This window comes from Streptomyces sp. NPDC093109 (genome assembly GCF_040701725.1).
Classification (GTDB): domain Bacteria; phylum Actinomycetota; class Actinomycetes; order Streptomycetales; family Streptomycetaceae; genus Streptomyces.
The window spans coordinates 230,687-280,986 of the sequence record NZ_JBFBEZ010000004.1 but is presented as its reverse complement, the minus strand read 5'-3'; the positions used below and the strand labels follow the sequence as shown (position 1 = coordinate 280,986).

Here is a 50,300-nt window from a genome sequence, read left to right as displayed (position 1 = left end):
ACCCGGAAGCTAAGCCTCACAGCGCCGATGGTACTGCAGGGGGGACCCTGTGGGAGAGTAGGACGCCGCCGAACAATTATTGTGGGAATGCCCCGTACCAGGTATCTGGTGCGGGGCATTTCTGCGTTCAGGGCCGATTCACCCGGTATCGTATGGGCCGGATTTGATCGCATCGCCATGGCATCGCGTTGGTTTCGAGCACGCCTGATCATCGGGTATGCTTCTACCAGTTGCTGCGCCCCAATAGCTCAGTCGGTAGAGCGTCTCCATGGTAAGGAGAAGGTCTACGGTTCGATTCCGTATTGGGGCTCAAGTACGAGAAAGGCCCCCGCCGATGGCGGGGGCCTTTCTCGTACCTCCGGCTCGTATCTCCGGAGTCATCCGCGTCAGTGGGGCAGCGGCTCCGGTAGGCGCATGACGAGGATGGCCATGTCGTCGGAGGCGGGTTCCGCCGCGAAGCGTTCCACGGCGCGCAGGACGCGGGAGGCGATCGCGCCGGCCGTCAGGCCCGTACAGGACGCGAGCACGTCGGCCAGGCCGTCGTCGCCCAGCATGCGGGCGCCCTCGCGGCGCTCTGTGACGCCGTCGGTGACGCACAGGAGGACATCGCCGGGGTCCAGGGTGATCGTCTGCTCGTACAGCTCCAGATCCTCCATGACGCCCAGCAGCGGCTGCGGTTCGGCGGCCGGTTCCACGGTGCCGTCCTGGCGCAGGCGCAGGGGGAGCGGATGACCGGCGCAGACCATCTTGAGGATCGCGCTCCCGTCTTCCTGTGGCCACAACTCGCCATAGAGCAGGGTGAGGAAGCGGCTGAGGAAGCGGCTCCGGGAGCCCTCGTCGATGATCGCCGCGTTCAACCGTTCGAGGACGGCGGGGCCGCTGAGGCCCTCGCGGGCCAGCAGGCGCAGCGCGTGGCGGGCCAGGCCCGTGACGGCCGCGGCCTCCGGGCCCGTGCCGCAGACGTCGCCGATGGCGAAGCCGTAGGCGCCGTCCCGGATCGGGAAGAGGTCGTAGAAGTCGCCGCCGACCTCATTGCCCTCGCCGGCCGCGCGGTAGATCACATCGACCTCGACGCCGGGCACCTGAGGGAGCCCCGGGGGCAGCAGGCTGCGCTGGAGGGCCTGGCTGATGGCCGTGCGCTCCGAGTACAGGCGGGCGTTGTCGAGGGCGAGCGCGGCCCGGCGGGAGAGGTCCTCCGCGAGCTCCAGGATCTCCTGGCGGAAGTGGTCGTCGGAGGGTTTGCCGAGGGTGAGCATGCCGATGACGCGGTTGCGCGCCACGAGGGGCAGGACGACCGTCTCGCCGCCGACCGCCGCGGCCGTCGCCAGGGTCGTACCGACGCTCGACGTGCTGTCGAAGGAGTTTCTGCCCAGATCGCGCATGGAGGTCCGCAGCGCGGCCTGGTGGGCGGCGTCCGCCGGGGCGGTCCAGACGCGGGCGCCCGGGGCGGGCACCGGGTCGGGCGGGCTGATCTTGGAGAGAAGGGCCTTGAGGCCGTCGATGCGGTCCTCGTCCTCGTGCAGGACGTAGGAGAGGTACGGGTCCGACGACTGGTCGGCGATCGTGTAGACGGCGCACCAGGTGGCCAGGGTGGGGACGGTCATCTGGGCCATCAGCGCGAGCGTCTGGTCACGGTCCAGGGTGCCGGCGAGCAGATCGGACGCCTCGACGAGGAACGAGAGTGAACCGCGGCGGAGCCGCTCCAGCTCGCCGAGGCGGGCCGATTCGACGGCCAGGGCGATCCGGTCCGCGGCGAACTGGAGGCGGAGCGCCTCCTCGTTCGAGTAGCGGCCGGCGTTCTCGGCGGCCACGCCCAGCGAGCCGGTGAGCCGGCCCTCGACCTTGAGCGGGACGGTGACGACGGAGCGCATGCCGGTGCCGTTGAGCAGCGGGACGGCGCCGGGGACGGCCGAGAGATCCTCGTGGACGGCGGGCATCCGCGCCGAGCCGTAACGTCCCGTGCCGGCCTCCACGGGGACCCGCGCGAAGCGCTGGCGGGCGGAGGGCAGGCCGGTGGAGGCGCGTACCTCCAGCTCCGTCTCGTCGTCCGTGGCGAGCAGCAGGAAGGCCGAGTCGCCGTCGAGCATGTCGCGGGCGCGTTCCACGGTGCGCTGGAGGAGCCCGTCGAGATCGTCGGGGGCGGGGGAGCCGATGAAGACCTCGAAGGGGTCCGCCGTACGGCTTTCGCCGCTCGCCTCCGTGGCGGGGGCGCGCAGCGGGGTCTGGATGACCGCGCGCTCGTAGTCGCGGACGAGCAGGCAGACCGTGGAGGGCTCGCCTTGGGTGTCGCGTACCCGCAGGTGGGTGGCGTACACGGGGATGACCCGGCCGTCGGCGCCGTGGATGCCGTAACTGCCTTCCCAGCGGGAGAGTTGGAGCGCCTCGTCGAAGCCTGTGCCGATGCCGGGGGTGTGCGGCCAGGCGGCGATGTCGGCGAGGGGCTTGCCGACGACGTTCTTCGCGGCGTGACCGAAGACACTCTCCGCGTCCTCGTTCCAGTTGGCGACGGTGCCCTCGCCGTCGATCTGGACGACGGCGACGCGGACGCGTTCGTCGGCGACGGGCAGCAGATCGGTGGGGAGGACAGGGCCCGAGGAGCGGGTGCCCACCTGACGCTGGGGAAGTTCGAGCTGGAACCACACCTGTTTGAACGTCGGTGTGTACTCGACGCCCCAGCGGGACGCGAGGGCCGCGCAGAGCAGCAGCCCCCGGCCGTTCTCCTGGTCCGGAGAGGCGTAGGCGTGGGCCGTCGCCTGGATCGGGACCTCGCGCTCCGGATAGCGGTCCGCGACCTCGATGCGGACGCCGTCCTGCATCCGGAGGCAGAGCACGTCGGCGGAGGTGCCGGCGTGGATCACCGCGTTGGTGACGAGTTCGCTGGTGAGGACGGTGGCGTCATCGACGACATCGGAGTATCCCCACCCCTGGAGCGTGTCACGGACAAAGGCGCGGGCCGTCGCCACGGACCGCCCTACCGGTTCGAACGTGGCGGCCGCACGCGCGGTGATCACAGCACTCCCCATTGGTGTTTCGTCGCTCCCCCGAGTTCTGTGCCCGTTTCTCGCGGCTTCGATTCGCTTGCCAGGCTAGACGGTCGCCCTGGGTCACGTGCTACAGAGTCCCGACTCGGTGCGGTTCGGTACCGTCCGCGGGCGTGTGCGCGGGCTGTGCGGGGTGGGTGAGGATGTGGGCCGTCCCGTCGGCTCGGCGGCCGGACGAGGGGCACGCTGTGCCCTTGTAGGCTTCAACGATTTGACGCTTGCGTGGTCACGCCCCAACTGTTGGTGGTGGCAGTGAGCCGCAGTGAAACACTGGGCAGGCTTGCGGAGAAGGCTCGGGCAGTACGGCAACCCCTGCGGGAGGGACACGGTGGAGTCTGGCACGGCGGCGCGTGGCACGAGTGCGCGCGCGAAAGGCGGACGGTCCCGGAGCAACGGGACCATCGAGGTGGACCCGGCGGAGCTGAACAGACTGCTGACGGCCCTGGTGTCGATGCGGGACGGGAACTTCCGGAAGCGCCTGACCGTCTCCGGCGACGATGTGATGGCGGAGATCGCCGCCGTCTTCAACGAGGTCGCGGACCGCAATCTGCACCTGACCGGAGAGCTGGCCCGCGTACGACGGGTGGTCGGGCGCGAGGGGAAGCTGACCGAGCGGCTGGAGACCGGCACCTGCGAGGGCTCGTGGGCCGCCGCGATCGACGCGTCGAACGCGCTGGTGGACGATCTGGCGCGGCCGGTCTCCGAGGTGGGGCGGGTGCTCGCGGCGGTCGCCGAGGGCGATCTGGAACAGCGTATGGAGCTGCGTTCGCCGTCGTCGGACGGGCCGGAGCGCCCGTTGCGGGGCGAGTTCCTGAAGGTGGCCCGTACGGTCAACAACCTGGTCGACCAGTTGTCGGCGTTCACCGACGAGGTGACCCGGGTGGCGCTGGAGGTCGGTACCGAGGGCAAGCTCGGGGGCCAGGCCAAGGTGCGCGGTATGTCCGGATCGTGGAAGGACCTCACGGACTCGGTCAACACGATGGCGTACCGGCTCACCGCCCAGGTACGTGATATCGCTCTCGTCACGACGGCGGTCGCCAAGGGCGATCTGTCGCGCAAGGTCACGGTCCATGTGGCCGGCGAGATGCTGCAGCTGAAGAACACCGTCAACACCATGGTGGATCAGCTGTCGTCCTTCTCCTCCGAGGTCACGCGCGTGGCCCGGGAAGTGGGCACCGAGGGCGAGCTGGGCGGTCAGGCGACCGTGCCGGGCGTCGCCGGGGTGTGGAAGGACCTCACCGATTCGGTGAACACGATGGCCGGGAACCTGACCAGTCAGGTGCGCGGCATCGCGGAGGTGACGGCGGCGGTCGCCAGTGGTGACCTGTCGCAGAAGGTCACGGTGAGCGCGCGCGGCGAGATGGCGCAGCTCGCCGAGACGATCAACCAGATGACGGAGACGCTCCGTACCTTCGCGGACGAGGTCACCCGCGTCGCCAGCGAGGTGGGCGCGGAGGGGCTGCTCGGTGGCCAGGCACAGGTGCCGGGGGCCGCGGGGACGTGGAAGGACCTGACGGACTCGGTCAATACGGCGTTCCGGAATCTGACCGGTCAGGTGCGGGACATCGCGCAGGTGACGACTGCGGTCGCGAACGGTGATCTGTCGCAGAAGGTCACGGTCGATGTCGCGGGCGAGATGCTGGAGCTGAAGAACACCGTCAACACGATGGTGGACCAGCTTCAGTCGTTCGGGTCCGAGGTCACGCGGGTGGCCAGGGAGGTCGGTGTCGAGGGCCGGCTGGGCGGTCAGGCGGAGGTGCCGGGGGCGGCCGGGACGTGGAAGGACCTGACGGACTCGGTCAATACGGCGTTCCGGAATCTGACCGGTCAGGTGCGGGACATCGCGCAGGTGACGACGGCGGTCGCCAATGGTGATCTGTCGCAGAAGGTCACCGTGGACGTCGCGGGCGAGATGCTGGAGCTGAAGAACACCGTCAACACGATGGTGTCGCAGCTGTCCTCGTTCGCCGACCAGGTGACGGTCATGGCGCGGGACGTGGGTACGGAGGGGCGGCTCGGCGGCCAGGCGCGGGTGGACGGCGTCAGCGGTACGTGGAAGGAGCTGACCGACTCCGTCAACTTCATGGCCGGCAACTTGACCTCGCAGGTCCGCCAGATCGCGCAGGTGACGACGGCGGTGGCGCGGGGTGACCTGTCGCAGAAGATCGACGTGGACGCGCGCGGCGAGATCCTGGAGCTCAAGAACACGATCAACACCATGGTCGACCAGCTCTCGGCCTTCGCCGAGCAGGTGACCAGGGTCGCCCGCGAGGTCGGTACGGACGGGCGGCTGGGCGGTCAGGCGCAGGTGCCCGGGGTGGCCGGCGTCTGGCGTGATCTGACCGACTCGGTGAACGGCATGGCGGGGAACCTCACCGCCCAGGTCCGCAACATCGCGGGGGTCGCCACGGCGGTGGCCCGGGGCGATCTGTCGCAGAAGATCGACGTGGACGCGCGCGGTGAGCTGCTGGAGCTGAAGAGCACCCTCAACACGATGGTGGACCAGCTGTCCGACTTCGCCGAGCAGGTGACGCGGGTGGCCCGCGAGGTGGGCACCGAGGGCATCCTCGGCGGCCAGGCCGAGGTGCAGGGCGTCTCGGGCACCTGGAAGGACCTCACGCAGTCCGTCAACTTCATGGCGAACAACCTCACTTCCCAGGTCCGCAATATCGCCGAGGTGACGACGGCGGTCGCCATGGGGGATCTGTCCAAGAAGATCACAGTCGACGCCCGGGGGGAGTTCCTCGATCTGGTGACGACCGTCAACACGATGGTCGATCAGCTGTCCAACTTCGCCGACGAGGTGACGCGCGTCGCCCGTGAGGTGGGTACGGAGGGCATTCTCGGCGGCCAGGCGAGGGTCCGGGGCGTCACCGGGATCTGGAAGGACCTCAGCGACAACGTCAACACCATGGCCAACAACCTGACGAGCCAGGTGCGCAACATCTCCCGTGTCTCGTCCGCCGTCGCCCACGGTGACCTGACCAAGAAGGTGACGGTGGAGGCGCGCGGCGAGATCGCGGAGCTGGCCGACACCGTCAACACGATGGTGACGACGCTGTCGTCCTTCGCGGACGAGGTCACCCGTGTCGCGCGCGAGGTGGGCACGGAGGGCGAACTGGGCGGCCAGGCCAGGGTGCCCGGCATCTCCGGTACGTGGAAGGACCTCACCGAGTCGGTGAACTCGATGGCGTCGAATCTGACCGGTCAGGTGCGCCAGATCGCCACGGTCACCACGGCCATCGCCAAGGGCGATCTCACCAAGAAGATCGACATCGATGCCCGGGGCGAGATCCTGGAGCTGAAGAACACGATCAACACGATGGTCGACCAGCTCTCCTCCTTCGCCGACCAGGTCACCAGGGTGGCCCGCGAGGTGGGTACGGACGGGCAGCTCGGCGGTCAGGCGCGGGTGCGGGACGTCGACGGCACGTGGCGGGATCTCACCGAGTCGGTGAATGAGATGGCCGGGAACCTGACCCGTCAGGTACGCGCGATCGCGGCCGTTGCCACGGCCGTGACCCGGGGCGATCTGAACCTCAAGATCGATGTCGACGCGGCGGGCGAGATCCAGGTCCTCCAGGACAACATCAATACGATGATCGCCAATCTCCGGGACACCACCCTCGCCAACGAGGAGCAGGACTGGCTGAAGGGCAACCTCGCCCGGATCTCCGGTCTGATGCAGGGCCGGCGCGATCTGGAGGACGTGGCGTCGCTCATCATGAGCGAGCTGACCCCGGTGGTCTCCGCGCAGCACGGCGCGTTCTTCCTGGCGATGCAGACCGGCACGGTGCCCCAGGTCGGCACGGACGTGGGCCGGGACGGTTCGTACGAGCTGTGCATGCGCGGCAGTTACGGCTACTCGGCGGGCTCGATGCCGACGTCCTTCCGGCCCGGTGAGACGCTGATCGGCACGGCGGCCGAGGAGAAGCGCACCATCCAGGTCAATGTGCCGCCGGGGTACCTGAAGATCTCGTCCGGGCTCGGGGAGGCGTCGCCGGCGCATGTGATCGTGCTTCCGGTGCTCTTCGAGGGGAAGGTTCTCGGGGTGATCGAGCTGGCGTCGTTCCAGCCGTTCACGCAGATCCAGCGGGACTTCCTCAACCAGATCGCCGAGATGATCGCGACGAGCGTCAACACCATCAGCGTCAACTCGAAGACCGAGGTGCTGCTGAAGCAGTCGCAGGAGCTGACCGAGCAGCTGCGGGAGCGGTCGGCGGAGCTGGAGAACCGGCAGAAGGCCCTTCAGGAGTCCAACGCGGAGCTGGAGGAGAAGGCCGAGCTGCTGGCCCGGCAGAACCGCGACATCGAGGTGAAGAACACCGAGATCGAGGAGGCCAGGCAGGTGCTGGAGGAGCGGGCCGAACAGCTCGCCGTCTCCATGCGCTACAAGTCCGAGTTCCTGGCGAACATGTCGCACGAGCTGCGCACCCCGCTCAACTCGCTGCTCATCCTGGCGAAGCTGCTCGCGGACAACGCGGAGTCGAACCTCTCCCCGAAGCAGGTCGAGTTCGCCGAGACGATCCACGGCGCCGGGTCCGACCTGCTCCAGCTGATCAACGACATCCTCGATCTGTCGAAGGTCGAGGCGGGCAAGATGGACGTGAGCCCGACCCGTATCGCGCTGGTCCAGCTCGTCGACTACGTGGAGGCCACGTTCCGGCCGCTCACTGCGGAGAAGGGGCTCGACTTCTCCGTACGGGTGTCGCCGGAGCTGCCCGCGACCCTGCACACGGACGAGCAGCGGCTGCTGCAGGTGCTGCGCAATCTGCTGTCCAACGCGGTCAAGTTCACCGACGGCGGCGCGGTGGAGCTGGTGATCAGGCCGGCCGCCGCCGATGTGCCCGACGCCATCAGGGAGCAGTTGCTGGAGGCGGGGTCGCTGCGGGACGCGGACGGCGATCTGATCGCGTTCTCGGTGACGGACACGGGGATCGGGATCGCGGCGAGCAAGATGCGGGTGATCTTCGAGGCGTTCAAGCAGGCGGACGGCACGACCAGCCGCAAGTACGGCGGCACCGGGCTCGGGCTCTCCATCAGCCGGGAGATCGCGCGGCTGCTCGGCGGTGAGATCCACGCGGCGAGCGAGCCGGGACGCGGTTCGACGTTCACGCTGTATCTGCCGCTCCACCCGAGCGAACTGCCGCCGCAGGGCTACCGGCAGCTGACTCCCGCGGGCATGCGGGCCCAGGTGCGGCCGGCGGACGAGACGGCGGCGGAGCCGGCCGGGCAGGTGCGGGGCGAGGTGTCGGCACCCGCGGAGCTGCCGGGGCCCGCGGCGCTGTTCAGGCGCCGCCGCAAGGCGCCGGGAGCAGGGCTGGGGGAGCGGGGCCCGGCAGCGTCAGGCCAGGGCTCCCAGGCGCCGGAGGGGGCTTCGGAGCGTCAGGAGGCTTACGGGGAGCTCCCGCAGGAGGTGTACCGGGAGAGCCGTACGTTCGCCTTCAACGGCGAGAAGGTGCTGATCGTCGACGACGACATCCGTAACGTCTTCGCGCTCACCAGCGTGCTGGAACAGTACGGGCTTTCGGTGCTGTACGCGGAGAACGGCCGTGAGGGCATCGAAGTCCTTGAGCAGAACGACCATGTGACGGTCGTTCTGATGGACATCATGATGCCGGAGATGGATGGATACGCGACGACGACGGCGATCCGCAGGATGCCTCAGTTCGCCGGACTGCCCATCATCGCGCTCACCGCCAAGGCGATGAAGGGCGACCGGGAGAAGGCCCTGGACGCCGGTGCCTCCGACTATGTGACGAAGCCGGTCGACCCTGATCATCTGCTGTCGGTGATGGAGCGGTGGATGCATGGAGAGTGACCGGTCCGTACCCAAGTCCGGTCGGGAATCGGCCCGGGGAGCCGACTGAGGGGTCCGCGGGCGTGTGAGCCGGTGCGATGCGGGGAACCTTCTGGGCTTCCGCTGCGTTTCCGATTCGAGCACAGTGACATCACAGTGACAGGGTGTGGCGACGGGCGGGGTGCGGCTACCATGACCGGCACAAGGACGGACGGCGTAAGGGAGTCGTTCCCTGGGGCGGCGCCCGGCGTATCGCCGGGTCACGTGAGCAGGGGGCGTCCCACGCCGGGGCGAGGAGGGCGGGTGGCCATGGTGCAGAAGGCCAAGATCCTCCTGGTGGATGACCGGCCGGAGAATCTGCTGGCGCTGGAGGCCATTCTCTCCGCGCTCGATCAGACACTGGTGCGGGCATCGTCAGGGGAGGAAGCGCTCAAAGCGCTGCTGACGGACGACTTCGCGGTCATTCTGCTGGATGTCCAGATGCCGGGGATGGACGGGTTCGAGACCGCCGCGCACATCAAGCGGCGGGAGCGCACGCGCGACATCCCGATTATTTTTCTCACGGCCATCAACCATGGCCCGCACCACACGTTCCGGGGGTACGCGGCGGGCGCGGTGGACTACATCTCCAAACCGTTCGATCCCTGGGTGCTGCGCGCCAAGGTGTCGGTCTTCGTCGAGCTGTACATGAAGAACTGCACGCTCAAGGAGCAGGCCGAGCTGCTCAGACTCCAGCTGGCGGGGGCGGGCGAGGCGCGGGAGCCGGCCGGTCTGCTGGCCGAACTGTCCGCGCGGCTGGCGGCGGTTGAGGAGCAGGCGGAAGCGCTCTCCAAGCAGTTGGACGACGACGCGGCGGATGCCTCGGCCGTGGCGACCGCCGCCCATCTGGAGCGCAAACTCACCGGACTGCGCCGGGCACTGGACGCGCTGGAGCCGGGGACGGGTGGCGGCACGCCGCCGCTCCCTTCGTAGTCCGGCTCCGCCGATCGCTCCGGCGTGAAGCCGCGTCAGTTTCCCGCCGAGTTGCGGGCGACACGGACGGGTGAAGCAGTGGGCACACGTGTCCGGGGCCGTTCACACCGGTAACCTCACCACCATGGCCTCACGTACGTCCGGCAATGGTTCCCAGGGCACGGCGGGCACCGCAAAGCCGCGGGCCGGCCGTACGAGCGGCGCCGCGAAGGCGGCGCCCGCCAAGAAGACGGCGGCGAAGAAGACGGCACCCGCGAAGAAGGCCCCGGCCAGGAAGGCACCGGCGAAGAAGGCCGCCGCCCGGCCGGTGCCCAAGCCCGCACCGTCCCCCACAGAGGGTGTGTACCGGGTGGTACGCGCGGTGTGGCTCGGAGCGGCGCACGGCGTGGGGGCGGTGTTCCGCGGCATAGGGCGGGGCGCGAAGGGGCTCGACCCGGCACACCGCAAGGACGGCTTGGCTCTTCTGCTGCTCGGCCTCGCGCTCGTCGTCGCGGCCGGTACCTGGTCGAGCCTGAAGGGCCCGGTCGGCGATCTGGTCGAGATGCTCGTCACCGGCGCCTTCGGCCGGCTCGATCTGCTGGTGCCGATACTGCTGGGCGCCGTCGCCGTGCGGCTGATCCTCTACCCGCAGAGGCCCGACGCCAACGGCCGGATCGTCATCGGTCTCTCCGCGCTGGTCGTCGGAGTGCTGGGGCTGGTCCACATCGCCTGCGGCTCCCCGGGCCGGAGCGAGGGCGCCGAGGCCCTGCAGGACGCGGGCGGTCTGATCGGCTGGGCCGCCGCCACGCCGCTGATTCTCACCACGGGCGAGGTGCTCGCCGTACCGCTACTCCTGCTGCTGACCGTCTTCGGGCTGCTCGTCGTGACTGCGACGCCGGTCAACGCCATCCCGCGGCGGCTGCGGCAGCTCGGAGTCAGGCTGGGCATCGTCGAATCCCCCTACGGGCGGGGACATTTCCACGATGACCGGTACGACGATCAGGCGGACCAGTACGACGATCAGTACGACAAGGGCAACGACGACGAGCGCTACGACCAGCAGTGGCGCGAGGCGCTGCCGGCTGCCGCGCGCCGGCCGTCCGCGCGCCGCGTCGCGCCGCCGGAGGAGTACGACGCCGACCGGGCCGAGGCCGCGGCGCTCGCCAAGCGGCGCAGGCCACGCCGTCCCTCCGTACAGCCGTCGATGGAGCGGTCCATGGACGCCGTGGATGTGGCGGCGGCCGCGGCTGCGGCGCTGGACGGTGCCGTGCTCAACGGGATGCCGCCCTCGCCGATCGTCGCGGACCTCACCCAGGGCCTATCCACGGACCGTACGCGCAAGCCGGGAGAGGGGACGGGGGAGCAGCGGCCGGAACGGTCCCGGGAGGCGAACGAGAGCGCCGTGGAGCACTCCGCGCCCGTACCCACGGCGCGCGAGGCGCCGCCGCGGCCCGCGGGCGTACGCCCCGGGGTGTACGCGCCGGTCGCGGATCTGACGAAGCCCACTCCCACGGTGGACAAGCCGCTGCCGGCGCGGGCCGAACAGCTCCGGCTCAGCGGTGACATCACCTACTCGCTCCCCTCGCTGGACCTGCTGGAGCGCGGCGGTCCCGGCAAGACGCGCAGCGCCGCCAACGACGCCGTGGTCGCCTCGCTCAGCAATGTCTTCCAGGAGTTCAAGGTCGACGCCGCGGTCACGGGCTTCACCCGGGGGCCGACGGTGACGCGGTACGAGGTGGAGCTGGGCCCGGCCGTGAAGGTCGAGCGGATCACCGCGCTCACCAAGAACATCGCGTACGCCGTCGCCAGTCCCGACGTACGGATCATCTCCCCGATCCCCGGCAAGTCCGCGGTCGGGATCGAGATCCCCAACACCGACCGCGAAATGGTCAACCTCGGCGATGTGCTGCGGCTCGCCGCCGCCGCCGAGGACGACCATCCGATGCTCGTCGCGCTCGGCAAGGACGTCGAGGGCGGCTACGAGATGGCCAATCTGGCGAAGATGCCGCACCTGCTGGTCGCGGGGGCGACCGGCTCGGGCAAGTCGTCGTGCATCAACTGCCTGATCACCTCGGTGATGGTCCGGGCGACGCCGGACGACGTCCGGATGGTCCTCGTGGACCCCAAGCGGGTCGAGCTGACCGCGTACGAGGGCATCCCGCACCTGATCACGCCGATCATCACCAATCCCAAGCGGGCCGCCGAGGCGCTCCAGTGGGTCGTCCGCGAGATGGACCTGCGCTACGACGACCTGGCCGCGTACGGCTTCCGGCACATCGACGACTTCAACAAGGCGGTGCGGGCCGGCAAGGTCAAGGTGCCGGAGGGCAGCGAGCGCGAGCTGTCGCCGTATCCGTATCTGCTGGTCATCGTGGACGAGCTGGCGGACCTGATGATGGTCGCGCCGCGCGACGTCGAGGACGCCATCGTCCGTATCACCCAGTTGGCCCGCGCCGCCGGTATCCATCTGGTGCTCGCCACCCAGCGCCCCTCGGTCGATGTCGTCACCGGTCTGATCAAGGCGAACGTGCCCTCGCGGCTGGCGTTCGCCACCTCCTCGCTGGCGGACAGCCGGGTCATCCTCGACCAGCCGGGCGCGGAGAAGCTGATCGGCAAGGGCGACGGTCTCTTCCTGCCGATGGGGGCGAACAAGCCGACCCGTATGCAGGGCGCGTTTGTCACCGAGGACGAGATCGCGGCGGTCGTCCAGCACTGCAAGGATCAGATGGCGCCCGTCTTCCGGGACGACGTCGTGGTCGGCACGGCGAAGAAGAAGGAGATCGACGAGGACATCGGCGACGATCTCGATCTGCTCTGCCAGGCCGTCGAACTGGTGGTGTCGACGCAGTTCGGTTCGACGTCCATGCTCCAGCGGAAGTTGCGGGTCGGGTTCGCGAAGGCCGGCCGGCTGATGGACCTGATGGAGTCGAGGAACATCGTCGGGCCGAGCGAGGGCTCCAAGGCGCGCGACGTCCTGGTGAAGGCGGACGAGCTGGACGGGGTGCTCGCCATCATCCGCGGTGAGTCGCCCGCCTAGGTTTCCGGTCGGCGCGGACGCTCCGGGACGGGGGCGCGACGCGCCGGGGGTGGGCCCCGGAGGGGGGAATCTCCGGGGTATTCGGAGGAACCCGTAGGGCAACCGTTTCCCTTGGCCGGACGTCAAGTTGGGGAAAGAGGGAAGATGGTGTTCCTACCCCGCGCCATTCGGCCATTCCGATGGCGTACAAAGTGCATCCGCCCGGTTGCCCCACCCTTTCGTACCACCCATAGACTGAACGTCCAGCAGGTGGCTACACGCTCGAAAGGCGCCCCCGTGTCCATCGGCAACTCTCCCGACGGCAAGTCCTCAGACGGCCACGCTACCGAAGATCACATTCCCGGCGGTGACTCCGCCGAGGTCACACCCCCCGAAGACGAACGGCTCCCGATCGGCCGGGCGCTTCAGCGCGCGCGTATCGCCGCGCATCTGACCGTCGACGAGATCAGCGGCTCCACCCGGGTGCGCATCCCCATCGTGCACGCGATCGAACAGGACGACTTCTCGCGCTCCGGCGGGGACGTCTACGCCCGCGGGCACATCCGTATGCTCGCCCGCGCGGTCGGGCTCGATCCCGAGCCCCTCATCGAGCAGTTCGACGCCGAGCGCGGGGGGCGTCCCGCGCCGACGCCCGCGGCGCCGATGTTCGAGGCGGAACGGATCCGGCCGGAGCGGCGCCGGCCCAACTGGACCGCCGCCATGGTGGCCGCGATCGTCGCCGTGGTCGGCTTCGTCGGCTTCACCGCGTTCAGCGGCGGGGACGCCGGGTCCAAGAACAAGCAGGTCGCCGAGGGCCCCAAGCCCGACAGGACCCGTACAGAACCGAGCCCCTCCAAGGCGGCAAACCCCAAGCCGGAGCCGTCGGACAGCGCCATCGCCGCGGCCCCGCGCGACAAGGTCACGGTGAAACTGTCGGCCATAGACGACAAGAGCTGGATCTCCGCGAAGGCGCACAACGGCAAACTGCTGTTCGACGGACTTCTCCTCAAGGGCGATTCGAAGACCTTCCAGGACGACGAACAGATCGATCTGATCCTCGGGAACGCCGGTGCGATCGAGCTGTATGTGAACGGCAAGAAGGTCGAGGACGAGTTCCAGTCCGGCCAGGTCGAGCGGCTCTCGTACACGCAGGGCGATCCCGAGGCAGGCTGAGCAACCCTGCACGGTAAGGGCGGGGCCAGGACAAAGTAGTCTTGAGCCCATGCCCGAACGCCGTACCGTCGCCCTTGTCACTCTTGGCTGCGCCCGTAACGAGGTGGACTCGGAGGAGCTTGCAGGCCGCTTGGCAGCGGACGGCTGGGAGCTCGTCCAGGACGCCTCGGGGGCGGATGTCGCCGTCGTCAACACCTGCGGATTCGTCGAAGCCGCGAAGAAGGACTCCGTCGACGCCCTGCTGGAAGCCAACGATCTGAAGGATCAAGGCAGAACGCAGGCCGTCGTCGCCGTCGGCTGCATGGCCGAGCGCTACGGCAAGGAGCTGGCCGAGGCGCTGCCCGAGGCGGACGGGGTGCTCGGCTTCGACGACTACGCCGATATCTCCGACCGGCTCCAGACCATCCTGAACGGCGGCATCCACGCCTCGCACACCCCGCGCGACCGGCGCAAGCTGCTGCCGCTCAGCCCGGTCGAGCGGCAGGGCGCCGATGTGGCGCTGCCCGGTCACGCGCAGACCGCCGACGAGGTGGCCCCCGCCCCCGCGGACCTGCCGGACGGGATCGCACCGGCCTCCGGGCCGCGCGCGCCCCTGCGGCGGCGGCTCGACACCAGCCCCGTCGCCTCCGTGAAGCTGGCCTCCGGCTGCGACCGGCGCTGCTCGTTCTGCGCCATCCCCTCCTTCCGCGGCTCCTTCATCTCCCGGCGCCCCTCCGACGTGCTCGGCGAGACGCGCTGGCTGGCCGAGCAGGGCGTCAAGGAGGTCATGCTCGTCTCCGAGAACAACACGTCGTACGGCAAGGACCTCGGCGACATCCGGCTCCTGGAGACCCTGCTGCCCGAGCTGGCGGCCGTCGACGGGATCGAGCGGATCCGGGTCAGTTACCTCCAGCCCGCCGAGATGCGGCCCGGGCTGATCGACGTGCTGACCTCGACGCCCAAGATCGCGCCGTACTTCGATCTGTCCTTCCAGCACTCGGCCCCCGGTGTCCTGCGCGCGATGCGGCGCTTCGGGGACACCGACCGCTTCCTGGAGCTGCTGGAGACCATCCGGGGCAAGGCCCCGCAGGCCGGGGTGCGCTCCAACTTCATCGTCGGCTTCCCCGGCGAGACCGAGGCGGACTTCGCCGAGCTGGAACGCTTCCTCACCGGCGCGCGGCTCGATGCCATCGGGGTCTTCGGCTACTCGGACGAGGACGGTACGGAGGCCGCGACGTACGACGGCAAGCTGGACGCGGACGTCGTCTCCGAGCGGCTGGCGCATCTGTCGCGGCTGGCCGAGGAGCTGACGGCGCAGCGGGCCGAGGAACGGCTCGGCGAGAGCCTTGAGGTGCTGGTCGAGTCCGTCGAGCCGGAGGGCGCCGACGGCGAGGCGGCGGTGGGCCGGGCCGCGCACCAGGCGCCCGAGACCGACGGCCAGGTGATCTTCACCTCGCGCGAGGGACTGCGTCCCGGACTTATGGTCGGGGCGAAGGTGATCGGCACCGAGGGTGTGGACCTGGTGGCCGAGTGCTACGAGCTTCCGGGGGACGTCTCCCGGACCCCGGGCGAGGAGGCGGCCAGATGACCGGAGTCCCGGCGTCCGCGGCGGGCGGCACCGGTGCGACGCCGGTGACGGGTGGTACCGGAGGTACGTCCGGGCCCGGCGGGAAACCGGGGAGCGGTACCGGCGCCGGCGCTGGTGCCGCCGGCGGTGGTGGTACCGGCAGCGGTGGCAAGCTGGGAGCGGCCGTGGTCAATCAGGCCAGTCTGTGGAACATCGCCAATATCCTCACCATGGTGCGGCTTGTGCTCGTGCCCGGGTTCGTGCTGCTGCTGCTCCAGGACGGCGGTTACGACCCGGTCTGGCGCGCCTGGGCCTGGGCCGCGTTCGCCGTCGCCATGATCACGGACGTCTTCGACGGCCATCTGGCCCGTACGTACAACCTGGTCACCGACTTCGGCAAGATCGCCGACCCGATCGCGGACAAGGCGATCATGGGCGCGGCGCTGATCTGTCTCTCCGCGCTCGGCGATCTGCCGTGGTGGGTGACGGGGGTCATCCTTTTCCGTGAACTCGGCATCACACTGATGCGGTTCTGGGTGATCAGACACGGTGTCATCCCGGCCAGCCGCGGCGGCAAGATGAAGACGCTGGCCCAGGGGGTCGCCGTGGGGATGTATGTCCTCGCGCTGACCGGGCCGCTGGCGACGCTGCGGTTCTGGGTGATGGCGGTGGCCGTGGTGCTGACGGTCGCCACGGGGCTGGACTATGTGCGCCAGGCGGTCGTGCTGCGGCGCCAGGGCCTCGCGGCGGAGCGTGCCGAGGCGGAGTCCGGGCGGTGAGCGGGGCGTCCGCCGCGGCGGTGCTGGAGATCCTGGTGGCGCGGGGCGGGACGCTGGCCGTCGCGGAGTCCCTGACCGGCGGGCTGGTCGCCGCGGAGCTGACGTCCGTACCGGGCGCCTCCCGGGCCTTCCGCGGGTCCGTCACCGCGTACGCGACGGAGCTCAAGCGGGACGTCCTGGGCGTCGACGGGACCCTTCTGGACGAGCGCGGTGCGGTGGATCCCGAGGTCGCGCGGCAGATGGCGGCCGGCGTGCGCCGGACGCTCGGGGCCTCCTGGGGTGCGGCGACCACGGGGGTGGCGGGCCCCGATCCGCAGGACGGGCAGCCGGTCGGCACCGTGTACGTGGCGGTCGTCGGGCCGGAAGGTGCGGGGAAAGTCGCCGCGCTGCGGTTGAACGGCGACCGGGCGGACATCCGTAAAGAGAGTGTACGGAGCGTGCTCGGGCTACTCCTCAGCGAACTGTCCGGGAACGGGCGGTCACAGGATACGGAACAGAACGGGGGGAATTGATGTTTGCAGCCCTGAGTGAACACGACATCGCTCCCCGCACGGCCGCAGCGCAAGGCGGTACGGTGGGGCGTGAAGGATGCGGCTACGCGGTCCGAGGAGGGAGCCACCGATGATTCTGCTCCGTCGCCTGCTGGGTGACGTGCTGCGTCGGCAGCGCCAGCGCCAGGGCCGTACTCTGCGCGAAGTCTCCTCGTCCGCCCGAGTCTCGCTCGGCTATCTCTCCGAGGTGGAGCGGGGGCAGAAGGAGGCTTCCTCCGAGCTGCTCTCCGCGATCTGCGACGCGCTTGACGTACGGATGTCCGAGCTCATGCGTGAAGTGAGCGACGAACTGTCGTTGGCGGAGCTGGCCGCGTCGGCGGCGGCGAACGAGCCGCTGTCTGCGCCAGTACGCCCCATGCTCAACTCTGTCTCTGTGACGTCGGTGGCCGGAGTGCCGACGGAGCGGGTGACCATCAAGGCGCCCGCCGAGGCGGTGGACGTCGTCGCCGCCTGACGGCGACCAGGACGATCAGAGGCCCCGGCCCGGTATTCGTACCGGCCGGGGCTTTGTCGTTCCCGGGGAGACCGTTTTATGCCATTTGTGCCATGGTGGGAGCAGAGGCTGGACGCCAGCACGGAAACGTCATCGGTACGGAAGCGGAGGATCCTGCATGTCTGTCGTGAGGAGTTCCCTGTCCGAGGAGAATCTGAAGCTGGTCGGCGAGGCGCTCCAGGGCGCGCTGGTCGATCTGGTGGATCTCTCACTGGTCGCCAAACAGGTGCACTGGAACATCGTCGGGCCGCGCTTCCGCTCCGTACATCTCCAGTTGGACGAGGTCGTGGCCACGGCGCGACAGCATTCGGACACGGTCGCGGAGCGGGCGTCGGCGATCGGGGTGACGCCGGACGGGCGGGCCGCCACGGTGGCGGGAACGAGCGCCATCGGGGCCGTGCCCAACGGATGGATCAAGGACACGGACGCCGTGCGGCTGCTGGTGGACGCGCTGGGCGCGGTGTCGGTGCGGATGCGGGAGCGCATCGAGGTCACGGACGCACCGGATCCGGTGACGCAGGACGTACTCATCCAGGTGGCCGCCGACCTGGAGAAGCACGCGTGGATGTTCCAGGCGGAGAGCGCGTAGCAGAGTGCCGGGGGCGCGTGGGCGCGCTGGGTGCGATGGCGCGGGCCGGGGCGCCCGGCCGGGGCGCGGGCGGACCGTACGCGGGGTAGCGCGCGTCCGCACACGCCGGAGCGTGCATCCGATGCGCCCTCGCGGCGGGTGATCGAGCGGTACTAGCGTCGGTCGCAGGAGGCAGCCGAGGAGGCAGCCATGGAACGGCGATGGGCGCTTCTGCCGGCGGCCGCACTCGGTGGGGTGTGGTGGTGGGCGGTGCTGCGGCTCGCGCTGGCGCCCGAGCACGCCGGACTGGTGGAGGGCGCGGTGGCGGCGGGTGGCTGGGGGCTGAGCCTGTTGCCCGTCCATGTCGCCGCGTCACGGGGCCGGAATCCGGAGCGGGTTGCGGGACGAGGGTCGGAGCGGGCGCCGGAGCGGGTGCCCGGCCGGGCGGTGGGCCGGGAGGCGCCGCCGACGAGCCGTCAGCAGGTGGGTCCTGACTGGCAGGAGGGACACCAGTAGGTGGGGCGCCCTTCCTGGCCGGCCGTACGGACCAGGGCGCCGCAGCGCGGGCAGGGCCGGCCGGCGCGACCGTACACGGAGAGCCGCCGGGCGGCGCCGGGCCGGTCCCGGTTGGCCTCCAGAAGCCTCTTCGCCGCCGTCACCAGGCGTTCGGGAGACGGGAGCTGACCGATCGGGAGCCACGGGGTCGCCCGGACGGCGAAGCAGCTCTCCGACTTGAAGATGTTGCCGATGCCGGCGAGGTTGCGCTGATCGAGCAGGGCCTGTCCGAGCGGCCGGGCCGGATCGGCCAGCAGGTTGCGCAGGGCGGTGGCCGGGTCCCAGTCGGGGCCCAGCAGATCGGGGCCGAGATGGCCCACCACCCGCTCCTCGTCGCCGGTGCGCAGCAGTTCGAGGACGGGGAGACGGTAGCCGATCGCGGTGCGCTCGGCTGTGGCGAGGAGGGCCCGGATCTGGTGCGCCGGGCCGCCGCGCGGGCGCTCGCCCCGCGCGTACACCTTCCAGGCGCCGTCCATGCGCAGATGTGAGTGGAGGGTGAGACCGCCCTCCAGGCGGGTGAGCAGATGCTTGCCGCGCGGGACGACCTCCAGCACGGTCAGGCCGGTGAGGTCGGCGGTCGCGAACCGGGGCACCCGCAGCTCCGCCCGCGTCAGCGGCTGCCCCGCGAGGGCGGCGTGCAGGCGCTGGGCGGTCTGCCGGACGGTGTCTCCTTCGGGCATGTCTTCCATGATGCGGGACGGAGGGCAATCGGGGCGAAAGGGGCTCAGGGGCGCAGCCGCAGCCCCCTGGGGGTGGCGTGGAAACCGGCCGCTTCCAGCGCGCGTCCCAGCGGGGCGGTCAGCGCGGGCAGGCCATTGGCCCGCTCCACGGTGACCGAGCCGAGGGTGCCCGCGCGCGCCGCTCCGGCCAGGGCCTCTGTCGCGGCGCGCAGCGCGGGGTCCTCCGGGTCCGTGGGCCAGGCGAGCAGCGTCCGGCCGCCGCGCTCCATGTACAGCGTCAGCTCTCCGTCGACCAGGACGACGAGTGACCCCGCCTTGCGGCCCGGTTTGTGCCCGGCGCCCGCCGGGGGCTCCGGCCAGGGGAGCGCCGCGCCGTACGCGTTGGCCGGGTCGGCGGCGGCCATGACCACGGCGTGCGGTGCGGGGCGCGATGCGGCGCGGTCGTGGGCCGTCGCGGCGGCGCGCAGCCGGTCGACCGCGCCGTCCACCGCGAACTGGGCGGCGCCCAGACCCTCGACGACATAGCCGCGACGGGCCTGCCCGCTGTCCTCGAACGCGGACAGCACCCGGTATGTCGCGGAGAAGCCGCCCGCCACGCCTTCGGCCGCGACGGCGCCCCGGGTCACCACACCGTGCCGGTCCAGGAGGGTGCGGGCCAGTGCGTGGGCGCGGTGGGTGGGGTCGGGCTCCGGTGCGGGGAGCAGCGACCAGCGGCCGCTGACGGTGGGCGGCCCCGAACGGGAGGCGGGCCGGGCCGGGGCCGCGGCCGTGCCGTACCGCCCGCGTGGCACCGCGCGCCGGGTGCGGTGGGCCGTCGAGCCCGCCGTGCGGCCGGAGCCGAGGAGGGAGCGCAGCGGGGCCAGGGTGTCGTTGGTGAGCCGGCCGGACCAGGCGAGGTCCCAGAGCGCGTCGGCGAGCTGCGGGTCCGTCGCGTCCGGGTGGGTGGTGGCGCGGATCTGGTCGGCGATCTGCCGGAAGAACAGGCCGTATCCGCCCGAGAGCGCGGTCAGTACGGATTCGTGGAGCGCGGTCGGCTCCAGGGGGCGTGCGGGGGCGAGCAGCAGGGGCGCGGCGTCGGCGAGATAGAGCGACACCCAGCCGTCCTTGCCGGGCAGGGAGCCCGCTCCGGCCCACAGCACCTCGCCCGTGGTGGTCAGCTCGTCGAGCAGGGCCGGGGTGTAGCCGGAGACACGGGACGGCAGGATCAGCTTCTCCAGCGCGGAAGCGGGGACGGGCGCTCCCTGCAACTGCTCGATCGCGCGCGCGAGTCCGTCGATGCCCCGCAGGCTGTCGCCGCTCAGATGCTGCCACTGCGGAAGGAAGGTGGCGAGCGCGGCGGGCGGTACGGGCTCCAGCTCCTGGCGCAGGGCGGCCAGGGAACGGCGGCGCAGTCGGCGCAGCACGGTGGCGTCGCACCACTCCTGGCCGATGCCGGAGGGGTGGAACTCGCCCTGGACGACCCGGCCGCTCGCGGCGAGACGCTGGAGAGCGCCGTCGGTGACCGCGGCGCCGAGGCCGAAGCGCTGGGCGGCGGCGGACGAGGTGAACGGGCCGTGGGTACGGGCATAGCGGGCGAGGAGGTCGCCCAGAGGGTCCTTGAGCGGTTCGGTGAAGGCTTCGGGCACGCCGACCGGCAGCGCTGTGCCGAGCGCGTCCCGCAGCCTGCCCGCGTCCTCGATGGCCGCCCAGTGCCCGGTCCCGCCGATGCGTACCCGGATGGCGCGGCGGGCCGCGGTGAGCTCCTCGGCCCAGGAACCGTCCGCGCCGCGCTCGGCCAGCTCCTCGTCGGTGAGCGGGCCCAGGATCCGGAGCAGATCGGCGACGCCTTCGGGGTCCTTGACGCGCCGGTCCTCGGTGCGCCACTGCAACTCGCGCTCCAGCTCCGCGAGTACCTCCGGGTCGAGCAGCTCCCGCAGCTCGGCCTGGCCCAGCAGCTCGGCCAGCAGCCGCGAGTCCAGCGACAGCGCGGCGGCCCTGCGCTCCGCGAGGGGCGAGTCCCCCTCGTACAGGAACTGGGCGACGTAGCCGAAGAGCAGGGACCGGGCGAAGGGAGAGGGCTCCGCCGTGGTGACCTCGATCAGCCGGACCCGGCGGGACTCGATGTCCCCCATCAGCTCGCTGAGTCCGGGGACGTCGAAGACGTCCTGGAGGCATTCGCGCACCGCCTCCAGCACGATGGGGAACGAGCCGAACTCGCTCGCCACCTGGAGGAGCTGGGCGGCGCGCTGGCGCTGCTGCCAGAGCGGTGTGCGCTTGCCGGGACTGCGGCGCGGCAGCAGCAGGGCCCGCGCGGCGCACTCCCGGAACCGGGAGGCGAACAGCGCGGAGCCGCCGACCTGTTCGGTGACGATGCCGCGGATGTCGCCCGCGTCGAACGCGACATCCGCGGCGCCGAGGGGCGCCTGCTCGCTGTCGAAGGCCGTGCCGGTCCGGTCCGGCTCGTCGCCGAGCAGGTCGAGCCCCATCAGATCGGCGTCCGGGAGGCGCAGCACGATGCCGTCGTCGGCGTGCATGACCTGCGCGTCCATGCCGTACCGCGCGGAGAGCCGGGCGCCGAGGGCCAGTGCCCAGGGCGCGTGGACCTGGGCCCCGAACGGGGAGTGGATCACTACCCGCCAGTCGCCCAGCTCGTCGCGGAACCGCTCGACCAGGATCGTCCTGTCGTCGGGGATGTGTCCGCAGGCCCGGCGCTGTTCGTCGAGGTAGGCGAGCAAATTACTGACGGCCAGCGCGTCCAGGCCGGCGGCCGTCAGACGCAGCCGGGCGTCCTCCTCGGTGAGGGATCCGACCTCGCGCAGGAACGCGCCCACCGCCCGGCCCAGCTCCAGTGGGCGCCCCAGCTGGTCGCCCTTCCAGAAGGGCAGCCGCCCCGGGGTGCCGGGGGCGGGGGAGACCAGGACCCGGTCGCGGGTGATGTCCTCGATCCGCCAGGACGACGTACCGAGGGTGAAGACATCGCCGACCCGGGATTCGTAGACCATCTCCTCGTCCAGCTCACCGACCCGGCCGCCGCCCTTCTTGGGGTCGGCCCCGACGAGAAAGACGCCGAAGAGGCCGCGATCGGGGATGGTGCCGCCCGAGGTGACGGCGAGGCGCTGGGCTCCCGGCCGGCCCGTGACCGTACCGGTGACGCGGTCCCACACCACCCGGGGCCGCAGCTCGGCGAAGGCGTCGGAAGGGTAGCGCCCGGCGAGCATGTCCAGCACGGCGGTGAACGCGGACTCGGGGAGCGCGGCGAACGGGGCGGCGCGGCGGACCAGGGCCAGCAGGTCATCGGCCTGCCGGCTGTCCAGCGCGACCAGTGCGACGAGCTGCTGGGCCAGCACGTCCAGTGGGTTGGCCGGCACGCGCAGCGCCTCGATGGCTCCGGTGCGCATGCGCTCGGTGACCACGGCGGCCTGGACCAGATCGCCGCGATACTTCGGGAAGACGACTCCGGTGGAGACCGCGCCCACCTGGTGGCCCGCGCGGCCGACCCGCTGGAGGCCCGAGGCGACCGAGGGCGGCGACTCGACCTGGACGACGAGATCCACCGCGCCCATGTCGATGCCCAGCTCCAGACTGGAGGTGGCCACGACGGCGGGCAGCCGGCCGGCCTTGAGGTCCTCCTCCACCTGGGCGCGCTGCTCCTTGGAGACCGAGCCGTGGTGCGCGCGGGCGAGCAGTGCGGGCGCGCCCCTGGCCGCGCCCGACTGGGCCATGAGCTGGGCGGGGGAGTGCTCCTCCGGCATCGTCTCGCCCGTCGCCCGTTCGTACGCGATCTCGTTGAGCCGGTTGCACAGACGCTCCGCCAGCCGGCGGGAGTTCGCGAAGACGATCGTGGAGCGGTGCGCCTGGACGAGATCGGCGATCCGCTCCTCCACGTGCGGCCAGATCGACGGCTTCTCCGCGCGGTCCGGGTCCGGCGCCCGGTCGGGTGCCGCCGGGGAGCCGCCCAGCTCTCCCATGTCTTCTACCGGGACGACGACGGAGAGGTCGAACTCCTTGCCGGAGGGGGGCTGGACGATCTCCACCCGGCGCTGCGGCGACAGATAGCGGGCCACCTCCTCCACCGGACGCACCGTCGCCGACAGCCCGATCCGGCGGGCCGGGCGCGGCAGCAGCTCGTCCAGCCGCTCCAGGGACAGCGCGAGATGGGCGCCGCGCTTCGTCCCCGCGACGGCGTGCACCTCGTCCAGGATCACCGTCTCGATCCCCGCGAGCGCGTCCCTGGCGGCGGACGTCAGCATCAGGAACAGCGATTCGGGTGTGGTGATCAGGATGTCGGGCGGCCGGATGGCGAGGGAACGCCGCTCGGCGGCCGGGGTGTCGCCCGAGCGGATACCCACCCGCACCTCCGGCTCGGGCAGCCCGCGCCGCGCGGACTCCTGCCGGATCCCGGTGAGAGGGCTGCGCAGATTGCGTTCCACATCGACGGCGAGTGCCTTGAGCGGCGATACGTAGAGCACCCGGCAGCGCTTCTTCGCCTCGACGGGCGGTGGCGACGAGGCGAGCCGGTCCAGGGCGGCGAGAAAGGCGGCCAGCGTCTTTCCCGATCCGGTCGGGGCGACCACCAGCACGTCGGAGCCCTCCGCGATGGCACGCCAGGCCCCCTCCTGCGCCGCCGTGGGCGCGGAGAAGGCCCCCGTGAACCAGCCTCGGGTCGCGGGGGAGAAGGAGTCGAGCGCGGAGCGTGCCATGTCCCCCATCGTGCACCCGACCACTGACAATCGCCCGGACCTGGGGAAACGGGCCGCCGGCCGTACCGGTACCGTCCGACGGGTGCCAGAACAGAGAACGTCCGCTTCGGCGGGCATGCCGGAAGACAGTCAGGGCGCGAGCGCGCCCGGAACTCCGCCCGCCCCGGGGGCCAAGCCCGACTCCGCCGTCGTACGCGACGCGCTGGGGGTCGGCATCGCCGTCGGGCTCTCCGGCTTCGCCTTCGGGGTCACCTCTGCGGGCGCCGGTCTCTCTGTGGGGCAGACCTGCGCGCTCAGCCTGCTGGTCTTCACCGGAGCCTCGCAGTTCGCGCTCGTCGGCGCGCTCGCCGCGGGCGGCAACCCGCTCACCGCCGCCGCCGGAGCGTTCTTCCTGGGCGTGCGCAACGCGTTCTACGGACTGCGCCTGTCCCAACTGCTGCGGCTGCCGGGGCCCGTGCGCCCGCTGGCCGCCCAGTGGGTGATCGACGAGACCACGGCCGTCGCCCTGGCGCAGCCCTCCCGGCGCGCCGCCCGGATCGGCTTCACGGTCACCGGGCTCACGCTCTACACGCTCTGGAACCTCACCACCCTCGCCGGGGCCCTGGGCGCGGAAGCGCTGGGCGACACCGCCGCGTGGGGCCTCGACGCGGCGGGTCCCGCGGTCTTCCTCGCCCTGCTCGCGCCCATGCTCCGTACGGCCACCGAGCGGACGGTCGCGGGCCTCGCGGTCGTCCTGGGACTCGGGTTCCTGCCGGTGCTGCCCGCCGGGGTACCGGTGCTCGTCGCGGCTCTGGCCGCGCCCGCCGTCCTCTGGTGCGAAGGCCGGCGGCGCGCGACGAGCGGGAAGGGAGTGGACCGTTGACCATCTGGATCGCCATCGGCGCGACCGCGGTCGGCTGCTATCTCGTCAAGCTGCTGGGGCTGCTCGTACCCGCCGCGGCACTGGAGCGCCCGCTCGTCCAGCGGCTGTCGGCGCTGCTGCCCGTCGCGCTGCTCGCCGCGCTGACCGCGCAGCAGACCTTCAGCGACCAGGGCGCGCTGGTGCTGGACGCCCGGGGGGCCGGGCTCGCGGCGGCGGCCCTCGCGCTGGTCCTGCGCGCGCCCTTCCTGGTGGTCGTGGGGGCTGCCGTGGTGGTCACCGCGGGCGTCCGGGCGCTCGGCGGCTGACCCGGGTCAGCCGATGGCGCGGCCGTACGCCCGCAGGGTCCGCAGGGCCTCGATGGTCACGATCGGCCGCGACTCCTGTACGGGACCCGGCGCCCACGCGCGCCAGGTCACCGGCCAGCCGCCGTCCTCCCGCTGCCGGCCGGCGAGGAAGTCGAGCGACCGCGCCATCTCCTCGTCCGTGAACCAGCGGCGGGCCAGGGACCGCGGCACGCGCGCGTAGTCGTGCGGGAAGTGGTGCTCGTCCGGCGCGTACCCCGGGGACACGGGGTACGCCGACCGGCGCTCCGGATCGAGCACGACCAGCCCCCGCTCCCGTACCAGCCGGCCGATCCTGTCCGCCGCCGCCTCGGCCCTGGCACGGTCGGGGACGCCGTCCAGGAAGGCGACCGCGGCTTCCATTTCGTACGGGTGCGAGTCCTCCAGCGCTTCGACGGCGGCCCAGCAGAAGTCGGTGGCGCGGAACAGCCAGGCGTGCCACACATCGTTGCGATGCAGCAGTCCGACCACCGGGCCGGTCGTCAGCAGATCGCCCGGCGGGTCGTCGACGACCGGGAGGAAGGGCGCGTGCGGATAGCCGCGCAGTGAGGGATGGATGGCGGGCAGCGCGCCCTCGGGTGTCGACACCGCGGTGAGATAGCGGCAGATCAGCTCGGTCCGCGGCCCGTAGCAGCGGCCGAGGGAGTCGAGGACGCGCAGCGCGTGGGCCGTGTGGAGCGGCTGGCTGACGGGGCCGCGCAGATCGGGTTCGAGCCCGTGCCCGTACCCGCCGTCCTGCTCGCGGTACGAGGCGAGCGCCGTCTCGACCGCCTCTCTTCCGCGGTCCGGGCCCTCTCCACGGTCGAGGAAGTGGTAGGCGAACCGTCGCTGTTCGAGGACACGCGCCGTCAGCCAGATGAACCGCTCGGCGCGGGCGAGGGGGGACGCGGGGGATCCTGCGGTGCCAGCCATGGTCCGACCGTAGGCCGCGGCGGACGGCGAGCGAGGGGGTACGGGCCGGGCTGCACTCCGGGGCGCGATACTGAGGGCATGCGGTTGACGATTTTCTGGGAGCGGATGGCGGACCACTTCGGCGCCGCCTACGCCGAATCCTTCGCCCGTGACCATGTGATGGCCGAACTGGGCGGCCGTACGGTGCACCAGGCACTCGACTCCGGCTGGGAGGCGAAGGACGTGTGGCGCGCGGTCTGCGCGGCCATGGGGGTTCCGGCCGAGAAACGCTGACATGCCCGCGGCGGGCCGGTCCGTCCGGGGCGGACCGGTGTCACAGCGGTAGGCCAGACTGGATCCGTGGCAGCGACTGACAACACCGCATCGGGCGGGCAACCGCCGATCCCCTCGCCGAGTTCTCCCGCGACCGCGACCGCAGCACAGGCCACGTCTCCCGGGCTGTCGGCGGCGGAGCCGTCCCCACCGGAGCCGTCCCCACCGAGTTCCGGTGCGGCCGGTGGGCACGGCCGGATGCCCGGCTGGCTGCCGCGCGCCATGGTCCTCGCGCTGGCGCTCGTCGGCTGCTTCCAGCTGGGCAGCTGGGCGTTCCACCAGCTTGTCGGGCTGCTGATCAATGTGCTGATCGCCTTCTTCCTGGCGCTGGCGGTCGAGCCCGCCGTCGGCCGGATGGCGGCCCGCGGTATGCGGCGTGGACTCGCCACTTTTCTCGTCTTCTTCGCGGTGCTGATCACGAGCGCCGGGTTTGTCGTGATGCTCGGCTCGATACTGGCCGGTCAGATCATCGACATCGTCGAGTCCTTCCCCCAGTACCTCGACTCGGTGATCAACTGGATCAACCAGACCTTCCATACGGAGCTGTCCAGGGTCGCCGTCCAGGACAGCCTGCTGCACTCCGACTGGCTGCAGAAGTACGTGCAGAACAGCGCGACCGGGGTCCTCGACATCTCCACCACCCTCCTGGGCGGGCTGTTCCGGCTGCTGACGATCTTCCTGTTCTCGTTCTACTTCGCGGCGGACGGCCCCCGGCTGCGGCGCGGGCTCTGCTCCGTGCTCCCGCCGGCCAGGCAGGCCGAGGTGCTGCGCGCCTGGGAGATCGCGGTCGCCAAGACGGGCGGCTATCTCTACTCGCGGGGCCTGATGGCGCTCGTCTCCGGCGTGGCGCACTACATCATGCTGGAGGTCCTGGACGTGCCGTACGCGCCGGCGCTCGCGGTGTGGGTGGGGCTCGTCTCCCAGTTCATCCCGACGATCGGCACCTATCTGGCGGGCGCCCTGCCGATGCTGATCGCCTTCACCGTGGATCCCTGGTACGCGCTGTGGGTACTCGGATTCGTCGTGGTCTACCAGCAGTTCGAGAACTACATGCTCCAGCCGAAGCTCACCGCCAGGACCGTCGACATCCATCCGGCCGTGGCCTTCGGCTCGGTCATCGCGGGGACGGCACTACTGGGCGCGGTCGGCGCGCTGATCGCGATTCCGGCGGTCGCCACCTTGCAGGCATTCCTAGGGGCGTACGTGAAGCGGTACGACGTGCTGGACGAGCCGCGGGTACGGGGCGGGGGCCGCGGGGCCGGCGGGGGCGGCCCGTTCGTGGGGTGGCTGCGACACGCGCTGCGCCGGGAGCGTGCTTGACACTGAAATCGAACATCCATTCTCATGGGGGGCGGGCGGTGTTTCCCCGAGCCGGTCGGTGCGGCGTGTGATGGCGTGTCCGGTGGGATCGGACCGGCCGAGTTTTCCACAGGCCGGGAGGGCGTCGGGGCCCATTGTCAGTGGCAGGGGATAGCGTCGTTGACGTGAAACGATCGACTCAAGCAAATCGGGTGGAACCCATGGCAGGAACCGACCGCGAGAAGGCGCTGGACGCCGCTCTCGCACAGATTGAACGGCAATTCGGGAAGGGCGCGGTGATGCGCCTCGGTGACCGGCCGAACGAGCCCATCGAGGTCATCCCCACCGGGTCTACCGCGCTCGACGTCGCGCTCGGCGTCGGAGGCCTCCCGCGCGGCCGCGTGGTGGAGGTGTACGGACCGGAGTCCTCCGGCAAGACGACCCTGACGCTGCACGCGGTGGCGAACGCGCAGCGGCTCGGTGGTTCGGTGGCCTTCGTGGACGCCGAGCACGCCCTCGACCCCGAGTACGCGAAGAAGCTCGGTGTCGACATCGACAACCTCCTGCTGTCCCAGCCGGACAACGGTGAGCAGGCGCTCGAAATCGTGGACATGCTGGTCCGCTCCGGGGCGCTCGACCTCATCGTCATCGACTCCGTCGCGGCCCTGGTGCCGCGCGCGGAGATCGAGGGCGAGATGGGCGACTCGCACGTCGGTCTCCAGGCGCGGCTGATGAGCCAGGCGCTCCGGAAGATCACCAGCGCGCTCAACCAGTCCAAGACCACCGCGATCTTCATCAACCAGCTCCGCGAGAAGATCGGCGTGATGTTCGGCTCGCCGGAGACCACGACCGGTGGCCGGGCGCTCAAGTTCTACGCCTCGGTGCGCCTCGACATCCGGCGTATCGAGACGCTGAAGGACGGCACCGACGCCGTCGGCAACCGCACCCGCGTGAAGGTCGTCAAGAACAAGGTCGCGCCGCCCTTCAAGCAGGCCGAGTTCGACATCCTCTACGGCCAGGGCATCAGCCGGGAGGGCGGGCTGATCGACATGGGAGTGGAGCACGGCTTCGTCCGCAAGGCGGGCGCCTGGTACACGTACGAGGGCGACCAGCTCGGCCAGGGCAAGGAGAACTCCCGCAACTTCCTCAAGGACAACCCCGATCTCGCCAACGAGATCGAGAAGAAGATCCTGGAGAAGCTGGGCATCGGTGTACGGCCGGACGCGCAGACGGTCGAGGCCGGCGCCGCCGCGGCAGGCGGTCCCGCCCCGGCCGACGACTCGCCGAAGGCGGTGCCCGCTCCCGCCGCCAAGGCCAAGTCGGCGGCCAAGGCGGCGACGGCCAAGAGTTAGTCCGGACCGTGCCTTATGCGAAGAGGCGGCGGACGGAAAGGCCGGACGGCAGCTCCGGCTCGTCGAGGGCCGAGCAGGAGCTGCCGTCCCAGGATCCGGCGGAGCGGGCGCGGGCGATCTGCCTGCGCCTGCTCACCGGTACCCCGCGTACCCGCAGACAACTGGCGGACGCGCTGAAGAAGCGGGAGATCCCCGAGGACATCGCGGAGGAGGTGCTCTCCCGCTTCGAGGACGTGGGGCTGATCAACGACGCGGCGTTCGCGGACGCCTGGGTGGAGTCCCGGCATCACGGCAGGGGCCTCGCCCGGCGCGCCCTCGCCCGGGAACTGCGGACGAAGGGCGTGGACGCCGCCCTGATCGACGACGCGGTCGGACAGCTCGACGCGGACCGGGAGGAGGCGACCGCCCGCGAGCTGATCGCCCGCAAGCTCCGTGCCACCCGCGGTCTGGAGCGTGACAGGCGGCTGCGCCGGCTCGCGGGGATGCTGGCCCGCAAGGGCTACTCCGAGGGCATGGCGCTCCGCGTGGTCAGGCAGGCGCTGGAGGAGGAGGGGGAGGACACCGAAGGGCTGGGCGAGGGCTTCTTCTAGGCCTGTCCCTCGGGGGAGAACAGGACAGAACGGGGCCCTCGTCCGGCCGGGCCGCCATGGGCGTCCGGCCGGCGTCCGGCCGGTGCCCGGCCCGAACCGGCCGCTCGTACCCGCTACCGGGAGACCGGCAGGCCCGCCGCCCGCCAGGCCTGGAAGCCGCCCACCAGGTCGGTCGCGCGCCGGAGACCCAGCCGGCGCAGGGACGCCGCGGCGAGGCTCGACGCGTACCCCTCGTTGCAGACCACGATCACCCGCAGCCCATGGTCCGTGGCCTCGGGGGCGCGGTGACTGCCCTGCGGATCGAGCCGCCACTCCAGCTCGTTGCGCTCGACGACCAGCGCGCCCGGGATGAGCCCGTCGCGGTCCCGCAGCGCGGCGTACCGGATGTCCACCAGCAGCGCGCCGTCGGCGGCGGCCTCGTGGGCCTCGCGCGGGTCCACGCGGTCCAGGTCCGCGCGTACCCGCTCCAGCAGCTCGTCGATGCCCACCGGTTCCGTGCCGTCGCTCACTGCCACTCCTCGGGCCGTTCGACCTGTTCGAGCCTCAGCACCGCGCCCGTACGGCTGTAGCGCCGCATCAGCGGCAGCGGCGGGTAGTACGCGTGGACGGAGACCGCGTGCTCGGACCCGGACTCGTTGCGCACCTCGTGCACATGGTGGCGGCCGAACGCCCGGCCCTCGCCCGCCGCCAGCCGGCGCTCGCGGTCGACGCCCTCGGCCAGCTCCAGCGTCTTCCATCCCTCGGTGGGCAGCCGGGCCGCCAGCGAGTCCTCCTTCAGCGCGCCCGACGCCGTGGCGAAGGCGCCGTGCGAGCCGCCGTGATCGTGCCAGCCGGTGCCCGTGCCGGGCGGCCAGCCGATCAGCCATGCCTCGCTGCCCGCCGGACCGTCGAGCCGGATCCAGGTCCTGCCTTCCGGGTCGAGGGGAAGCGAGGCGATGAGCGCGCCGTCGGTGACCGTCCTGCGGACGAAGTCGAGCAGCTCGGCGGGGGTGGGCCCGAAGACCGCGGGCCCCGGGGCCGCGCCGGACGGCGCGGAAATACGTACGGGAACAGACATCGTGACCGTCCTGAGAAGTTCGCGAGCGTGCGATCGCCGCGGTACGACGCGGCGGGCACAGGGGGAGAAGGGCGAATCAGCAGGACGGGCGACAGACGCAGCCCGCATAGCGGAGCAGGTCCATATGGACCCTCCGCCACAGGCGCACATCGGTGTCGGTCACGTTTTGGAGTACACCACGCGAGCCGACGACGGTCAATTGACGTTCGCGGTGCGGTCCGGCGCGGGCTCCTCCGACTCCTCCGACCCGGCGGACGGAGCGCCTCCGCGCGCCGTGTCGGCCGCCGCGTAGAGGTCCGAGGGGCGCACTCCACCGAAAGCCGCCACCAGATGCCCGTCCGGCCGCACCAGCAGCACACTGTGCGCGGAAGCCCCCGGATACGCCTCCGTGACCAGCAGTTCGGCCCGCACCGGCAGAGACGTCACCGCCGCGGCCAGCCGCGGCATCACCCCCGCGGTCAGCCAGTGCCGCCGGTCCCACACCCCGGTGCCCGGCGCGACCAGAAGCACCAGCAGCCGGCCGCGCCCGAGCCGGTCGCCCAGCCGTACCGTCGTGCCGTCGGGCGCCGTGACCCGTACGTCGACGACCGGCCCGCCGGGGGGCGTACTCACCGCCGTCTGCGCCTCGGCGCGAAGAGGTGTGAGGGGGGAGTGCGGATAGGACGGCGGTGCTCCCAATGGTCCGTGCCCCAGATGCCCGTCCGCGAGCAGGGCGTCGTGCCCGCGCGCGGCTCCCGGCAGATAGGTCCGCAGTCCGCCGCCCCGCAGTATCGGCAGCGACTGGTCCGCCGCCCGCAGCCGCGCGGCGACCGCCGTGCGCCGCTCCGCCTGGTAGCTGTCCAGCAGCGTCTCGGAGGCGCCGTGATGCCAGTCCACGGCCAGTTTCCAGGAGAGGTTGCCGACGTCCCGCAGCCCTTCGTCGAGCCCCTGGGTCCCCACCGCGCCCAGCAGATGGGCCGCGTCCCCGGCCAGGAACGCCCGGCCCGCGCGCCACCGCCTGGCGAGCCGGTGGTGCAGCGTGTAGACGCCCGTGTCGATCAGTTCGTACGGCGGGGTCTCCCCGCACCAGCCGGCCAGCGTGTCCCTTAAGCGCGCCACCAGCGCGTCGGGCGTCACCAACTCGCCACGGGAGGGCAGCAGCCAGTCGAGCCGCCACACTCCGTCCGCGAGCGGCCTGGCGGAGACCTCCTCGCCGCCGCCGCGCCAGGGCGGCTGCCGGTGCACCAGGGCCTCGTCGGGCCAGGGGAGATCGGCGCGGAGCGCGGCCACGGCGTGCCGTTCCACCGCCGTACGCCCCGGGAAGCGGATGCCCAGCAGCTTGCGGACGGTGGATCTCGCGCCGTCGCAGCCCACCAGGTGGCTGCCGCGCCAGCGGCGTGCTCCGGGCCCGCGGGTGTGCGCCGTGATCCCACGGCCGTCCTGCTCCAGCGCGTCGAGCCGGCTGCCGGTGACCAGACGGACCAGGTCCTGCCCGGCGACGGCGTCCCGCAGTCCGCGCGTCAGCGCGTGCTGCGGGATGTGGAGAGGCGCGGGGGTCCCGCCGCCCGGCTCGTCGAGGGCCAGCTCGCGCATCAGTTGCTTGCGCCGCATCAGACGCCAGCCGACCCAGCGGGCCCCCTCGTCACCGAGGGTGGTGCAGCCGAGCCGGGCCACCAGTTCGGCGGTGTCGGAGCGCAGTATGGCCGTACGGGCCGGACGGGGATCGTCCGAACCGTCCCCTTCGTCCAGTACGACGGAGGGGACGTCCTGCGCGGCGAGGGCCAGGGCCAGCGCGAGCCCCACCGGGCCCGCGCCGACAACGATCACCGGGTCCACGGCGCGACCTCCGCGGCCCGTGCGGTCATACGGTCAAGGGCGGTAGGAGCCCGGTGCGTGATCACAGAACGTATGCAACCCACTGGGGGTGCCCGCGTCAAGCGACGGTCCGCGCGGCGCGTACACCCCCAGTCCCACCGGCCTCAGATGCCGCTTTCGTTCGTGGCATGTCCCTGAGCATTGGCCTGATGCGCGTCATTGGCACCGAGCACCGCGCCGGTGCTCTTGGTGGCACGCCGCAGCCGCTTCTCCAGCCAGCCGGCGAAGCTGGTGAGCGCGAAGTTCAGCGCGATGTAGATGAGGCCGATGACAACCAGCGTCGCGATGGTGTTCGCGCCGTAGTTGGCGGGGATCGTCTCCTTCTGCGAGAGCAGATCGGCGAATCCCAGCACCGCGCCGCCCAGCGCGGTGTCCTTGACGATCACGACCAGCTGGCTGACGAGGGCCGGCAGCATCGCCGTGACCGCCTGCGGCAGCAGGACGTACGACATGGTCTGGCCCTTGCGCATACCGATCGCCTTCGCGGCGTCGGTCTGGCCGCGGGGCAGGGTGAGGATCCCGGCGCGGACGACCTCGGCGATGACCGAGGCGTTGTAGAGCACCAGTCCGGTGACCACCGCGTAGAGCGGGCGCACGTCCGACGAGACGTTGGCGAACTCCACGTACAGCCGGTACGAGAAGATCATCAGGAGCAGGACCGGGATCGCCCGGAAGAACTCGACGACCACGCCGACCGGCACCCGTACCCAGGCGTGGTCGGAGAGCCTGCCGATGCCGAGGAGCGCGCCGAGCGGCAGGGCGATCACGATGGACAGGGCCGCCGCCTTGAGCGTCTCGCCGATGCCGGGCAGCAGATAGGTGGTCCATATTCTGGAGTCCTTGACGAAAGGACTCCACTTCTCGGCCGTCAACTGGTCCTTGTCGGCCATTATGGCCAGCGCCCACCAGGCCGCCAGGGCGAAGACGACCAGAGCGACGACCGTGTAGATCACATTGCGTCGCTTGGCGCGTTTCCCGGGGGCGTCGTACAGAACGGACGTCGTACTCATCGCTTCACCGCCACTCGCTTGCTGACCCAGCCCAGAAGCAGACCGGTGGGAAGGGTGAGGAGGATGAATCCGAGGGCGAAGAGCGCGAAGACCGCGAAGAGCGCGCTGGATTCATTCTCGATCATGGTCTTCATCAACGCCGATGCCTCCGCCACGCCGATGGCCGAGGCCACAGTGGTGTTCTTGGTCAGCGCGATCAGTACGTTGGCCAGCGGCGCCACGACGGCGCGGAACGCCTGCGGCAGCACGATCAGCGTCAGGACCTGACGGAAGCTCAGGCCGAGCGCACGGGCGGCCTCGGCCTGACCCACCGGCACGGTGTTGATGCCGGAGCGGAGCGCTTCGCAGATGAACGTGCCGGTGTAGGCGGTCAGTCCCAGGACGGCGAGCCGGAAGCCGATGGACTTGGAGTCCCCGCCGGCGAGCGTGATCCCGAGGGTCTGGTAGAGCCCCAGTGAACAGCCGACCAGAATCAAGGTCAGCGGGGTGTTGCGGACGACGTTGACGTACCCCGTACCGAAGGTACGCAGGAGGGGTACGGGACTGACCCGCATCCCGGCGAGCAGCGTTCCCCATATGAGGGAACCGGCCGCGGAGTAGAGGGTGAGCTGCACCGTCACCCAGAAGGCGCCGAACAGGTCGTACTGCCCGGAATCAAGAAAGTCGAACACGATGCCCCGCGCTCTCCCCTGGTTGGCTGGTCGGTACGCGCCGCCGGACCGGCCGGCGGCGCGTCACTGCGGTCTCAGTCGGCGATCTGCGGGGCGGGCTCGTTCTTGTAGTTCGCCGGGCCGAAGTTGGCCTTCACGGCCTTCTCCCAGGAACCGTCCGAGACCATCTTCTTGAGCGCGTCGTTGATCTTCGTCTTCAGCTCGGTGTCGCCCTTCTTGAGGCCGATGCCGTAGGGCTCGTCGCTGAGCTTGAGACCGACGAGCTTGAACTTGCCCTGGAGCTCCTTCTGCGCGGCGAAGCCGGCGAGGATGGAGTCGTCCGTGGTCAGGGCGTCAACGGCCTTGTTCTCCAGGCCGGTCAGGCACTCGGAGTAGCCGCCGAACTCCTGGAGGTCCGCCTTGGGGGCGAGCTTGTCCTTGACGTTCTGCGCGGACGTCGAGCCGGTGACCGAACAGAGCTTCTTCGAGTTCAGGTCCTCGACCTTGGTGATCGAGGTGTCGTCCGCGCGGACCAGCAGGTCCTGGTGGGCGAGGAGGTACGGGCCCGCGAAGTCGACCTTCTTCTTGCGCTCGTCGTTGATCGTGTAGCTGGCGGCGACGAACTTCACGTCACCGTTGGCGATCAGGTTCTCGCGCTCGGCGCTGGGGGCCTTTTTCCAGACGATGTTCTTCGCGTCGTAGCCGAGTTCCTTGGCGACGTAGGTCGCGACGTCCACGTCGAAGCCCGCGTAGGTGCCGTCCGGCTTCAGCAGGCCGATACCCGGCTGGTCGGTCTTGATGCCGATGGTGATCTTGCCGCCGCCGCTGCCACTGCTGTCGTCATTGCTGTCGCCGCCGCAGGCGGTGGCGGTCAGGGCGAGGACCAGAGCGCCGGCTGCCGCCGCGCTTGCCTTCTGAAGCTTCATGCGTGAACTTCCCTCGGTGAGACGTGAACGAACAGGTTCTGCCGAACTCGGTGGAGCCGTAAGAAGAGCTGCTAAAGACAGCCGTGAGCAGAGCCGTGGACGCTGCCGACGGCTTGAGACCGGCAGCGCGGAACTGAGCTGTACGGGAACTGAGCTGTACGGGAACTGCGTTGTGCGGGATCAGCCGTGCGGGATCAGTGGTGCAGGATCTTCGACAGGAAGTCCTTGGCACGGTCGCTGCGCGGATTGCTGAAGAACTCGTCGGGCGACGCCTCTTCGACGATGCGGCCGTCCGCCATGAAGACGACCCGGTTCGCGGCGGAGCGGGCGAAGCCCATCTCGTGCGTGACGACCACCATCGTCATGCCCTCGCGCGCCAGTTGCTGCATGACTTCCAGCACTTCGTTGATCATCTCGGGGTCGAGCGCGGAGGTCGGCTCGTCGAAGAGCATGACCTTCGGGCCCATCGCCAGCGCCCGCGCGATGGCGACGCGCTGCTGCTGACCACCGGAGAGCTGGGCCGGGTACTTGTCGGCCTGCGAGCCGACGCCCACCCGGTCGAGCAGTGAACGCGCCTTGTCCTCGGCGTCCTTCTTCTCCGTCTTGCGGACCTTGAGCTGGCCCAGCATGACGTTCTCCAGCACCGTCTTGTGTGCGAAGAGGTTGAACGACTGGAAGACCATGCCGACATCGGCGCGCAGCCTGGCCAGTTCCCTGCCCTCGTCGGGCAGCGGCTTCCCGTCGATTGTGATCACGCCCGAATCGATCGTCTCCAGGCGGTTGATGGTGCGGCACAGTGTGGACTTGCCGGACCCGGAGGGCCCGATGACGACCACGACCTCGCCACGGGCGATGGTCAGATCGATGTCCTGGAGCACATGCAGCGCGCCGAAGTGCTTGTTCACGTTGCTCAGTACGACCAGGTCGCCCGTCGCCGGTACGGCGTCCCCGGTGTCCTTGGTCGCTGACACTCCGCTCATCGGCTTTTTGCTCCGTCCTCCTCGGTTGGAGAGGACCATAGTCACGCGCTGCGATCAGCGTCATTACATCTGAGCTGAAATTGAGCATAACGATCCGGTCGCAGCTGGACACTGCGCGTAAGGGAGGCGGTGCGGGGAGTACCGGGTGGGTAACGGAAACCGCGACGTAACGGGGAGACTCTTGACTGGCACCGCGCCATCGGCGTGGATGCCAGGTACGTACTTATTGACCGCGACCTTATTGATCGCGGGCTTATGCCGTTACTGACCGCTAAGGGGGCCCGTGAGACTGCTGCTCGTGGAGGACGACAACCATGTCGCCGCCGCCCTGTCGGCCGTGCTCGCCAAGCATGGATTCAAGGTGGTCCACGCCAGGAACGGGGAGGAGGCGCTCAAGGCGCTGCTGCCGGCCGCCAACGTCGGCAAGCCGCCGTTCGGAGTGGTGCTGCTCGACCTCGGGCTGCCCGACCAGGACGGCTACCAGGTCTGTGGCAAGATCCGGAAGATCACCACGACTCCGGTCATCATGGTGACGGCGCGCGCCGATGTCAGATCCCGGATCCACGGACTCAACCTCGGGGCGGACGACTATGTCGTCAAGCCGTACGACACCGGTGAACTGCTCGCCCGTATCCACGCCGTCAGCCGGCGTACGACAGGCCCGGACGAACCGGGGCCCGGTCCCGAGACGGCCCAGCGGCTGGGACGCCTCACCCTCGAACTGCCCACCAGACGCGTCAGCGTGGACGGTGTGGCCGTCCAGCTCACCCGCAAGGAGTTCGACCTGCTGGCCCTGCTCGCCCAGCGCCCCGGCGTCGTTTTCGGCCGGGAACAGATCATCAGCGAGGTGTGGCGCACCAGCTGGGAGGGCACCGGGCGCACGCTCGAGGTCCATGTCGCGTCCCTGCGCGGCAAGCTGGGCATGCCCGCGCTGATCGAGACCGTCCGGGGAGTCGGCTACCGGCTCGTCGTCCCGGCCGCGCCCCGGGGGCAGTAATCGCCCCGTGAGTAGCCGACTGCTGCCCCTGCTGATCGTCCTCATGGCGGGCGTACTCCTCGCACTGGGGTTTCCGCTCGCCATCAGCCTCGCCGCAGCACAGCAGCAGAAGGTCGTCGTCGACCGGATCGACGACACGGCGCGCATGGCGGCCCTCGCCCAGTTCGTCACGGAGGACCGCACGGGCACGGCCACCGAGGAACGCCGCGATCTGCTGGAGGAGGAACTCAGCCGGTACTACGAGGTGTACGGAATCTACGCCGGCGTCTTCTACCGGGACGGCGAGGCGATGGCCCGCGCCCCGGAGAACTGGGGGGTGCCCAAGGCGGGGCAGGGACTCAAGTCCTTCAGAGAGGCCCTGCTGGGCCGCCGCAGCGGCGATCCGGAGCAGGTCTGGCCCTGGCAGCGGGGCCGGCTCATCGTCGACTCGCCCGTCGTACGGGACGGAGACGTCGTCGCGGTCGTGGTGACCGACTCGCCGACCGGACAGATGCGCTCCCGCATCCTGAAGGGCTGGCTCCTCATCGCCGCGGGAGAGGCGGTGGCCATGCTGGTCGCCGTCGGCGCGGCGGTCCGGCTGACGGGCTGGGTGCTCCGGCCGGTACGGGTGCTGGACGCGGTCACCCACGACATCGCCACGGGCCGGATGAAGTCCCGCGTCGCGGCGGCCGGCGGCCCGCCGGAACTGCGCAGGCTGGCCGGTTCGTTCAACGAGATGGCCGACAACGTCGAGAACGTGCTGGAGCAGCAGCGCGCCTTTGTCGCCGACGCCTCCCACCAACTGCGCAATCCGCTCGCGGCGCTGCTGCTCCGCATCGAGCTGCTCGGCCTGGAACTGCCCGACGGGAACGAGGAGATCGCCGCCGTACGTACCGAGGGGAGACGGCTGGCCCAAGTCCTCGACGACCTGCTCGGGCTGGCGCTGGCCGAGCACACCGCCGCCGACCTGCGGCTCACCGACATCGGCGAGGTGGCGGCGGAGCGGGTCGCGGCCTGGCGGGCCCTCGCCGAGGAGAAGGGCGTCGCACTGACCGAGCGCGGCGCCGCCGTCACGGCCTGGGCTGACCCCATCGCGCTCTCCAGCGCCCTGGACGCGGTGATCGACAACGCCCTGAAGTTCACTCCGGCGGGCGAAGAGGTCACGGTCACGGTCGGCCGCGAGGGCGAGACCGCCACGATCGTCGTCAACGACGGCGGTCCCGGGCTCGCCGACGACGAGATCGACCGTATCGGCGACCGCTTCTGGCGCAGCAACCGTCACCAGAACATCAAGGGCTCCGGACTCGGCCTCTCCATCACCCGGGCGCTCCTCGCCGCCGGCGGCGGTTCGATCGCGTACGCGCACGGCGAACCGCACGGCCTGCGGGTGACTGTCAACGTCCCGCGGTCGTTACCGACGCGGTGACGCGGTGACGCGGTGACGCGGTGACGCGGTGACGCGGTGACGCGGTGACGCGGTGACGCGGTGACGCGGTGACGCGGTGACACGTGATGCGGTGCTGGTGCCTCTCCAGCCCCTCCGTCCGGTCAGGGCTTGACCGACTGGTAGTACCGCTTGGCCCCGTTGTGCAGCGGGAGCGGGTCCGTGTAGATGGCGGTCCGCAGGTCCACCAGCTGCGCGGGGTGCACCTTCTCGCCGATCTTGTCCCGGCTCTTGATCACCGTCCTGGTGAAGCCCTCCACCAGCCGGTCGGGTATGCGGTCCGTGGTGACCAGGAGATTCGCCACCGCGATCGTCGGTACGGCCTTGTTGTCCTGCGCCTTTCCGTAGGCATCGGCGGGCATCTCCGCGGCGCGGTAGTAGCGCGAGGCGGCGCCGCCGGACGCGTGGACCTGGCTGACCAGAGCGGGGGGCAGCGGGACCAGGCTGATGTCGAAGTGTTTCGACAGTGTCTGTACGGCGGCGGTCGGCAGCCCGCCCGACCAGAAGAAGGCGTCCAGTTCTCCCTTTTCGAGCAGGTCGGGCATGGTGTCGATGCCGGCGGGGACCGCGGTGATGTCGGCCCTCGGGTCGAGCGCCGCGGCAGACAGGATCCGGTCGGCCAGCAGCCGGACCCCCGATCCGTCCTGCCCCACCCCGACCTTCAGGCCCTTCAGGGCGGCCACGGAGCGGATGTTCTTGTCCTTGGCGGTGACCAGCTGCACATAGTCGTCGTACAGCCGCGCACAGCCCCTGAGCCGGTCCGCGCCCGGCTTGTTGTCCATCTGGTACTTGGCGACGGCGTCGGCGGTGGCGATGGTGAACTGGGCCTCGCCCGTCGCCACCCGCTTCAGATTCTGCTGCGAGCCCTCGCTGTTCCGAAGACTCACCGACACCAGCGGCAGATCGTGCGCGAGGTAGTCCTTGAGCAGCGTTCCGTACCGCTGATAGACGCCGTTGTTCGCGCCCGTACTGAAGACGACCGCACCGCTCGGGGGCGCCGCCCCGATCGGCAGTAGCCACCACAGCAGCAACCCGACCACCACCAGGAACGCGGCGGCGCCCTGGAGCAGGCGGACTCGGCCGAAACGGGCCGCAAAGGTGAACATGCGGTCGATCCTGTCAGCTCACTCCCCGTGATGACCAGGGCCCGCCCGGAGGCCGCGACGTACTCCCCGGGAATCCCCGGGCGACGGCCCCGGCGGACCCCGTACCCTGGTGGGCGAGATGAGCGCGAAGACTTACGAGGTGCGCACCTACGGGTGCCAGATGAATGTCCACGACTCCGAGCGGCTGTCGGGCCTGCTGGAGGGAGCCGGCTACGTCCGCGCGCCCGAAGGCGCCGACGGGGACGCCGATGTTGTCGTCTTCAACACCTGTGCGGTGCGGGAGAACGCAGACAACAAGCTGTACGGCAACCTCGGCAGGCTGGCGCCGATGAAGACCAAGCGGCCGGGTATGCAGATCGCCGTCGGCGGCTGTCTGGCCCAGAAGGACCGCGACACCATCGTGCGGCGCGCGCCCTGGGTCGATGTCGTCTTCGGCACGCACAACATCGGCAAGCTGCCGGTGCTCCTGGAGCGCGCGCGGGTCCAGGAGGAGGCGCAGATCGAGATCGCGGAGTCGCTGGAGGCGTTCCCCTCCACGCTGCCGACCCGCCGCGAGTCCGCCTACGCCGCCTGGGTCTCCATCTCGGTCGGCTGCAACAACACCTGCACGTTCTGTATCGTCCCCGCGCTGCGCGGCAAGGAGAAGGACCGCCGCCCCGGAGACATCCTGGCCGAGATTGAGGCGCTGGTCGCCGAGGGCGTCTCCGAGATCACGCTGCTGGGACAGAACGTCAACGCGTACGGCTCCGACATGGGCGACCGCGAGGCGTTCTCCAAGCTCCTGCGCGCGTGCGGCGCGATCGAGGGACTGGAGCGCGTCCGCTTCACCTCCCCGCATCCGCGCGACTTCACGGACGACGTGATCGCGGCGATGGCCGAGACGCCGAACGTGATGCCGCAGCTCCACATGCCGCTCCAGTCCGGCTCGGACCGGATCCTCAAGGCGATGCGCCGCTCGTACCGGCAGGACCGCTACCTGGGCATCATCGACAAGGTGCGCGCAGCCATCCCGCACGCCGCCATCTCCACCGACATCATCGTGGGCTTCCCCGGTGAGACCGAGGAGGACTTCGAGGAGACCATGCGGGTCGTGCGCGAGGCGCGCTTCGCGCAGGCGTTCACCTTCCAGTACTCCAAGCGCCCCGGCACCCCGGCCGCCGACATGGACGGACAGATCCCCAAGCAGGTCGTCCAGGAGCGCTACATGCGGCTGTCCGCCCTCCAGGAGGAGATCTCCTGGGCGGAGAACAAGACACAGGTGGGCCGGACCCTCGATGTCATGGTGGCCGAGGGCGAGGGCCGCAAGGACGGCGCCACCCACCGGCTCTCCGGCCGGGCGCCCGACAACCGGCTCGTCCACTTCACCAAGCCGGACGAGGAGGTGCGGCCGGGCGATGTGGTGACGGTCACGATCACCTACGCCGCGCCGCACCACCTGCTCGCAGAGGGCCCGGCCCCGACGGTGCGCCGCACCCGCGCCGGCGACGCCTGGGAGCGGCGGAACACGGCCGGGGCGGCGAAGCCCGCCGGTGTGCTGCTGGGGCTGCCCACGGTGGGGGTGCCGGCTCCGCTGCCGGCCGTTTCCGGGGGTTGCGCGGTCGAGTGACGTCGGGCGGAGGGGGCGTCGCCGTGCGCGCCGGAGCCGGTTGAGGCACCGCCTCCGCCGGTACCTCCTGCGTCGCCCCTCCCGCCACTCCACTTCCTCCACTCCACTCCCGCCACTCCACCCCCGCCCGAACCGGGCTGATTTGCTCGTCCGGTCACCGCACTAGGCTGCGGATCATGCTCGTATCCGCTGCTGTGTGTCCCAGCCCGCCCCTGCTCGTGCCCGCCGTGGCGGCCGGCGCCGCTCCCGAACTCGACGCCGCGCGCGCCGCGTGCGCGGAGGCGCTCGGGGTGCTGGCCGCCGCCCGGCCCGACCGGCTGGTCGTCGTCGGGACGGCGGAGGGGCCGGGGCAGGGGGAGTACCCCGAGGGCGCCACCGGGTCCTTCCGCGGCTTCGGGGTGGCCGCCGATGTCGTCCTGGGCGCGCGGGCGGCCTCCGGTCCTTCGGAGCCGGGCGCGGGAGGCGGCGAGCTGCCCGTCTCCCTCGCCGTCGGGGCCTGGCTGCTGGAACGCGTCCGCTGGGCCGCCGCGCCGGTCTCGGGGCTGGGAGTGGCGGAGACGCTCGGCACCGAGGGGTGTGTCACGGCCGGGCGGGAGATCGCGGCCACGTCCGACCGGGTGGCGCTGCTCGTGATGGGTGACGCCAGTGCCTGCCGTACGGTCAAGGCTCCCGGGTATCTGGACGAACGGGCGGCCGGCTTCGACGCGGAAGCGGCCCGGGTTCTCGCGGCGGCCGATGTGCCGGGACTGCTCGCCCTCGACGCGGGGCTGGCCCGGGAGCTCCGGGCGGCGGGCCGGGCGCCCTGGCAGGTGCTCGCGGGCGCGGCCGGGGGCGCGGGCCTGGCGGGTGAGCTGCTGTACGAGGACGCGCCGTACGGCGTCGGATATCTGGTGGCCGTCTGGTCCTAGCGGACCCGTCGCACGACACGGCGGCGGCAGCCACGGGACGCTGGTGGGGCGCCGCGCGGCTGCCGCCGCCGTGCTGCTTCAGAAAGTGGCCGGCGGCGGAGTGCCGTCGTCCTTGGGGGTGCCGTCGTCCTTGTGGGCGAGCTTGCCCAGGGCACCCTTCGCCTTGTCGGTTCCGGTGCCGATCTTGTCGCTGTACTTGCCCTTGGTCTTCTCGTCGACCGTACGGGCGGCCTTGTCCAGCCCCTGCTCGATCTTGCCCCCGTGCTGCTGCGCGAGGTCAGCGACCTTTTCCCGGGCCGGACCGATCTTGGCCTTCAGTGAATCCAGGAAGCCCATGGGCCACCTTCCCTCGGAGGAAAACAACAGCCTACGCGTGGGTGAAATCCGACAAAACACCCATATGTACTTCTCAGGGTACTCGCGAGGAGGAAATGGCGCGCTGTCGTGGCGGCCATGGCTCCCGGATTCGCAACTGACAACGGATCGCAAGCGCGCCGGGCGGGGCGAAACGTTGAGGCAGGCAGCCCTAAGTTTGCGAGACTGTGGCAGTGAGAAGCGCAGCTACCGCACCGCGGGTCATCGCCGTCGTCGGGCCCACCGCGGCCGGCAAATCAGATCTGGGCGTTCACCTTGCCCGGCAACTCGGCGGTGAGGTCGTCAATGCCGACTCCATGCAGCTCTACCGGGGGATGGATATCGGGACCGCCAAGTTGACGACCGAGGAGCGTGCCGGGATTCCGCACCACCTCCTGGACATCTGGGAGGTCACCGAGGCCGCCAGCGTCGCGGAGTACCAGAAACGGGCGAGGGCCGAGATCGACCGGCTGCTCGCCGAGGGCCGTACGCCCGTCCTCGTGGGCGGCTCCGGGCTGTACGTACGCGCCGCCATCGACGCGCTCGACTTCCCCGGCACCGACCCCGAGGTGCGCGCCAGGCTCGAAGCGGAACTGACCCTGCGCGGCTCCGGCGCCCTGCACGCCCGGCTGTCCGCCGCGGACCCGCCGGCGGGCCGCGCGATCCTCCCCAGCAACGGCCGCCGGATCGTCCGCGCGCTGGAGGTGATCGAGATCACCGGCAAGCCCTTCACCGCCAACCTCCCCGGCCACGACGCGGTATACGACACGGTGCAGATCGGCGTCGACGTCGCGCGCCCCGAACTGGACGAGCGGATCGCCCACCGGGTCGACCGGATGTGGGACGAGGGGCTGGTCGACGAGGTGCGCGCGCTGGAGGCTCGTGGGCTGCGGGAGGGGCGTACCGCCTCGCGCGCCCTCGGCTACCAGCAGGTACTGGCGGCGCTCGCCGGGGAGTGCACCGATGAGGAGGCGCGCGCCGAGACCGTACGCGCCACCAAACGCTTCGCGCGCCGTCAGGATTCATGGTTCCGCAGGGACTCGCGGGTGCACTGGCTGGGCGGCGGAACCGAGCACCGGGAGGAACTCCCGGAGCGGGCGCTGACGTTGGTCGAACGAGCGGTTACAGCCTGATCACGTGATGGCATCGGGACGCTCAGGGCGACCTTGCGGCGCTCCCCGGCGTGCCATCATCGAGCATCGGTCGACCACGGGCTCGATCGACCACTGGAGTCCGACTTGGGAGGGCGCGTGGCGATGGAGGCCGGCCCTCGTGACAGAGAACCGACGGCACCGGGGACACCGGAAGCACTACCGGGCCTGAGCCCTGACGGGCCGGAGGAAGAGACCGTGACCCCCGAGGTCGAGGTCGAACTCCGGCCGCAGCGCCGGATGCGGATCTGGCAGCTCGCCCCGATCGTGGCACTGGCCGCCATGGGTTCGCTGATGTTCGCCTTCCCCCTCGCCTTCGGCACCGGGGACGGTGGCGCGGTCGTCGCCATGCTGGGACTGCTGATCAGCTGCTGCGCGGCAGGCTGGGGCATGACGGCCGCGCGCCGGGTCGGCCACACCTGGCCGGGGCTGCCGTCGCGGTCCTCCGGCGAGCGCCCCGACTGGCGCGTCATCGCGCTGTACGTGACCGTCGCCACGGCCCTGGTGGCCCTCGCGGTCTGGCGCGTCGCCCGGCTGCGCTGAACACGGGACCGGGACGGGCGCTGCGCTGAACACGGGACCGGCGTTGTCGGCGGGTGCTCGTACGATGGTTCCCGTGAGCACTTCGCAGACCGCGCCGATCGCCTTCCTCAAGGGACACGGGACCGAGAACGACTTCGTGATCGTCCCCGACCCTGACAACGACCTCGCCCTGCCCCCGCGCGCCGTGGCCGCCCTCTGCGACCGCAGGGCCGGCATCGGCGGCGACGGGCTGCTGCACGTCGTCCGCTCGGCGGCCCACCCCGAGGCGCGCGCCATGGCCGGTGAGGCCGAGTGGTTCATGGACTACCGGAACGCGGACGGATCGGTCGCCGAGATGTGCGGCAACGGCGTCCGGGTCTTCGCCCGGTACCTCCGGCGCGCCGGCCATGTGACGGCGGGCGACCTCGCCGTGGCGACCCGCGGCGGGGTGAAGCAGGTGCACATCCCCAAGGACGAGGACGGCGACATCACCGTCCACATGGGCCGCGCGGTGCTCCCCGGTGACGAGGTGACCGTCTCCGTCGGCGACCGCTCCTGGCCCGCGCGCAACGTCAGCATGGGCAATCCGCACGCGGTCGCGTTCGTCGCGGACCTGGCGGACGCCGGGAACCTGTTCACCGAGCCGGCCGTCACCCCCGCCGCCGTCTACCCCGACGGGGTGAACGCCGAATTCGTTGTGGACCGGGGCCCGCGCCATGTCGCCATGCGCGTCCACGAACGCGGCTCGGGCGAGACCCGCTCCTGCGGTACGGGCGCCTGCGCCGTTGCCGTGGCCGCCGCCCGCAGGGACGGCACCGACCCCGCGGTGACCGGAGTACCCGTCACGTACACCGTCGACCTCCCGGGCGGACGGCTCATCATCACGGAACACCCCGACGGCTCCGTCGAGATGACCGGCCCGGCGGTCATCGTCGCGGAAGGGCACTTCGACCCGGTCAGGATCGAAACGGCCTTCGCATAGCGCCTCGCTCGAATGGGTGATCCGTTTCACGCCGGGCGGGAGCGGTACTTCCCGGCGCGACGGGGTCGATAGCATCAAGCACCGGCCCGGAGGGCGTTCCCGCTCATCCACCGCCGGTCGATGCTGCCGGAGGCGCCCCCATGAGTGCAGAGGCCACCACCCCTGGTGCCCACAGCCGCCGACGCGGCCTTCCCAGGATCGACCTCCGCAGACTGGGCCGGGCCGCGCTGCTCGGTCCGCCCTCCCGGGACCGGCTGCCCGACGCCATGGGCCATGTCGCCGACGCCCACCGCGCACACCACCCCGACGCCGACCTCACCGTGCTGCGCAGGGCATACGTCCTCGCGGAGGCGTCGCACCGGGGGCAGTTCCGCAAGAGCGGCGAGCCGTACATCACGCACCCGCTCGCGGTGACCCTGATCCTCGCCGAACTGGGCGCCGAGACCACGACCCTGACGGCCTCACTCCTCCACGACACCGTCGAGGACACCGATGTGACGCTCGACCAGGTCCGCGCGGAGTTCGGCGCGGAGGTCTGCTATCTGGTCGACGGCGTGACCAAACTGGAGAAGGTCGACTACGGGGCCGCGGCCGAACCCGAGACCTTCCGCAAGATGCTCGTCGCCACCGGCAACGATGTCCGGGTGATGTCGATCAAACTCGCGGACCGGCTGCACAACATGCGCACGCTGGGTGTGATGCGTCCCGAGAAACAGGTCCGCATCGCCAAGGTCACCCGCGACGTCCTCATCCCGCTCGCCGAACGCCTCGGCGTCCAGGCGCTCAAGACCGAGCTGGAGGACCTGGTGTTCGCAATCCTCCACCCCGAGGAGTACGCGCACACCCGCGCCCTCATCGCGGACAACGCCACAGCCGGGGACGCCCTCGCCGCCATCTCCGAGGACGTCAGGCGCGTCCTGCGCGAGGCGGGCATCGCGGCGGAAGTGCTGGTCAGGCCCCGGCACTTCGTCTCCGTCCACCGGTCAGGACGTAAACGCGGCGAACTGCGCGGCACGGACTTCGGACGGCTGCTGGTGCTCGTCGCGGAGGACGCCGACTGCTACGCGGTCCTCGGTGAGCTGCACACCTGCTTCACCCCGGTGATCTCCGAGTTCAAGGACTTCATCGCCGCGCCCAAGTTCAACCTGTACCAATCGCTGCACACGGCGGTCGCCGGCCCGGACGGCGCCGTCGCCGAAGTCCTCATCCGTACGCACCAGATGCACAAGGTCGCCGAGGCCGGCGTGGTGGCGCTCGGCAATCCGTACGCCTCCGCCGACGGCGCGGAGCCGCAGGACGGCGAGCGAGCGGACCCCACCCGGCCCGGCTGGCTCTCCCGCCTCCTGGAGTGGCAGCAGTCCGCCACCGACCCGGACACCTTCTGGACGACGCTGCGGGCGGATCTGGCGCAGGACGCCGAGATCACCGTCTTCCGTGCCGAGGGCGGCATGCTCGGACTGCCCGTCGGAGCGAGCTGCGTGGACGCCGCGTACGCGCAGTACGGCGACACCGCGCACGGCTGTGTCGGCGCGCGCGTCAACGGCCGGCTGGCGCCCCTGAGCACCGTCCTCGGGGACGGCGACACCGTCCAGCTCCTGCTGGACCGGGACACGGCCTCGGGGCCCTCGCCCGAGTGGCTCGACCACGCCCGTACCCCCGCCGCGCGGATCGCGATCACCGGCTGGCTCGCCGCGCACCCGGCGAGCGAGGGGCTGCCCGCCGCCGCGCCGCGTACGCCCGTCCCGGTCAGCGCCGACCGGCGCGGCGGTGCCAACGCCGTGGTGGACCTGCCGGGGGCGACCGTACGGCTGGCCGGCTGCTGCACGCCCGTACCGCCCGACGCGGTCACCGGCTTCTCCGTACGCGGCGGCGTGGTCACCGTCCACCGGCGCGAGTGCCGTGCCGTGGCCCGGATGCGCGCCCTCGACCGGACCCCGCTCGCGGTGAGCTGGGCGGACGAGCCCGAGTACCGGGTCACGTTGCACGCCGAGTCCTTCGGCCGGCCCCGGCTGCTCGCCGATCTCACCGAGGCCATCGCGACGGCGGGCGCCGCCATCGTCGCGGCCACCGTGGAGCCCCCCAGCGAACAGCGCGTACGGCACACCTACACGCTCGAACTCCCCGACGCCGCCGGGCTGCCCGGCCTGATGCGGGCGATGCGCGACGTGCCGGGGGTGTACGACGTGAGCCGTGCCCAGCATCCGGCGACCGCCTGAGCGGGCCGGGGGCGGCCGGTCCGGGCCGGTCCGGGCCGGGTGGGCCGGGTGAGCCGGGCCGGGTGGGCCGGGCCGGAGCGCGGTGTTCCTGAGGCGCCGGTGGCGTTCGTCAACACCGCGCACCCCGGCATCCGGCGGCGGGCACCGCGCTGACCTGCCCCTTTCGGGTGTGCGCGGCGCGCGCCGTCGCCGTGTGCCGGGCGGGCGCTGGTAGCGATGGCACATGCTGCTCACCTCCCGCCGACTGCGCGCCGCCCTGCTGGCCGTCGCCTCGGCCACTCTGGTCGCCGCGACCCTGCCTCCGCCCGCGCCGCTCGGCATCGGCGATCCGCTCTTCCCCTATCTGGGGAACCCCGGATACGACGTCCTGACGTACGACCTCGATTTCACCTACGGCGGTGACAACACCAAGCCGCTGGACGCCATCACCAAGATCGACGCCCGTGCCACCGAGCGCCTGGACCGGATCAATCTCGACTTCACCCATGGCGAGGTCCGCTCGGTCGAGGTCAACGGCGCCGCGGCGGCGTTCGTCACGGCCGACGAGGACCTAGTGGTCACCCCGCCAAGGCCGGTCGCCACCGGCTCCCGGATCCGGATCACCGTCCACCACACCAGTGACCCGAGCGGCCCGGGCGGCGGCTGGCTGCGGACCGCCGACGGACTGGCGATGGCCAATCAGGCGGACGCCGGCCACCGGGTCTTCCCGGGCAACGACCACCCCGCCGACAAGGCGTACTACACCTTCCGCATCACCGCGCCGGCCCGGCTCACCGTCGTCGCCAACGGTCTTCCCGAAGGGAAGACACGGCACGGCGCGAACACGACCTGGGTCTACCGCACCCACCACCCCATGGCCACGGAACTGGCCCAGGTCTCCATCGGCGACTCGGCCGTGGTCCACCGCGAAGGACCGAACGGACTGCCCGTTCGGGACGTGGTGCCGGCGGCCGACCGCGAACTGCTGGAGCCCTGGCTGCGGAAGACCCCGGACCAGCTGCGGTGGATGGAGCGGCAGGTGGGCCCGTACCCCTTCGAGACGTACGGAGTGCTGATCGCCGGCGCCGACACCGGGTTCGAGCTGGAGACGCAGACGCTCTCGCTCTTCGAGCGAGCCCTGTTCACCCGCCCCGAGTACCCCGAGTGGTACGTCGACGCGGTCATGGTCCATGAGCTGTCCCACCAGTGGTTCGGCGACAGCGTCTCGCCGCACCGGTGGTCCGATCTCTGGCTCAACGAGGGACACGCCACCTGGTACGAGGCGCGGTACGCGGCGGAGCACGCCGGAAAGCCGCTGGTCGACCGGATGCGCAGCGCCTACAGCCGGTCCGACGGATGGCGGGCGGCCGGCGGGCCCCCCGCGGCCCCCGAGCCCCCGACCGCCGGCCAGCAGATCAGCCTCTTCCGGCCGGTCGTGTACGACGGCAGCGCGCTGATCCTCTATGCCCTGCGGCAGGAGATCGGTGAGACGGCCTTCCAGCGGCTGGAGCGCGACTGGGTCCGGGACCACCGGGACTCCACGGCGACCACGGCGGACTTCGTCTCGCTGGCGTCCGCGGTCGCCGGGCGCGCTCTCGGCGACTTCCTCGGGCCGTGGCTGTACGGGAAGAAGACCCCGCCGATGCCCGGCCACCCGGACTGGCGCAGCACGGCGCCCGCCGAGCGGACGGCCGCGCGCTGAGGCGGGAGGACGGCCAGATCCGAGGGGGAAACCCGGGTGACGGCGCGGCCGGACTCGTGCCACCATCGACGAGTCGGCGACGCGGCCGGGAATCATTCCCGATCGTCACGCGTTGTGACGGGTGTACCGGACTTCTCTCTTTCGACGTAAGGACCCAATGACCTCCTCTTCATCCCCTTCCCAGGCCGCGCAGAACTCCGCGGACCCCCGCACGGACAGCCTTCGGGCCGATGCCCTGATGGAAGAGGACGTCGCCTGGAGCCACAAGATCGACGGAGAGCGGGACGGCGATCAGCTGGAACGCTCCGACCGTGCCGCACTGCGCCGCGTGGCGGGTCTCTCCACCGAGCTGGAGGACGTCACCGAGGTCGAGTACCGGCAGCTCCGTCTGGAGCGCGTGGTCCTCGTCGGCGTCTGGACCTCGGGGACCGTGCAGGACGCGGAGAACTCCCTCGCCGAGCTGGCGGCGCTCGCGGAGACCGCGGGCGCCATGGTGCTCGACGGCGTGGTGCAGCGACGCGACAAGCCCGACCCGGCCACGTACATCGGCTCCGGCAAGGCACAGGAGCTGGCGGAGCTGGTGCTGGAGAGCGGCGCCGACACGGTGGTCTGCGACGGTGAGCTGAGCCCCGGCCAGCTGATCCATCTCGAGGATGTCGTCAAGGTCAAGGTGGTCGACCGCACGGCCCTGATCCTCGACATCTTCGCCCAGCACGCCAAGTCCCGTGAGGGCAAGGCCCAGGTCGCGCTCGCCCAGATGCAGTACATGCTGCCGAGGCTGCGCGGCTGGGGCCAGTCGCTCTCCCGGCAGATGGGTGGCGGCGGCGGTGGCGGTATGGCTACCCGCGGCCCCGGTGAGACCAAGATCGAAACGGACCGGCGACGGATCCGCGAGAAGATGGCGAAGATGCGCCGGGAGATCGCGGAGATGAAGACCGGCCGCGAGATCAAGCGGCAGGAGCGCCGGCGCAACAAGGTGCCGTCGGTCGCGATCGCCGGATACACCAACGCGGGCAAGTCGTCCCTGCTCAACCGGCTCACCGGCGCGGGCGTGCTGGTGGAGAACGCGCTGTTCGCCACCCTTGACCCGACCGTGCGCCGGGCCGAGACCCCCAGCGGCCGGATCTACACCCTGGCGGACACGGTCGGCTTCGTCCGCCATCTGCCGCACCACCTGGTCGAGGCGTTCCGCTCCACGATGGAGGAGGTCGGCGACTCCGACCTCATCGTGCATGTGGTGGACGGCTCGCATCCCGTGCCGGAGGAGCAGCTGGCCGCCGTGCGCGAGGTGATCCGTGAGGTGGGCGCGGTCGACGTGCGCGAGATCGTGGTCATCAACAAGGCGGACGCCGCCGATCCGCTGGTCCTCCAGCGGCT

At 71.0% G+C, this 50,300-nt stretch carries 39 protein-coding genes, 1 tRNA gene and 1 pseudogene (1 of these 41 cut by a window edge); 27 read left to right on the top strand and 14 right to left on the bottom strand.

Annotated elements, in window-relative coordinates; translation table 11 throughout:
- Window positions 1-237 precede the first annotated feature (237 nt).
- A tRNA-Thr gene (locus AB0389_RS07060) sits at window positions 238-310 on the top strand.
- A 76-nt stretch (window positions 311-386) separates the two neighbouring features.
- Here the strand turns inward: AB0389_RS07060 and AB0389_RS07055 are convergent.
- The gene (locus tag AB0389_RS07055) at window positions 387-3,023 is read right to left on the bottom strand and encodes a SpoIIE family protein phosphatase (RefSeq protein WP_366394287.1); all 2,637 of its coding nucleotides are present in this window, start codon (window positions 3,021-3,023) and stop codon (window positions 387-389) included.
- Between the two features lie 346 nt (window positions 3,024-3,369).
- Between AB0389_RS07055 and AB0389_RS07050 the strand changes: the two genes are divergently transcribed.
- The 10 genes from AB0389_RS07050 (at window position 3,370) to AB0389_RS07005 (ending at window position 18,434) form a co-directional block, all read left to right on the top strand.
- Window positions 3,370-8,862: a HAMP domain-containing protein gene (locus AB0389_RS07050; RefSeq protein WP_366394286.1), complete on the top strand. Its 5,493-nt coding sequence runs from the start codon at window positions 3,370-3,372 to the stop codon at window positions 8,860-8,862.
- A 288-nt stretch (window positions 8,863-9,150) separates the two neighbouring features.
- Window positions 9,151-9,813, top strand: coding sequence for a response regulator (locus AB0389_RS07045; protein WP_114662582.1), 663 nt, complete (start codon window positions 9,151-9,153; stop codon window positions 9,811-9,813).
- Window positions 9,814-9,937: 124 nt separating this feature from the next.
- Entirely contained in the window at window positions 9,938-12,829 is a 2,892-nt protein-coding gene (locus AB0389_RS07040) for a DNA translocase FtsK (protein ID WP_366394285.1), read from the top strand.
- Between the two features lie 336 nt (window positions 12,830-13,165).
- Window positions 13,166-13,981 carry a helix-turn-helix domain-containing protein gene (locus tag AB0389_RS07035; protein ID WP_366394300.1) on the top strand — a complete coding sequence of 272 codons (816 nt, stop codon included), beginning with the start codon at window positions 13,166-13,168 and terminating at the stop codon, window positions 13,979-13,981.
- 49 nt (window positions 13,982-14,030) lie between these two features.
- On the top strand, window positions 14,031-15,548 hold the full coding sequence (gene rimO / locus AB0389_RS07030) for a 30S ribosomal protein S12 methylthiotransferase RimO (RefSeq protein WP_366394284.1): 1,518 nt from the start codon (window positions 14,031-14,033) through the stop codon (window positions 15,546-15,548).
- Entirely contained in the window at window positions 15,545-16,306 is a 762-nt protein-coding gene (pgsA, locus tag AB0389_RS07025; RefSeq protein WP_366394283.1) for a CDP-diacylglycerol--glycerol-3-phosphate 3-phosphatidyltransferase, read from the top strand. Before rimO ends, pgsA begins: the two co-directional genes overlap by 4 nt.
- The gene (locus tag AB0389_RS07020; protein WP_366394282.1) at window positions 16,303-16,818 is read left to right on the top strand and encodes a nicotinamide-nucleotide amidohydrolase family protein; all 516 of its coding nucleotides are present in this window, start codon (window positions 16,303-16,305) and stop codon (window positions 16,816-16,818) included. The genes pgsA and AB0389_RS07020 overlap by 4 nt, the downstream gene beginning before the upstream one ends.
- Window positions 16,819-16,927: 109 nt before the next feature.
- The gene (locus AB0389_RS07015) at window positions 16,928-17,311 is read left to right on the top strand and encodes a helix-turn-helix transcriptional regulator (protein ID WP_114662598.1); all 384 of its coding nucleotides are present in this window, start codon (window positions 16,928-16,930) and stop codon (window positions 17,309-17,311) included.
- Between the two features lie 157 nt (window positions 17,312-17,468).
- A complete protein-coding gene (locus AB0389_RS07010; RefSeq protein WP_366394281.1) occupies window positions 17,469-17,939 on the top strand; it encodes a DNA starvation/stationary phase protection protein in 471 nt (156 codons plus the stop codon).
- A gap of 189 nt (window positions 17,940-18,128) precedes the next feature.
- Complete coding sequence (locus tag AB0389_RS07005; protein WP_366394280.1) at window positions 18,129-18,434, top strand: hypothetical protein; 306 nt, start codon at window positions 18,129-18,131, stop codon at window positions 18,432-18,434.
- On the opposite strand, the gene AB0389_RS07000 is transcribed toward AB0389_RS07005, so the two are convergent.
- Window positions 18,395-19,153 (bottom strand): DNA-formamidopyrimidine glycosylase family protein, encoded by a 759-nt coding sequence (locus AB0389_RS07000; RefSeq protein ID WP_366394279.1) that lies wholly within the window; start codon window positions 19,151-19,153, stop codon window positions 18,395-18,397. The two genes, AB0389_RS07005 and AB0389_RS07000, sit on opposite strands and share 40 nt — an antisense overlap.
- Before the next feature lie 44 nt (window positions 19,154-19,197).
- The gene (locus AB0389_RS06995; protein ID WP_366394278.1) at window positions 19,198-23,832 is read right to left on the bottom strand and encodes an ATP-dependent helicase; all 4,635 of its coding nucleotides are present in this window, start codon (window positions 23,830-23,832) and stop codon (window positions 19,198-19,200) included.
- 115 nt (window positions 23,833-23,947) lie between these two features.
- Between AB0389_RS06995 and AB0389_RS06990 the strand changes: the two genes are divergently transcribed.
- Both AB0389_RS06990 and AB0389_RS06985 read left to right on the top strand, forming a co-directional pair.
- The gene (locus tag AB0389_RS06990; RefSeq protein ID WP_366394299.1) at window positions 23,948-24,694 is read left to right on the top strand and encodes an AzlC family ABC transporter permease; all 747 of its coding nucleotides are present in this window, start codon (window positions 23,948-23,950) and stop codon (window positions 24,692-24,694) included.
- On the top strand, window positions 24,691-24,999 hold the full coding sequence (locus tag AB0389_RS06985) for an AzlD domain-containing protein (RefSeq protein ID WP_366394277.1): 309 nt from the start codon (window positions 24,691-24,693) through the stop codon (window positions 24,997-24,999). The genes AB0389_RS06990 and AB0389_RS06985 overlap by 4 nt, the downstream gene beginning before the upstream one ends.
- 6 nt (window positions 25,000-25,005) lie before the next feature.
- Here the strand turns inward: AB0389_RS06985 and AB0389_RS06980 are convergent, their stop codons facing one another.
- Window positions 25,006-25,947, bottom strand: a complete 942-nt coding sequence (locus AB0389_RS06980; protein WP_366394276.1) for a hypothetical protein — start codon at window positions 25,945-25,947, stop codon at window positions 25,006-25,008.
- Between the two features lie 78 nt (window positions 25,948-26,025).
- On the opposite strand from AB0389_RS06980, the gene AB0389_RS06975 reads away from it, so the two are divergent.
- The 4 genes and pseudogenes from AB0389_RS06975 to recX all read left to right on the top strand — a co-directional run.
- Complete coding sequence (locus tag AB0389_RS06975) at window positions 26,026-26,220, top strand: DUF3046 domain-containing protein (protein ID WP_366394275.1); 195 nt, start codon at window positions 26,026-26,028, stop codon at window positions 26,218-26,220.
- Window positions 26,221-26,457: 237 nt separating this feature from the next.
- The gene (locus AB0389_RS06970) at window positions 26,458-27,579 is read left to right on the top strand and encodes an AI-2E family transporter (RefSeq protein ID WP_366394298.1); all 1,122 of its coding nucleotides are present in this window, start codon (window positions 26,458-26,460) and stop codon (window positions 27,577-27,579) included.
- Between the two features lie 200 nt (window positions 27,580-27,779).
- A complete protein-coding gene (gene recA, locus AB0389_RS06965) occupies window positions 27,780-28,910 on the top strand; it encodes a recombinase RecA (protein ID WP_366394274.1) in 1,131 nt (376 codons plus the stop codon).
- Window positions 28,793-29,500: pseudogene (gene recX, locus AB0389_RS06960) on the top strand (recombination regulator RecX); the annotation flags it as partial. The gene recA and the pseudogene recX, both read left to right, overlap by 118 nt.
- Before the next feature lie 113 nt (window positions 29,501-29,613).
- Here the strand turns inward: recX and AB0389_RS06955 are convergent.
- The 8 genes from AB0389_RS06955 to AB0389_RS06920 form a co-directional block, all read right to left on the bottom strand.
- A complete protein-coding gene (locus AB0389_RS06955; protein ID WP_366394273.1) occupies window positions 29,614-30,009 on the bottom strand; it encodes a rhodanese-like domain-containing protein in 396 nt (131 codons plus the stop codon).
- The gene (locus AB0389_RS06950) at window positions 30,006-30,557 is read right to left on the bottom strand and encodes a cysteine dioxygenase (RefSeq protein WP_366394272.1); all 552 of its coding nucleotides are present in this window, start codon (window positions 30,555-30,557) and stop codon (window positions 30,006-30,008) included. The genes AB0389_RS06955 and AB0389_RS06950 overlap by 4 nt, the downstream gene beginning before the upstream one ends.
- Window positions 30,558-30,633: 76 nt before the next feature.
- Window positions 30,634-30,705 carry a putative leader peptide gene (locus AB0389_RS06945; RefSeq protein WP_310851512.1) on the bottom strand — a complete coding sequence of 24 codons (72 nt, stop codon included), beginning with the start codon at window positions 30,703-30,705 and terminating at the stop codon, window positions 30,634-30,636.
- Window positions 30,706-30,752: 47 nt separating this feature from the next.
- On the bottom strand, window positions 30,753-32,372 hold the full coding sequence (locus AB0389_RS06940) for an FAD-dependent monooxygenase (protein ID WP_366394271.1): 1,620 nt from the start codon (window positions 32,370-32,372) through the stop codon (window positions 30,753-30,755).
- 143 nt (window positions 32,373-32,515) lie between these two features.
- Window positions 32,516-33,421: an amino acid ABC transporter permease gene (locus AB0389_RS06935; protein ID WP_366394270.1), complete on the bottom strand. Its 906-nt coding sequence runs from the start codon at window positions 33,419-33,421 to the stop codon at window positions 32,516-32,518.
- Window positions 33,418-34,092, bottom strand: coding sequence for an amino acid ABC transporter permease (locus AB0389_RS06930; protein WP_366394269.1), 675 nt, complete (start codon window positions 34,090-34,092; stop codon window positions 33,418-33,420). The genes AB0389_RS06935 and AB0389_RS06930 overlap by 4 nt, the downstream gene beginning before the upstream one ends.
- A gap of 74 nt (window positions 34,093-34,166) precedes the next feature.
- Window positions 34,167-34,997: a glutamate ABC transporter substrate-binding protein gene (locus AB0389_RS06925; RefSeq protein WP_366394268.1), complete on the bottom strand. Its 831-nt coding sequence runs from the start codon at window positions 34,995-34,997 to the stop codon at window positions 34,167-34,169.
- A 194-nt stretch (window positions 34,998-35,191) separates the two neighbouring features.
- Window positions 35,192-35,977, bottom strand: coding sequence for an amino acid ABC transporter ATP-binding protein (locus AB0389_RS06920; protein WP_366394267.1), 786 nt, complete (start codon window positions 35,975-35,977; stop codon window positions 35,192-35,194).
- A 283-nt stretch (window positions 35,978-36,260) separates the two neighbouring features.
- Between AB0389_RS06920 and AB0389_RS06915 the strand changes: the two genes are divergently transcribed.
- Together AB0389_RS06915 and AB0389_RS06910 are read left to right on the top strand one after the other, a co-directional pair.
- Window positions 36,261-36,974 carry a response regulator transcription factor gene (locus AB0389_RS06915; RefSeq protein WP_366394266.1) on the top strand — a complete coding sequence of 238 codons (714 nt, stop codon included), beginning with the start codon at window positions 36,261-36,263 and terminating at the stop codon, window positions 36,972-36,974.
- 7 nt (window positions 36,975-36,981) lie between these two features.
- Complete coding sequence (locus AB0389_RS06910; RefSeq protein ID WP_366394265.1) at window positions 36,982-38,379, top strand: HAMP domain-containing sensor histidine kinase; 1,398 nt, start codon at window positions 36,982-36,984, stop codon at window positions 38,377-38,379.
- A 122-nt stretch (window positions 38,380-38,501) separates the two neighbouring features.
- Here AB0389_RS06910 and AB0389_RS06905 read toward each other — a convergent pair whose 3' ends face one another.
- Entirely contained in the window at window positions 38,502-39,503 is a 1,002-nt protein-coding gene (locus tag AB0389_RS06905) for a TAXI family TRAP transporter solute-binding subunit (RefSeq protein ID WP_366394264.1), read from the bottom strand.
- 118 nt (window positions 39,504-39,621) lie between these two features.
- Here AB0389_RS06905 and miaB point away from each other — a divergent pair, with 118 nt between their 5' ends.
- Entirely contained in the window at window positions 39,622-41,109 is a 1,488-nt protein-coding gene (gene miaB, locus AB0389_RS06900) for a tRNA (N6-isopentenyl adenosine(37)-C2)-methylthiotransferase MiaB (protein ID WP_366394263.1), read from the top strand.
- A 176-nt stretch (window positions 41,110-41,285) separates the two neighbouring features.
- The gene (locus AB0389_RS06895) at window positions 41,286-42,017 is read left to right on the top strand and encodes a hypothetical protein (protein ID WP_366394262.1); all 732 of its coding nucleotides are present in this window, start codon (window positions 41,286-41,288) and stop codon (window positions 42,015-42,017) included.
- A 78-nt stretch (window positions 42,018-42,095) separates the two neighbouring features.
- Here the strand turns inward: AB0389_RS06895 and AB0389_RS06890 are convergent, their stop codons facing one another.
- The gene (locus tag AB0389_RS06890; protein WP_114662654.1) at window positions 42,096-42,353 is read right to left on the bottom strand and encodes an antitoxin; all 258 of its coding nucleotides are present in this window, start codon (window positions 42,351-42,353) and stop codon (window positions 42,096-42,098) included.
- Window positions 42,354-42,565: 212 nt separating this feature from the next.
- On the opposite strand from AB0389_RS06890, the gene miaA reads away from it, so the two are divergent.
- The 6 genes from miaA to hflX form a co-directional block, all read left to right on the top strand.
- Complete coding sequence (miaA, locus tag AB0389_RS06885; RefSeq protein ID WP_366394261.1) at window positions 42,566-43,504, top strand: tRNA (adenosine(37)-N6)-dimethylallyltransferase MiaA; 939 nt, start codon at window positions 42,566-42,568, stop codon at window positions 43,502-43,504.
- A gap of 123 nt (window positions 43,505-43,627) precedes the next feature.
- Window positions 43,628-44,065, top strand: a complete 438-nt coding sequence (locus AB0389_RS06880; protein WP_366394297.1) for a hypothetical protein — start codon at window positions 43,628-43,630, stop codon at window positions 44,063-44,065.
- A 64-nt stretch (window positions 44,066-44,129) separates the two neighbouring features.
- Window positions 44,130-45,026 (top strand): diaminopimelate epimerase, encoded by an 897-nt coding sequence (gene dapF / locus AB0389_RS06875; protein ID WP_366394260.1) that lies wholly within the window; start codon window positions 44,130-44,132, stop codon window positions 45,024-45,026.
- Between the two features lie 140 nt (window positions 45,027-45,166).
- Entirely contained in the window at window positions 45,167-47,242 is a 2,076-nt protein-coding gene (locus AB0389_RS06870) for an HD domain-containing protein (RefSeq protein WP_366394259.1), read from the top strand.
- 223 nt (window positions 47,243-47,465) lie between these two features.
- Complete coding sequence (locus AB0389_RS06865) at window positions 47,466-48,923, top strand: M1 family metallopeptidase (protein WP_366394258.1); 1,458 nt, start codon at window positions 47,466-47,468, stop codon at window positions 48,921-48,923.
- A 157-nt stretch (window positions 48,924-49,080) separates the two neighbouring features.
- Window positions 49,081-50,300, top strand: the 5' portion of a protein-coding gene (hflX, locus tag AB0389_RS06860; RefSeq protein WP_366394257.1) for a GTPase HflX. The gene runs 271 nt beyond the window's last position; only the first 1,220 of its 1,491 coding nucleotides appear in the window; its start codon is at window positions 49,081-49,083; the stop codon falls past the right edge of the window.

Excerpts from the sequence above, each read along its gene's own strand:
- AB0389_RS06950 (WP_366394272.1), bottom strand. The coding sequence starts at position 30,557 with ATGTCTGTTCCCGTACGTATTTCCGCGCCGTCCGGCGCGGCCCCGGGG.
- recA (WP_366394274.1), top strand. The coding sequence starts at position 27,780 with ATGGCAGGAACCGACCGCGAGAAGGCGCTGGACGCCGCTCTCGCACAG.
- AB0389_RS06870 (WP_366394259.1), top strand. The coding sequence starts at position 45,167 with ATGAGTGCAGAGGCCACCACCCCTGGTGCCCACAGCCGCCGACGCGGC.
- AB0389_RS06895 (WP_366394262.1), top strand. The coding sequence starts at position 41,286 with ATGCTCGTATCCGCTGCTGTGTGTCCCAGCCCGCCCCTGCTCGTGCCC.
- pgsA (WP_366394283.1), top strand. The coding sequence starts at position 15,545 with ATGACCGGAGTCCCGGCGTCCGCGGCGGGCGGCACCGGTGCGACGCCG.
- AB0389_RS07000 (WP_366394279.1), bottom strand. The coding sequence starts at position 19,153 with ATGCCCGAAGGAGACACCGTCCGGCAGACCGCCCAGCGCCTGCACGCC.
- AB0389_RS07015 (WP_114662598.1), top strand. The coding sequence starts at position 16,928 with ATGATTCTGCTCCGTCGCCTGCTGGGTGACGTGCTGCGTCGGCAGCGC.
- AB0389_RS06980 (WP_366394276.1), bottom strand. The coding sequence starts at position 25,947 with ATGGCTGGCACCGCAGGATCCCCCGCGTCCCCCCTCGCCCGCGCCGAG.
- dapF (WP_366394260.1), top strand. The coding sequence starts at position 44,130 with ATGGTTCCCGTGAGCACTTCGCAGACCGCGCCGATCGCCTTCCTCAAG.
- AB0389_RS07040 (WP_366394285.1), top strand. The coding sequence starts at position 9,938 with ATGGCCTCACGTACGTCCGGCAATGGTTCCCAGGGCACGGCGGGCACC.
- AB0389_RS07045 (WP_114662582.1), top strand. The coding sequence starts at position 9,151 with ATGGTGCAGAAGGCCAAGATCCTCCTGGTGGATGACCGGCCGGAGAAT.
- AB0389_RS06880 (WP_366394297.1), top strand. The coding sequence starts at position 43,628 with ATGGAGGCCGGCCCTCGTGACAGAGAACCGACGGCACCGGGGACACCG.
- miaB (WP_366394263.1), top strand. The coding sequence starts at position 39,622 with ATGAGCGCGAAGACTTACGAGGTGCGCACCTACGGGTGCCAGATGAAT.
- AB0389_RS06905 (WP_366394264.1), bottom strand. The coding sequence starts at position 39,503 with ATGTTCACCTTTGCGGCCCGTTTCGGCCGAGTCCGCCTGCTCCAGGGC.
- AB0389_RS06990 (WP_366394299.1), top strand. The coding sequence starts at position 23,948 with ATGCCGGAAGACAGTCAGGGCGCGAGCGCGCCCGGAACTCCGCCCGCC.
- AB0389_RS07005 (WP_366394280.1), top strand. The coding sequence starts at position 18,129 with ATGGAACGGCGATGGGCGCTTCTGCCGGCGGCCGCACTCGGTGGGGTG.
- AB0389_RS06995 (WP_366394278.1), bottom strand. The coding sequence starts at position 23,832 with ATGGCACGCTCCGCGCTCGACTCCTTCTCCCCCGCGACCCGAGGCTGG.
- AB0389_RS06890 (WP_114662654.1), bottom strand. The coding sequence starts at position 42,353 with ATGGGCTTCCTGGATTCACTGAAGGCCAAGATCGGTCCGGCCCGGGAA.
- AB0389_RS06925 (WP_366394268.1), bottom strand. The coding sequence starts at position 34,997 with ATGAAGCTTCAGAAGGCAAGCGCGGCGGCAGCCGGCGCTCTGGTCCTC.
- AB0389_RS06970 (WP_366394298.1), top strand. The coding sequence starts at position 26,458 with ATGCCCGGCTGGCTGCCGCGCGCCATGGTCCTCGCGCTGGCGCTCGTC.
- rimO (WP_366394284.1), top strand. The coding sequence starts at position 14,031 with ATGCCCGAACGCCGTACCGTCGCCCTTGTCACTCTTGGCTGCGCCCGT.
- AB0389_RS06975 (WP_366394275.1), top strand. The coding sequence starts at position 26,026 with ATGCGGTTGACGATTTTCTGGGAGCGGATGGCGGACCACTTCGGCGCC.
- AB0389_RS06865 (WP_366394258.1), top strand. The coding sequence starts at position 47,466 with ATGCTGCTCACCTCCCGCCGACTGCGCGCCGCCCTGCTGGCCGTCGCC.
- AB0389_RS06935 (WP_366394270.1), bottom strand. The coding sequence starts at position 33,421 with ATGAGTACGACGTCCGTTCTGTACGACGCCCCCGGGAAACGCGCCAAG.
- AB0389_RS07010 (WP_366394281.1), top strand. The coding sequence starts at position 17,469 with ATGTCTGTCGTGAGGAGTTCCCTGTCCGAGGAGAATCTGAAGCTGGTC.
- AB0389_RS06920 (WP_366394267.1), bottom strand. The coding sequence starts at position 35,977 with ATGAGCGGAGTGTCAGCGACCAAGGACACCGGGGACGCCGTACCGGCG.
- AB0389_RS07055 (WP_366394287.1), bottom strand. The coding sequence starts at position 3,023 with ATGGGGAGTGCTGTGATCACCGCGCGTGCGGCCGCCACGTTCGAACCG.